Here is a 57671-nt window from a genome sequence, read left to right as displayed (position 1 = left end):
GGCCTGGAGCTTTCCCACCGTTTCTCACCACGAAAGCAACTCTCGGACGAATCGCCTCCCCCGTGGCCGCGGCCGTGTGCGACTCCGGCGTCTTTGCATGACGAGCCCCCCGAGCCATGGCTCTCCAGGAGCCCATCACGCGCGCGACGACCTCCTCGATCTCCCGAGGATCCGGATCCATTGAGCAATGCACCCTCTCACACGTGATGCCGACGGACTCGAGCGCTTGGAGGAGGAGCGACGCGTCGACCGAGTCCTCGGCCAAGGTGATGCGGTCCATGGACGGGGTCACGAGCACCACCGGTGTCGGTTCGAACGTCCATGAGCCCGGGACGTCTCCGTCCACGAACGTGACCACCCGCTCACCGAGGCCGTCCAGGAACCGGCTTCGGGCATCTCGCGGCAACAGGGTGGCGAGAGGCGCGGTAGGCGCCCCGACCGTGGCAGCGAGCCCCTGCTTCCAGTCGTGTATCCTTGCCACCGATCGCTCCACCCTCTCGATGTCAAGCCTTCCGGAGAGAACAGCGTCGCGCATCGCTTCGAAGGCCGCCTCCTGAAGCTCAGGCGTGTGGCTGATGAGAACCATGTCGCAGCCAGCCTCTATCGCCATCACCGCAGCTTCGGGAACGGAGCTCACCTCTCGAACCCCGCCCATCTCGAGACAATCGGTGAGCACGACGCCGTCGAAGCCTAGATGTTTCCTGAGTAGCCCCGTCACCAAGCGGTGTGATAGCGAGGCGGGCAGACGTGGGTCAATGTCCATGATCCTGACGTGGGCCACCATCAAGGCGGCTTTGGGAATAGAGGCCACTTCTATGAACGGGACGGCGTCCTGTGCCAGGAGGACGTCTTTGGACATCCGGCATTCCGGCAGAGAGAGATGGGAGTCTTCGGAGACGGTCCCATGGCCCGGAAAGTGCTTTGCGACAAAGCGCACCCCGGACCTAAGAAGCCCATCGGCGTAGGCCGCTCCGAGCTCCGCGACTTTCTTCGGATCGTCGCCGAAAGAGCGAGTGCCGACGGCGGGATTCAGAGGCTCGCGAGCAAGGTCGAGAACCGGAGCGAGGTTTGTGTTGATGCCGAGAGACAGGAGATCCCGCCCGGTCACGTACCCCGCCAAACGGGCGGCCTCGGGATCTCCCGTGGCTGCAAGCCCCATGTTGCCCGGGAGCGACGAGACGAGCCTTCTCAGCGGAGACAGGCTTCCTCCCTCTTGATCGATGGCGATCATGGGCGGGCCGCAATCCTGATAGCGCCGCGACGCCAGGTCGGCAAGCGCACCGGTCAGCCCACGCACCTGGGCCGAGTCGCGCACGTTCCGGCCGAACAAGATGAATCCGCCAGACGGACAGCGTGAGTAGTGCGCCTCGAAAGCGGGGTCTACGACAGGCCCCGGAAGGCCAGTGATGAAAAGCTGTCCGATGAGTGACTCCACACGCTGTGTCATTGGCCCGCTCCTTTGTTTGCTCTTCTATCTCGGGATGACGAGTCACACAAACCCTTCGGACATGACGATAATCCTGTGTTGTCGCTGAACGTGCGCGGAGGCGTGGCGCACGTGATGCACAGGAAACGGCGCTTCGGCACGGGATGGCGGCTACGCACGGGACGCGAAACAGACACGGGACAGGACGCACGCGCCGCATAGGAGATGAGCGCGGGTCGCCGGCTGCACGCGGGATGGCGGACACATAGGGCGTCGCAGGGACACGGGGTTTCGGCTGTGCACCCGAAAGCGTGGGTGGAAACTTCTATGCTGACTGCAAAAAAGTTGGCGCATTTCATCGCTCACTGTCTGCATTGTCGTCTCCTCGCCGCGGTGGCCGCCCGGAGTCCCGCCGATCTCGATCGTTCCAAGAAGACCCGCCAGGCAAGCGCTTTCTTGTGCTTCATCCCTGCGAGCCCTGCATGTGCACTTCGACTATATCCGAGGGGTGAACCACTTATCGATCACGATGCCAACCGCTCCGCGTATGTCGGAGTCCTCCCCCAGCGCCGATCCTCGCACTTTGAGCGTCTTCCCCAACCCGGTCCGCTCCATTATCTCGTTGCAGCGCTTCTCCACCGGGTCGCAGAACCGCTCCCCAAGCTCCCCCCAGAGCCCTCCAACTACGATGAGGTCGAGATCCAGCATCGTGGCTGCAACCGACGCCATCACCCCGAGCGCCTCAGCCGCCTCGTCCATCATCCGCCGGGCTGCCTCGTCACCCGACGTGATGAGCGTGAAGAAGTCGCGCGGCTCCTCTAGGTGCACTCCTGTCTCGGTCTCGTATCGTCTTAGCAGTCCTTGGGCGTACATGTATGTCTCCAGGCATCCGCGCTGGCCGCACACGCACTCACGTCCGTCCCTGACTACAGGAGCATGCCCGATCTCACCGGCCATCCCGCGCGGGCCTGCCATGAGACTCCCACCGCAGACAATACCCGCCCCTACGCCGGTATCCGTCTTCAGATACATGAAGCTCGATACGTCCCGCGCACAGCCGAACCACAGCTCGGCGAGGGCTGCCGCATTGGCGTCGTTCTCGACGACGACCGGAAACCCCAAAGCGCTTTCGAGCACCTCGGATATCCGCACATCGCTCCATCCAAGGTTCACTGAACGGACGAGCGTACCGCTCTCCGAACTGACTATGCCGGATATGGCAAGCCCACTCCCGAGAATGTGCTCTCGGTTCACACCGTTCATACCCAAAAGAAGTTCGAACTCCCTCGAGAGTTCGGCGATGAGGCTCTTGGGCTCGAGCGAATACGGCCGGAACTTCCTCTTGGCGAGGATCCTTCCTTTGAGATCGCACAACCCGAGGGCGACACCATCCCGGACCAGCTGAATGCCGACGACGTAGAGCTTGTCGTAGTTCAGTCTGAAAATGACAGGCTTTCGTCCGCCGGTAGATTCCGCGACCTTGTACTCACTTACAACTCCCTGTTCAACTAGCTCTGAAATGATTCTCGTCACGGTCGCCGGGCTCATGCTCGTAATCTGGGAGATCCTCGACTTCGAGCACGCGCCTTCGCGATACAACGTCTGGAGCGCTGAAACCACGTTGAACGACCTTATGAACCTGGTGCTGGAAAGAGAGCGTCTTTGGCCCGGCATCGGATCCAACGCACCCCTTTTATCACTATGCAAAAAACTCGTCTTCATGATACTCCTGGGACTCGTCGGTGTCAATGGATGTGAGATACTTCTGTCGCCGGGCGAGGCACATCTCTGTCGCCAACCTGCAATGGTGTCATCATTTGAGCGGTCTGAGAAGATGTGTCTCTTCGTCAAGTTTGGTGCACCTAAGCATTACCTGTCTAGGCCTTCCGGTTCAAACCCGCAGGGGCCGCTGGCATGGTGAGGGTCAGAAGTATGCACGTATAGAGGCATATGGAGGAGAGACGGTCGCGCTCACGTTAGCACCGATGTGCCCGGGTTATGGGTGATGCACGCGAAGAAGAGCCAGGTCTGCGCGGACATTGACAATGATAACGATATCTCTCGCTCCTCACAAGCGGAGGCCGTGAAGGCAACGGCGTCTCGAGCAGGGCACAGTCCCGAGCACGTAGCTGCCGGCCGTGCCGTCGGGTTTCCTCCAAGGCCGCCCTCGGGATTGCCCGGTGGGACTTGTGGGCCGGTGCCGCCAACACCGTCAGCGCCACCGGCCCACCTACGCCACGCCGCCCAGCGGACCGCTCGCGGCGTCACCCATCACCCACAGCGCGACCCACGCGACCCTCGCAATCAACGCCGCCACAGCCGCCACAGCCGCCGCAGCCACCGCAGCCACCGCAGCTCCGGCACCGGCCGGGAGTGACCCCTGTTCACTCACTCGCTACTCGTTCGGGGGGCTGTATATCACGAAGTACTCCGTCGGTCCTTTGTTGACGTTGGTCACCTCGTGAACCTCACCCGGATAGATCAGGATGCCCGTCCCAGCGGGGACTCTGTGCGCTTCCTTGTCGTTTCGCACTTCGAGTTCTCCCGAGACCACCAGCAGGAAGTGCTCAGGGACGGCATGGCTGTGCGCGACGCCGAACCCTCCTTCTTCCATCCTGGCGAAGTGAAGAGTGAAGTTCTTGGCTCCTACGCTCTTGTCGATTATGTTTCGGTGATAGAGACCCTTGCGGTTTTCGATCTTCACGAGAGGCAGCTCTTCAAGGGTTACAGTCTTCATCTCGGTACCCCCTTTGTCATTGGCGTGTTCCAACCGGTCCGTTCCACCCGGGTCCTGCAGCTAACCTGCGACCGCCAGCTCGCCTCCAGCCACACCGCTCCGCTCCCTCCGACCGTGGCCTTGCTCACTTACGGCGTAGCCACCCTGTTGGCCCCACACAGATGACTCTACGCAGCAACCGCCCTGCCGACCCTCTTTGAACTCGCGAGGACGTACAGGCTCATGACCAAGATAATGGCAGCCCCGATGAGGTCAGTCACCAAACCGGTGTGGATCATCAGAGGGGCCGCCGCAAAATACACCGCCCGCTCCCAAGCGCGCAGATTACGGAATAGCCATCCTTGGAATCCCGCCGCGAAGGCGACCGTGGCAATCGCCAAGGTGATCACGATCTCCAGTCCGCTGAGGAACGGGTGTCCATAGACGAAGACTTGCGGACGGTAGATGAAGAGGAACGGCAAGAGATACATGTAGATCCCGAGAGGAACCGCATGGAAGCCCGTTTTCATCGGATTACCCCCGGAAATGCTGGCGGCTGCGAACGCGGCCACGCACACAGGAGGCGTGATATTGGATATCACTGAAAACCACATACACACCATGTGCGCGTATACGTGGTTCACCCCGAGCTGGATCAGAGAAGGAGCCGCCAGAATCGACATGATGATGTAGGAAGCAGTCGTCGGCAGGCCCATGCCGATGATGGTCGCGATGAGCGCCGTCAAGACCACCGTCAGGAAGAGATTGCCTTGTCCAACAGACAGGATCAGGCTCGAAAGCTTCACTCCAAGACCCGACAGAGTCAGACTCGCCATCACGATCCCGAGGGTTCCCGCGGTCGCGCCGACGCTCAGCGAACTTCTCCCGGCGTCCTCCAGGGCCGCAAGGAGCTTCTTAAGTGTGAACCTGGTGTCCTTGCGGAACATGCTGCACACCACGACGAACGCCGAGCCCCAGAAAGCCGTCGCGGCTGCGGAGTAACCCAAGGCGATGACGACAACGACGGTCACTATGGTGAATATGTAGTACCAGCCCTTCCTCATCACCTGGGAGAATGCCGGGAGTTCCGAACGGCTCAGACCACTCAACTGTCTCCGCCGCGCTCTGAAGTACACCATCAAGGCTAGGGAAAAGTAGTAGATCAAGGCCGGCGTGAAGCTGATCAAGACAATCGTAGAGTAGGGCTGTTCGGTAAGGGTCGCCAGGATGAAGGCGGCTGCGCCCATGATCGGAGGCAGAAGCTGACCGCCCGAGGAAGCCGCGGCCTCGACCGCTCCGGCGAACTCCGCGGTATAGCCCACCTTCTTCATCATCGGAATTGTGAAAGTCCCGGTAGCGACGACGTTGGCCACTCCACTCCCGGAGATGCTGCCGAAAACCGCGCTGCCGGCGACAGCGATCAAGGCCGGTCCCCCGGGCACGTGTCCCGTAAGGGAACTGGCCAAATCGATGAAGAAATCACCAGCGCCAGAGGCTTTCAGGAAGGATCCGAAAATCAGGAAGGGGACGATGTATGTGGCGAACGTGGACACGATCGTCCCGAAGATCCCGCTGGTGTAGTAGAAGTACTCAACCATTGAGGACAGGCGTATACCGCCATGCCTAAATATGCCGGGCAAATATGGCCCAAAGTAGGTCAGAACGAGCATTATCAAGCCGATGATGGGCAGAACGTTGCCCATGGCCCGGCGGGTCACTTCCAACGAGATCACGATCGCGACTAGACCGAAGATGAGATCCCATTGGTTCGTCCAGCCGGCCCTCATGGCCGCGTACTCCCTGTACTCGACCATCCAGTAGATGACGGACGCGCATGCCAGGACGATCAGGATAGCGTCCAGCGCGTACAGTAGTCTGCTCCGGGGCCATCTCTTGGAGGCGGGATACAAGAGCATGACTAGGAGGAACGTGACCAGAAGGTAGATCCCAAGGTGAGTCTCACTGGATATAATCCCGAACCCGGCCGTATAACAATAGAAAGCGGAAAAAGCTATAGCAATGAGCTTGACGAGCAGCTTAGTGGTACTGCCAAGTTGACGCATTTCCGTGCCTCCTTCGTCCACCCGTACGCGACACAACCGTGAGCTCTGCTTCAGACGATCGTTTGCAGCACTGCTCTCCTGATCCACAGGGTAGAAAGAAGGGGAACAGGGAGGGAATCCCTGCTCCCCTGAGAGCTGTTACTTCTGCTGTTCCTTCCAGAAGCGCTCCGCGCCAGGATGATAGGGTATACCAAGCATCTTAACCGCCTGCGGATCGTTGCCCATGGGTTTCCACTGCGGATGCACGTCCGCCAGGTAGCTTCTGCCCTCCGGGCTGAAGATGATCTTCATCATCTGATACACCACGTCGTCGGGCACGGACTTGTGCGCGACCTGATATACGCTGAACATGAAGCAAGGCACGTCCTTGGTCTGTCCCTTGTACGTGTTCGCCTTCATGAACCCTTTGGAGAAGAAGGGAGCTTGCGCCACGATCTTGTCCAACTGCTCATCGGTGAAGGGAATGACGTAGATGTCTCTCGTGGCTGCCAGCTCAACTATGCCGGCTGCCGGAGACCCGCTCATCCCTATGGCGTCCACCTTCCCGTCCTGCAACGCTCGGGCGGCCTCGTCGAACGCTAATTCGGATTCGATGACCTTGATGCCGAGCGTCCTGAAAGTGAGCCTAGAGTTGTCGCTCGTGCCAGAACCGGGCGAACCGAGGACCACCCGCTTGCCCTCGAGATCCTCCAGAGTCTTGATCCCCTTGTTGGCCAAGGTCACGAAATAATGGTCGCTTCGGTAAATCTCAAACATGATCCGAGGAGCGTCGCTCGGCCGCCCCTCCATGATCCCTTTTCCATTCCAGCACTCCCACAGGTGAGAGGAGTACGACATCGTGAGGGCGGCTTCCCCCGTTGCCAACCGCCGCGTATTCAGGACTGAACCGCCGCTTGCTATCATATCGACTCTGATATCGGCCGGGAGTTTCTCGTTGAGTAGCTTCACCAATCCTCCGATCATCGTGTACCAGGTGCCGCCGGGATTGCTTGCGCTGTAGGCAAATCTCTGCACGGCACCGACCGTTCCGGTGGAGAGACAAAGCGCCATCGTCACGATAAGTACTGCAGCAACCAGATAACGACCTCTCATCTCCCACTTACCTCCTTGTACGTAGTTCTTTTTCCAGGGACAAGAGACCGGAGAACTCTTTGGCCTGCCACCCCCTCGCATATCGCAGACTCACGAGACGTAGAACTAGTGGCACCTGAGCTGCGTCTATCGTTCATCTACGGCTCATCCACCGCTCATCTACTGCTGCTGCGGATGAACGATGACCTTGATAGCATTGTCTATCCGCTTCGTGTACGTCTCGAAGGCCTCATTGATGTCATTGAGCGCGAACCGGTGAGTGATGAGTGGCTTGAGGTCCATTTTCTTCTGAGCGGCCATGGAAAGAGCGCGCCTCACGTTGCGCCGTCCCTCGCCTCGCACGGTGTACAGATTCACGTTACGAACGACCGCCTTGGAAATGTTCACAGTGACAGGGCCCTTGTAGAAGGCCACCAAGACAATGGCGCCGCCGGGCCTGACCATGTCAAGGGCCGACTCGAGTGAAGACGAAACCCCGGCCGCGTCAAACACGACGTCCGCGCCCGCCCCGTTTGTCAGCCCTTTCACGACTTTGACCGGGTCCTGTCCTTCGCTTATGTCGACGACGCAATCTGCACCCATACTCTTGCCCAATTCGAGCCTGCCTTTGCGCGTGCCTGTGAGGATCACCCTTGCCGCTCCGAGCGCCTTTGCCGCCTGAACGAGGGCTAGGCCGATGGGACCGGGGCCGATCACCGCCACGGTATCACCGGCAATGTAGCCACCCATGGCATCGATGGCATAGAAAGCCGATCCAGCAGTCGTGATCAGAGCCGCCTCTTCGAAGGATATCTCATCGGGGATCTTGTAGAGGGTATTCACGTGGTTAAGCGCATACTCAGCGAAGCCGCCGTTCGCGGTCATGCCGTTGGCGGCATGTCCCTTCTTGCGATTGCCGAAGTTCAGGCAAGCGGTGTATTGCCCCATGATGCAGTTGTGGCAGCGACCGCATCCCTTGTGAACCTCCACCGCAACCCTGTCTCCGACCGCGAATTCGTCCACCGTCGAGCCGACCTGGGCCACGACACCGGCGTATTCATGGCCCATGATGAAAGGGAGCGGTGGCTCTCCGGGCATGCCATGATCCCTTATCTCGACATCGGTGCCGCATATCCCGCAGGCCTCCACCCGAAGCAACACTTGATCGGGGCCGGGGACCGGGACGTCGGTTTCAAGAACCTCAATACGCCCGCGGGCGACCAGATGAGCGGCGCGCATTCTCCTGGGGATGTCCATGTCTTTTCCCTCTTTCTCTCATCTTTTCTTGAGATGCTGCCATCTCTCAAACCGCAGGACCTCGGGATTGGCGATCATGGCCGGCTCGTACCCGTTGAAGAGGTCGATCACCCGCTTGACGGCTTCGGTGGCCATCCTTACCACGCACTCCTCGGTCAAGGCAGCAGTATGAGGGGTGAGGATCACATTGTCCATCTCCAGCAGAGGATTGCCGGCCTCGATGGGTTCGTTCTCGAATACGTCCAGCCCGGCCCCTCTGATGACCCCTTCTTTCAGCGCCCGTATGAGGTCCTGCTCGTTCACGACCCCACCGCGGGAGACGTTCACGAGATAGGCCTCTCGCTTCATCAGACTCAGTTGTTCCCAGCCGATCATGTTCCGCGTATACTTGTTCAGAGGAACGTGAATGGACACGACGTCGGAAGCTCGCAGGAGTTCCTCCAGGCCCACGAAGTCGACTGTGTCAGCGAAGCTATTCTTGACTTCCTCAGTCAGCAGGGGATCATACGCTAGGACCTTGGTCTTCGACAGAGGATGAAAATAGCCGGCCAGAATCTGCCCGATTCTGCCGAATCCTACTATCCCGAGCCTCTTTCCGAGAACATCTTGAGGGTAGTTCTTGTACCGAATCTTGAAGTTGTTCTTTCGAACCTCTCTATCCATCAGGAACAACTGTTTGAAGAGAGCCAAGATCAACGAGATGGTGTGCTCGGCGACGGTGCTTGCGTTCACGCCGAGGCTTGAGGTGACGATAATCCCCTTTTCCGTGGCAGCCTTGAGGTCTACGTTATCCACGCCTCCGCCCGTTCTGGATATGGTCCACAGGTCGTCGCTCGCCTCCAGCAGTTCCCTATCCAAAACGATCCCGGTCCGCAGGATGATCGCCCGCGCGCCTCTCATAAGTGGCGCTACGGTGGCTGGACTTGGATCCGGGGCCACCACTATGTCCAGCCCTTCATCCTCCAGCAACTTTCGCGCTTCGTCCTCGATGGGCTGAGGAAGCAGTACGTAGCCGTTCTTCAGATCCATTTTCTATCCCTCTTATCTGTATACCTCTCTGTATACCTCACCACGAGGCAATCCCAAGTCCGTCAAAGAGACCTCCACAGGTTCGGGGCATCCCCGGCAAAAAGCGTCCTGCTCGTGTGGTATCGCCCCTGCTGCTCCCACTTGCATGACGGCTTCCAGGCCTTGGTGGGCCATGGAACGCGTGACGTTACGCGGAGGGCGGCTTTTGAGATCTCGCTTCTCAAACAACTGCCGAGGATGCCCCAAGCTCTTGCGACGCCCTGAAATGGGCGACCGCAAAGCGCAGCCTCATCACCTCAGGTATCGTCCGCCGCATACATCCAGGGTGATGCCGGTGATGTAGCTGGCTTCGTCGGAGGCCAAGAACACCACTGCGTTACCGATTTCCTCCGGCGTACTCAGCCGCCTGAGGGGGATCTGGGAGATGATCCTGTTCTTTTCCTCTTCCGTCTTGTCATCCCACAGCGACTTGACTCTGTCGCCCGTGATGGTCACCGTGGGAGCGACAGCGTTCACCCTGATTCCCTTGGGGCCCCAATCGTACGCGAGCTGGCGCGTCAGCCCTTCCACGCCCGCCTTGGCGGCCGTGTACTGCACACCAGCCAACGACGCCCGCCAATGGCCAGCGAGCGCGGCCATGTTCACGATGGCACCCTTACCGGCTTTGGCCATTATGGGAATAGCGCACTGGCAGGTGAAGAAGGTCCCCTTCAGGTTCACGTTGAGGACCAGATCCCAGTGCTTCTCTTCTATCTCTTCCAGTTTGTACGGTGTATGAAGGGCGCCGCCGGCGTTGTTGACCAGGATGTCGATGGTTCCCCACTCCCGGCAGAGCTCCTCGATCATGTTCTGGACCTCCGCCTTGTTGGTCACATCGGCTTTCTTCCCAAGAACACGACCTGGGAATTCCCTGTTCAACTCCTCTACGGCCCGCTGAATGGTATCGGGGTTAACGTCGTTGATGAGGACCTTGGCGCCCTCTCTCAATAGACATCTGGCGATGGCGAATCCCATGCCCTGGGCTGCGCCTGTCACCAATGCCACCCGATCTTGCAGTCTTCCCATGTGCTACGCTCCTCGACCTTCACGTAATGTGTGCCAGCGTGACGTGTCCCCTTCGGCTCCGCTATGGCCCGGACACTGTCGGCGACCAGGCCCTCTTGACTAGGCCCTATTAGTGAAGAGACGCTTCTCGAGCGGGACGACGATGTCGAACTTCTTCACTTCCTCCAGGAACTTCGCCAGAGCCTCGCCGGCGATCTGGAAGTACTTCTCGCCCTTTTCCTTGCTCGCCCTCAACGGATTGCCGATTGTGGCCGTATCGGAATACTCGTGGTGTTCCATGGGAACCCAGATGTTCTCCGCGCCCATGAAGGTCACGAACCCCGAGCCGTCATGCTTCGTGAAGGCAGGGCCCATCCATCGCGGGGCATGGGTCCGGTCAGGCTTGGCCTTGCTCATGTCGACGGTGCCCTCATCGGCCGCCCACGCGGTGCTGGTTTCGATTTCTCCGGCGTGCCATCCAGGAGTTTCTTCCGGCGGTCCCTCAACGATTTCACCTATGAGGGAGTAAGTCCGCTCGGTCGGGGTCTTGTACCAGCAAACGAAGCAACCTGTCTCGTATCTGAGTCTACGCAGCACGTCGTCGACGACCTTGGAGTTGCTGCCATGGTGTGTGACGAAGACTATCTTGTTGAACCCGTGATATATCGTGCTCATCGCGAGCTCGTACACTATGCGTCGGTAGGTGTCTCCCGAGAACGTCAGCGTTCCAGTCCCCTGATTGACCTCGCCCATGTGGTGCGGAGAGTAGCCGACGGGAATCAAGGGGGTGTAGCAGGTCTTGGCTATCTTCGCCGCCACCTGGACGACTCCCATGGTCGTCAGGCTGTCCGTCCCGAGCGGGCAGTGGGCGCCGTGCTTCTCGGTGGAGCCCATCGGGATCATGATGACGTCGTTTTGCTTCAAGTACTCGGCTACCTCGTCGTAGCCCTTTTCGTAGATGTTCCAGGTTTCCTTCCGCGGCATCTCAAGTTTCCTCCCTTGTCCTCTTGCCTTGTGCTGTTAGATGAACCCCAGTTCCCTGATGCTTGCCTCCAGAGTCCGTTTTTGCTCCTGCGTCAACGGTCTCAGCGGGTGCCTGGGGTCTCCACCGACATAACCAGCCAGCTCCATTGCGCTCTTGACGGCGGCAACTCCGCCGAAGCCTGAGACCCTCTTGTTCAACTCAACGATCCTCTCATTGAGCTTCCTGGCTTCATCGAGACGTCCTTCCCTGAAGGCGGCGTAGAGCTTGACGCACTCTTCGGGGAAGACGTTGGCCAGTGAGAGGACGCCCCCCGTTCCGCCTTCCTGCAGCAAGTCGAGGAAGAACCCGGCGGACCCGGCCAAGACGTAGAACTCCTTCCCGCCCGCCGCTTGGAGATAGGCTTTGAAGTTGCCTTTGGAGCTGTCTTTCATGCCTACCACATTGGGGTGTTCGGCCACTTTCCTGACCACATCCGGGCTTATCAACACATCGGCGGCCACCGACGGGTTGTTGTAGAGAAGTACTGGCACTGGCGAAGCATCGGCCACCCTGATTACGTAGTCCGCCAACGCGTTGTCGTCGAGATGTTTCCGGAAGAAGTGGGGCATCAGCAAGCTGACCATGGACGCTCCGAGCTTGGCCGCCTCCCGGGTGATGTCGATGGTCTCCTTGGTGCTCTCCGCGCTCGTTCCGGCCATGATCACCTTGTCGTCAGCGGCGTTTTCGATCACCGTCTTCAGAACCGCGAGTCTTTCCTCGACCGACAGCGACCTGAACTCTCCGTTGGTCCCCAGGACGAAGTATCCCCGAAGACCAGTCTTGTTCATCCTCTTGACGTTCTCAACTATCCCTTCATAGAGGATCTCATCGTTCTTGAATGGGGTCACCATCGGGGTGAAGACCCCCGACAGCTTCTCCTTGATTGTGTTGGTCATCGCGCGCACCTTCCCATTTGGATTCTGAGATCGTCCTCGGCACCGTCGCAGTGTGACATCATCTCGAGGAAACTCCCTACGACCAGGTCGATGAACTGTCCGTCATTGATGTGGGCATTCACCTCCTCCACCGGGATGGAGGGGGAAATCTCGTTCTTGAAGGTCTCGAGGAAGATCTGGTTGCCTTCGGGATCCCACAGCTCGTGCCCCTCGCGGTTGGGGTAGGAGAACCCTTTGAGCGGCAGAAACACTCTCACCGGTCCTCTGGCTTGGTTGATCTTGCTCGCCAGCAGCCTCGCGACTTCGGCCATTTCATCGTGGGAGAGTCGGACCAGGGTCAGAGTGGGATTGTGGACTATGTACTTCCTCCGCTTCATCTCAGGTGTGAGCGTGCTTGCCGGGCCCTGCACCGTATACTCAATGCTCCCTGGAGCGATGACCTGTGGTAAGCCAGCTTGGCACGCTGACTCCAGCCTGTAATCCCTGATCGCCCCATGGAGTCCTCCGACGTATCGGTCCGCCACTTCATGGAGGTTGATGTCCAGAACGCCATCGAAGAACCCCTCCCTGATCAGGTCCTCCATGGCGATCCCTCCCGTCCCGTTCTGGTGGAAGGCCACCACCTCGAAATCTCTCTCTTCGAGAAGCGCGCGCGCCCGCAGGGCTCCAGGAGTCGTCGTCCCCAACATCGACATGGCGACGGTCCTTCTACGCCGCTCGCGTCCGAGCTGGCCCGCGGCACTCCTTACCATTCCGCAGATCGCGCCGGCCGCGTTCATGAACACCCGCCTGGTCAGACCGTTTATCCCTTGCACGTCGACCACTGAGTGCATGATGGCCACATCCTTGGTTCCGACGAACGGTCCGAAGGTGGCAGTGCCACAAGCCACCGTGGAAACCATCAGCTTGGGCACGCCGAACGGCAGATTCTGCATCACGGCCGTGGCAATGTTTGTGCCCTGGGAACCGCCGATCGCGATCACCCCGGCGAATCTCCCGTCGGCATACCACTGCTGAGCTACCTTCTTCGCTCCATTGATCATAACCTCTATGCACTTGCCCTTGTTGCCGGTCGCCAACAGCCCGTCGATGGTCATGCCGCCCGCAATGGCTACTTCTTCTCTTGGAATGTCCGGCTTGATTCTCCGAGGAGGCGAGAGAATGCCCGTGTCCATCACAAGCGTGCGGAACCCGTTTCCCTCTATCGCCGCTTTCAGGTAGTCAGCCTCGATTTCCTTGGTATCCAGAGTCGCGATGATGAGAATCGTCGGGACCATTACGATCAGGTCAGACCTCCTCAGTTTCTGCGTAGACTCAATATGGAGGTTACTTGGAACACTGCCAGGTTCGCACGAGACAACCACCGCGACTGGTGAACGCGACTTGTGAGCACCAGCGACGTTTCTTCTGGAGAGAAGCGGCCGACGCGACCGGCCATCATAGACGAAGACGAATTCGTCTTACTGTCTTGCTGTCTGACATTTGTACTAAAGAATTACCCGTCTCACGTGGATGTCGCGCGCCCCTCGCTGACAGCTCGAGTAGGACGGCCGGGGTATCCCAGCCTGCGAACGAACCCATGAAAGAGCCAGCACACACATGATAAACCAACCCTGCCAACCTGTCAAGCTGTCAGACAGCCATACCGGCTGACAGCGCTCCCCTAGGGGACACGCGCTACGTCGTCGGACGGGCTGCTTCCCCCGACACAGCCACGGGGCGCTCGCGCGCACCGCAATCCCCGCAGTCTGAACGGTCTTCGTCCTCAAGCCCGGGCTGAAGGTCATCGGGCTCTACGATTTCGCAGTACTCCGTGAACTTCTGCCTGGCCGCCTGGAGATGACTGATCATACTCTTACGAGCCGCCGCAGAGTCTCCTTCCAGGATCGCTTTGTAGATCGCCTCGTGGTCGTCGTAAGACTTCCCGAAGAGCCTCTTCACAGATGAGGGATCGTCCGCCGCTTCGGCCAGCCTTATGGCATTGTAATACGGCTGCCCCAACTTCAGCAAGGCCTCTTTGATGAACTGGATGAAAAGGCGATTGTCAGACGCCTTTGCCAAGGCCAGGTGAAATCCGTAGTCAGCATCGATGAACTCGTCCACGGACTTTACGTCTTTGCACTTCTTCAGGGTATCCTCTATTTCCCGAAGCGCGGAATCGGTGCGCCTCTTCGCCGCCAGGTAGCAGACCTCACCCTCTATCGCCCTTCTGGCTTCGAGTGCCTCCAGGAAACTCATCCGGCTCCTGATCGTATCGACGATGCCTTCGAGTTGATAGTCCATGCTGGGCTTCTTGACGAAGTTGCCCTTGCCTGGGATGGATTCCAGAAGCCCCAGGACCTTTAGGCCGCTCAATGCCTCTCTGATCGTCGCGCGGCTCGTGCCAAGGCTCTTGGCCAGGCTCGTTTCAGAGGGAAGGCAGTTCCCGGGTTTGAGCCTTGCAGTTCGAATCATCTCCACGAACTGCTCGATAATCTGAGTCGACGTGCTCACCGTCTCAACCGGCTTCAAATCGAGACCGACCATTCTCTTCACCCGCACCACTCTACTGTAGGATGAAGCCTCTTCGAAGGCAGAGCTGCTTGAGAGCTGTTCAGGTCGCCTGCCCCACGTCTATCCCTGCCGCATCCAAGCCGAATCTCAGCCGCATCTCAGCCGCATCTTGCTTGTGCGTCTCTTCACGGCCACGCGCCGCGTCCACGACGCCGCGCCTGCCAGACGCTCACGAGAGGCCATGCCAATTGGCAGGAAAACGCCCTTCGACACAACGAAGGCTCTTTGTTAGTATAATCTTTCTCTCTTACGGATGACAATCCTCCTCGCGGAATTCCTGGCGGTGAGTGCGAGCTGATATCCGGACTCGACAGCGGAACCCGCCGTCGCAGCAGCGGCCGCAACCTCCCGGGTGTGAACGCTCCCGGGAAATCTTCAACCGTCGGAAGGTGATACGCTGGCAATAATGAATGTACGACTTCGGGTGAGTCTCGATGAAGGACGAGGTCTGGGCTCACTACTCGGGAGCTCGTAAGAGGAGGCATCCCCGAATGACAGCAGCAAGAACCCTGATAGTGTTCGACTCGGTTTTCGGGAATACTGAGCAGGTGGCTCGAGCGATGGGCAAGGCCATAGGCTCGCCGGCCGACACGGAAACGCTTCGTGCGAGCGAGGTCAGGCCAGAACACTTGAACGGATTGAGATTACTGATCGTCGGTTCACCCACGCGGGCTTTCCGGCCGACAAAGCCGGTCACGGACTTTCTTGACAGCATCCCACCGGGAGGCCTGAAAGGTGTCAAGGTGGCTGCCTTCGACACCAGGATCTCCGCGGCCGACGTGCGCTCACGCTTTCTCAACGTCATGGTCAGGCTGTTCGGATACGCCGCGAAGCCCATCGCGGATAGGCTCGAGAAGAAGGGTGGCGCGCTTGCGGCTCCACCCGAAGGGTTTTTCGTGAAGGACAGCGAAGGCCCATTGAAAGACGGTGAGCTGGAACGGGCGGCAGCTTGGGCAAAGAGTCTCGTGAGGACCTGGTGATTCCCATGACCTGGTAAGTTGCGGAGGCGTCGGACAGGGAGGTGAACCCTTTATGGACAATGTGAACAAGAGAAGACGCAGGATGGTGCTCGCCGTCTTGACTGGCGTGGTCGGTGTGGCGTGCGTCGTTGCTATCGGTCTAAGGTCGTTCATCAGGACCACGGAGGCAAATCTGGAGCAGCTCAAGAGTCTGCCTATGGCGGACGTGGACATGTCCCGAGTGGCTGACGGCACGTACTACGGAAGTTACAGCATGTTTCCGGTGAGCGCTCGGGTGAAAGTGACCGTAAGGGATCACAGGATATCAGAGATCGAGCTCGTCGAACACCGACATGGCCGGGGAGCTGCGGCAGAAGCAATACCCGGAAGAGTCGTAGACGCTCAGTCCTTGGACGTGGACACGGTCGCCGGGGCCACCTATAGTAGCAAGGTGATACTGAAGGCAATAGAGAACGCGTTGACAACCGCAGGCCGGTAGGATGTTCCCGACGGAAGGGGCGCATCCCGGCTCTAGGAAGACAAAACCGCACCGCTAGCCGCGGACAAGCCGAGGTTAGCGGTGCGAAACGGCCACGCGTACGCGAATGCCATTACTCGCCTTCCAGGCGGTCACAATACGCGTGCATGGCGTCTCTCATGAACCATGCCATCCCGGGCTTTATCCTCTCGAAGAACGCCTTGAACCTCTCGTCCTCCACGTATAGGTCTCCCAGCCCTCTGTAGACCTTGAGCGAGCACCTGTAGAAACGATCGTTGATATGTTTGTGGTGCCTGCCGATCCACTGCTGGACCTCCGGATCCGAAGGTGCCCTGTCCGTCAGCGACGCTATTCCCTGAAGAACCTCTTTGCCTTCCTCTTGAATCGCCGCCCAATCCACCTTCGTATAGCTTCGAGTCCTCCGGATGGACTCCTCGAACTCCTCGGTTCCACCCCAACGCTGCCGGGCTTCCTCCTCGAGGCGCTCTTGGTCGAACCCTTCGAACATCTCTCTTTCGTCCATCTCAACGCCCTCCTCCATCGCCTCGAGGGTTCGGTCGACCAGCTGGACCAGCCGCGTGAGCCGCTCTCTGCGCTCCAGCAGGAGCTCCTTGTGTTTCAGCAGGGCCTTCCTCCTATCGAAGTCCGGGCGGTCGATGATCTCCTTGATCTCATGAAGGCCGAACCCCAGCTCCCGGAAGAAGAGAACTTGCTGAAGCCGCTCGAGGTCTTCTTCTGTATAGAGTCGATACCCCGAGAAGCCTCTTTGAGCGGGCCTAAGCAAGCCGATGTGGTCGTAGTGATGCAGAGTGCGGACGCTCACGCCCGCGATCTCCGAGACGGCTTTGACCGTGTACGTCAACCGAACCCCTCCGCACTGTCATCTTAAGCCCTCACGTTACGTTAGGGTCAACACGCTTCAGCGCTTTTCTTTGCGAGTTCTTCAGAATGAGAGGAAGCGTCCTCCTCGCCAGCTCCAATCACTGCACGACTCCAGCGCCGTCCGCGGCCTCGCAAACGTACACTTGAGGAGGCGCGCTGAGCTTAGATGAATCGACGCGCCGGCCATACTCGGACATGACAGTTTCTGCGAAGCCACCAACGGCTTCCTCGCGCACGAGGTTCACGGTGCACCCCCCGAACCCGGCGCCTGTCATCCGAGCGCCGATTACGCCGGGCCATGCGAGCGCGATGTCCACGAGCAGATCCAGTTCCCGGCAGCTTACCTCATAGAGCCTGGCAAGGCTCTCGTGAGACTCCACCATGAGCCGCCCGAACTCGTCCACCCGGCCTTCTCGCAGAGCTTTGACGCCTCTCGTAACCCGTTCGTTCTCGGCGATCACGTGCGCGGCTCGTCGTCTGACCTCCTCAGAAAGCTTTCCCTGCAATGCCGCGAGCTCTCCGCTCGATACGTCCCGTAGAGCTCTGACATGGGGCAGATCCTCCTTGAGCAACCGCACGGCCTCTTCACACTGGGCCCGACGCACGTTGTATTCGGAGTCTCGAAGTCCGCGGCGCACTCCGCTATCGCAGATCACTATCCGGTAGCCGCGGGGCACGGGGACCAGCTCGTATCGGTGGCTCCGGCAGTCGATGAAGAGGGCGTGTCCGGCCTTTCCCAAGGCCGACGCGAACTGGTCCATTATGCCGCATCTCACCCCAACGAACCGGTTCTCCGCCTCCTGGCAGGCTAGCGCCAGCTCCGGCCCCTCGAGCGCAAAGCCTCCGACCACGCGCGCCGCCACGGCCGTGGCCGTCTCGAGGGCTGCGGAGGAGCTTAGCCCAGCTCCGCGCGGAACGTCGCCCGTGACGGCCAGATCCATCCCGGTTACGGGCAGACCCCGTTTCATAAGGACGTCGAGAGTCCCGCGGATGTAGTTCGTCCAGGCATGCACGCTATCGGGCCGGATGTCGTCGAGAGAGAACTCCGTCCCCACGTCGTAGTCAATGGAGAAGGCCCTTACCTTCCGGTCACGACGGCGCCTCGCCGCCATCGTCACGTCGCGGTCGATAGCCGCCGGGAGCACGAACCCGTCGTTGTAGTCGGTGTGCTCGCCGATGAGATTGACACGACCTGGCGCCCTGACCACTCGAACCGGAGAAGCGTCCTCTGTGTAGGCGACGGCCTCGTCCAAGACATCGCGGAAGACATGACAGAACGCGCGGAGAACGCGGGCCGACCTTTCGCCGTACGCGCGGCACTCAAACCCGCCTGCAAAGGCGCAGTCAACGCCAAGGCCGCCGCCACTAGCCCCGTTGTCGCCGACGCCGCCGATGCCATTCGCGCCACCCGCGCCCGAAGCACCACCGACAACACCAGCGTCGCTCACCGTGTCTTGTTGCCTCCTCCTTCACCCGCCGGGTCGGAAGGCACGCCAGGGCCGCCTGCCACCGGCTGAACCGACCGGAGCTCGGCCGCTTTCTCCTCGGGAAGCGTATCGTTTATGAACGTGCCGGCTCCGGACTCGCACCCGGCAAGGTATTTCAGCTTGGTCGCCGTGCGGTTGGGCGGGTAGAACTCGATGTGGAAGTGATAGTGGTCGTAACGCTTTCCGTCGGTCGGAGCCTGGTGCATGACCATGATGTACGGAAGAGGCTTGCTGAACAGGTTGTCGTATTTCTGCAAGACGACCTTCAGGATCTCAGCCATCCCCCGCCGCTCAGTCGAGCTGAGCTCCGGCAGGCTCTGTGCGTGGCGCTTCGGCAGGATGTGGATCTCATACGGATACCGCGCGAAGAACGGCACGACCGCCACCCAGCCCTCGTTGTCGACTACCACGCGGCGGCCATCGTCGAGTTCAGCACGGAGGATATCGCAGAACAGGCACCGACCGGTCGCGGCCTTGTGTCTTGCCGCGTTCTCTAATTCCACGGCAGGCTTGGGCGGGATGAAGGGGAACGCGTAGATCTGGCCGTGGGGATGGTCCAACGTGACCCCAACCGCCTCTCCCCTGTTCTCGAATATCAGGACGTAATCGATGTAGTCCAACGAACCCAGCTCGGAATATCGATCCGCCCACACGTCCACTAGGTTCGCTACCTCAGAGACGTCGGCGGTAGCGAGGGACCCGAGGTGGTTGGGCGAATACAGCACTACCTCGCATATCCCCCGCGCAGGCCTCACCGGGTACAGCTCGCTGCCTGCGACGGCCGGCTCTGGGGGAACGCGCCGAAAGGACGGGAATCTGTTCTCGAACACTACGATCTCGTAGTCTTCGGAGGGCACCTCCGTCGGAAACGCCCCTGGTCGCGTGGGGCACAGCGGGCAGTAATCGGCTGGCGGGTGGTAGGTCCTGTCCTGTCTGTGGGTTGCGGTCACCACCCACTCACCGAGCACTGGATTCCAACGAAGCTCGGACAACTTACGCTCTCCCTTCTTCGGGCGTGGGCGTCTTCGCGCCCTCGCCATCGTCTAGTCTCCCATTCCGGGCCTCTCCGCCTGGGACTCGCGCGCCAAACCAGTAGAAGACAAGGTATCTTCCGTCGTCCTTGACGATGCGCTCCTTGACCGTGAAGCGAGGCTCCGTCAAGGCGCTAGACCCACCAAGACATGCGTCAACACCTGCAGTGCGTTGTTCCCTGTCCTTCCCGGGCTTCATGGAACCGCGCCATCTCCCTCCACCGACACATCATGCTCCAAGTCTATCCACGTTATGGGGAGATCCCTGGGCTCAGTCACGAATATGTAGGGGACCTCGCCTCCTCCGGGCGCGGCGACCTCGCAGTGAACGGTCCCCGCCAGGACCGTGAACGCCTCGACGCCAGGCCACGCGGGAAGCATCTTCACGCAGACGAAATCATCCGCCGTGAGAAGGCCCTGCCTGTCCTTCTCGCGAAGCTCACCTTCGGGGAGAAGGGACACAACGTAATAGCAAGGCTTGGTCCCGCTCGGCACGCTCGGAAGGAATATCTCCTCGTTGTCCGGGTGGACTCCCAGCCTTACCCTATCCATGTTCACCCCGACGGCGATGAGTTTATGGGGACCGTATCGTTCGTCCGACACGTACACAGGGTCCACGACATTCTGTCCCACCGGAGCTTTGAGAGCCCTTTCAGTCGGCCGGAAGGGCTTGATGAGTCCTCGCCCCTCCAGGACCCGAACGATCTCGGCCGACCACGGAACCGGCCTCAACGTTAATGAGCGTCTATTCACAGCCACCCTCCCCCAAACCTTGCCTCCAGCCACGCCTCGGGCAATACCCACGACCGCACCTCGAACCGCGCCTACCCACCTCGAACCGCTCCTACCTACCTCTGAATACCTCGCGCAGCTTCGCAAGGGGAGCCTTCGGGTCACGATCGTGGGTGAGGAGCCCGTTGACCTCCTGCTCCACGTCTGTGAGCTGGGTGTAGCAGTATCCGGCCACACCGGGAAACTCCAGGATGGCATCGACGAGAGACCCGATCCTCGCCAAGAGCTCGTCAGACCCCGCTACCTCCTCGCCGTACCCCCACCCGGCGGAGGCGGATCCGGGGCGCGCGACCTTGGTTCCCCCAAACTCCGTGATTAGCACGGGTACGCCGCCCCCCTCAAACCCCGGCAGGACCGCGGGAAATCCGTGGCTGAACACGGCAGCTCCTCGATCGGCGAAGAACCCCGAAAGCCTTCTCCTCAGGTCTTCCGCGGACTGAGTGTATTCATGTATGGTCAGCATGTCGGTCTTGGCGTGTTGCCACCCATCGTTGTCCACGACCAGGCGGGTTCCGTCGAGCGCGTATGTCTGATGGTACAGGGACATCACCTGGGCCACGGCTCCGGCACACGATCCTTGTCGGAACTCGTCCGCGCCCCAGCTTTCGTTCATCAGAACCCACGCTATCACTGAAGGGTGGTTCCTGTGTCGCAGCACGACTTCGGCCCACTCCCTCCTGAGCCTTTCCGCTCCCCACTCATTGTACGCGTAACACGACGGCATCTCAACCCACGTTAAGAGCCCCAGCTTGTCGCAGTAGTAAGAGTAGTACGGGTCCTCGATCTTCTGGTGTTTGCGGGCGCCGTTGAAACCCATGGCTTTGGTGAGCTCCACGTCTCGGCGAATGGCCTCTGCCGACGGCGCCGTATACAGCCCCTCCGGCCAGTATCCCTGATCCAACACGAGGCGCTGGTAGTACGGCCGGTTGTTGAGGTATACCTCCCCGTCCCGTGCTTCGACCTTCCTCATGCCGAAGTAGGTCCTGACGTCGTCGACGGCCCTTACGCCCGACCTGAGTTTGAGGGCCAGGTCATAGACGAACGGGTTCTCGGGCGACCACAGCCGACACCCAGGCACAGGCAGGCTGAGGGCGACGAAAGGCTCAGGCCAGAGGTCGCTCCATCGCTTGTAAGCAGGCGCCACGGTCACTTCCGCCCGCGCGACCTCTCTTCCCTCCTCCGTCGCCACCGCCTCCAAGACGAGTCCTTCTGTCGCCTGGCTCAAGGTCACGCCGATGGACAAGCGCTCAGCGTCGATGTCAGGCACGAGACGGACGTCGAGGATGTGCACCGGGTCGACCGGTTCCATCCAGACGGCCTGCCATATCCCGGTCACCGCCGTGTACCAACATGCCCACGGCCCTGTCCGAGCGGTTTGCTTTCCGCGCGGTTGGTCCGTCCGGATCTGGTCCACAGCGCGAACCACTATCCAGTTGGAGCCGTCGCGGAGCATCGGAGTGACGTCCAAGCCGAACGGCACGTATCCCCCCTGGTGGAAGCCTGCCGGGACTCCGTTCACCCAAACGGTCGCCTCGTAGTCCACAGCTCCGAAATTGAGCCGGACTCTCTTCCCCCGCCAGGATTCAGGAATGGTCACTTCCCTGGCGTACCAGACCACGGGATGGTGCGTCGTGTCGCCGATGCCGGACGCCTTCGCCTGGTATGCGAAGGGAACCTGGATCGCCTTCTTGAGGATAGCGGGATTGTCGAACCACCTCTGGCCAAGTCCCACGTCATCGTCGTCGAAGTCAAACCGCCACGTCCCATTCAGGTTTAGCCACCGCTCCCGAAGGAGATCGGGACGCGGATACTCGCCACGTACAGAGCCCATCACTTATACTGCGTCCTCCCCGACGTCATCTTCTTGGGTGAACACGGATCCTCTCCGATCTCGCCGACCGGGCTCGAGGATATCAACTCTTGATAGACGGCAACCGCTCGCGTAGGCTTTCTCAGAAGGCGGCCCCCGTCTCGCGGCTCCAGGCTCCACAATCCCATCGGCTCTATGTAGTCCTCGGCTGGACCGGCGCCCTCCCGATAGTCCCAGTTGACTAGGTCGTAAAGCGGCCACCACGTGTAGCCTATGACGGGGATACCCTCCTGTCGCAGCTCCCTGACGGCGGACACCGATTCACGCAGCCAAGCGACCCTGTCGCCGGCCTTTTCGTTCGTGCTCGTCTCGGTCAGGAACACAGGCCGCCGGTATCGCCGCCAGTGCTCTCTTATGAGCCGTTTCAGGCACTCGGCCCCGCCCCACCAGGGCTCTGACTCCAAGCGCCCTCCTCGCTCGAAGAACCGGCGCACGCTGAGCTCGGGATAGTAGTTGAGCCCTAGAACGTCGAGGCGGAGCGCGTGCTCTGAGAACCACGCGAGGTCGTCATCGTCCAGCCCTTTGTCCACCAGCCAGTCGCGAAGGACATGGTCGGGCCCCACTCTCCCCTGAATCAACTCGAGCACAACGAAGCGCCTTTCGTTCAACGGCTCAAGCGCCTGCCGGAGGCTGGGATCCTCCGATAAGGCGAGCCCGGTGGCCTCCACGTGAACCATCACCGCTTCAGGAGTCACCGCCTTGAGCGCCTCAACCGTTGCGATTATGCCCCGGCCGAGCCGCTCGCACAGCCTTACGAAACCCTCTTCCCCGGATAGCCGCGGAGGCCATCTCCCGATGAGCCCGCAATACTCGGCGTTCACGTATGGCTCGTTTAGGGGCGTGAAGCAGCGCACCCCGAGGGGCTTGTAGCGCTCGGCGAACGCAGCGGCGTAATCCGCGACGCGTTTCGGGTAGTCAGGATTGACGAACTCCCCTTGGAGCCACAACGGGCAGCCGTAGTGCACCAGGTCGACTATTGGGGAAACGCCCTTTTCTCTGGTCATGTACTCCAGGACCCTGTCCGTGAAGCTCCAGTCGTACAGGCCGGGCGAAGGATTGACCAGGTACCAGGGGACCCCGTAACGCATGACCTTCACACCGAGTTCTCCCACGAGGTCCAAGTCTTCCTTCCACATATCGTAGTGATGCTGCAGCTCGTATAGATCTAGACGCCTTCGGCCTGGTTCCACCTGGGCGACGAACGTGTCCTCAATGCCTGTGGCCCAGAAGAAATGGGCTGTGGACTCGACCATGTCCAAGGAGTCCGCTCCCACCGAATCACGCCCCTTTCAGGTAGATGGCAATCGCGAGATCGCCTTCGAAACGAGGCAAGGGAATCTCCCAGGCGGCGCCGGGTTCCACAGTCAGCGAGATCTCGAGCGTCTTGCCGCCCAAGCGTGTATCCCAGAACTCGACCACCGCCGTCGAGGTTGCGCCAGAGCCCGCGGTTCCGTCGGCGGTTGAGCCCGAGGCTGTGGGCGGCCGCACGCCGTTCGCCTCGGCCCAGTCGGCGTAGCGAATGACGAGCCTCGCCCCTTCCGTGGCGGTCACGCTCTCGCGCCTCGCCGGTGCCATGTCCAGGAGCCACAAGAGCATCCTTCGCTCGTCGCCGACGCCATAGACGTTGATGCGCCCCGACGATCCCGTGCCGCTCCTGACCTCGGCAAACCGATCTATCGGCCTCGGAACAAAGCCGCGCCAATCGAACGCCTTGACGAACCTCGCCATGCCGGCTTGGACTGCGCGCATCTCGTCGCTAAGGACGTGAGGATTCCGGTACGGCCAGCGCAGCCCCTGGCCCGCGCCACCGCTTGCGAGGTGGGCCCAACTCATGTTGTGGTAGTATTCGGCGTCGAAGTCCCCGTCGGGGATCCACGCGTCGATGGGCCCGCTCTCAGTGTCGAGGTAAGGTCTGCCGTCGGGAAGCTGCATCTTCGCGTACGCGGTCGCGAGGGCCACGGCGTCAGCGGCGTCCACGGTGTTCACAGGCGCGTTCACGGCCGGGCCGGCGTATTGGTGCGTGGTCGCGAAATCCAGGTCGGGATGGGCCAGGACAGCTTCGACCAGCTCTGGACCGGGAAACGGGGTCGCAAGGGAGGCCGTGAGGAGGTGGGTCCGACCGTATCGCTCCAATTCCCGCTGCCTGATGAAACGCGCCATCTCTGAGATCCAGTCCGCGATCTCACGCGGCCTTGCGCCCCACCACAGCTCGATCTCGTTCATGAGCTCCCAGGCAAGGATCGCAGGCGAGCCGCCCCACCTGTCCACCATGAACGCGAAGCGACGCTTCTGCGCGGCCACGGCGTCGGGATCGGTGAGAAACCCCTTCATGTCAGCCATAATGCCGCCGTTCTCGACGTTGTACGGGTTCTCGTCCCATTCCCTCTGCATCCAGAACGGATCCCACGGAGTGACAATGAGGTATATCCCATATTCCTCAGCAAGCTCTATGAAGCGATCCCAGAACTCCACGACCGGCTGGCGGAACTCTCCGAGAGGGTTCTCGGCCAGCCCGAATTGGAACTGAGCGTATTCGAACATCACACGCATGGTGTTGACCCCGGACTCGCGGAGCCGCTCGAGGTACCCGCGCACCGAACCGACATCGCCAGCCACAAGCAGATCGCTCAGGTACGGCCACGTGATGGCGTCGTTCTGCCCTATCACGATGAAGGGCGCTCCTGACGCCGTCTGAAAGTAGTGGCCCTCCGGAGCCACCTCGATCCACTCCGGCCGGCCGGCACTTGACGCCGCCGTCGCCGGTGACGCGATGACCGCCAGGGCTGACGCAAGCCACAGCAGCTTCACGCAACGGTCCAAGCAACGCCCGACCGCTTCCCTCATGCTCTTCATCCCACCCTGCAGGAGAGTCTCGTGAGTCACGCAGCTCACACCACGCGTTCCCGGTTCAGAAGTCCGGAATGGGCCAGTTGTATGGACGGAAACAGCCGATCGAGCACCAGCGCCGCAGCCCCGAGCGGACCCGCGTCGCTGCCCAGACCGCCTGGGACTATTTCCACCTTGTCCCTGGCCACCGGCATGGCGTGCAGCTCCACCATCTTCCTCGCGGGTCCCAGTAGCAGCTCCCCGGACCGCGACACGCCCCCTCCTACGACCACTCGATCGGGATTGTATGTGTTCACCAGAAATGAGATGGCCAGACCCACGTATCTCGCGGCTTCCTCCATGATCTGGGCGGCCACGGAATCGCCTGCCGCTGCGGCCTCCGCCACGTCCTTGGCGGTTACGCTGTCCGGCGAGTCGAAGAACCGCTCCAAGTGCCCCGGCGCGGCTCCCATCCTTATGAGACGACTGGCCTTTCTCGCTATCGCCCGCCCCGAGGCCACCGCCTCCAGGCACCCGTACTTGCCGCACGAACACTGCGGGCCGTCTTCCGTCACCCGAATGTGGCCGATCTCGCCGGCGCTGTGGCTGGCGCCGTAATACAGTCTACCGTCGAGGATGAGCCCGGCGCCTATGGCCGAGCCCACGAACAACGCCACGAGATGCCTCGCCCCTTGCCCGGCGCCATAGGTGCTTTCCCCCAATGTCGCCGCTCTCACGTCGTTATCAACGTAGACGGGCAGAGAGAGCTCCCCTTCGAGGAACTCCCGGACCGCCACGTCGCGCCAGGCCAAGTTCGGGGAGTAAACCGATCGTCCACTGTCGATATCAACGAGGCCCGGTATGCCGACCCCGACCCCCCCTATCCTCTCGGACGGTAGTCCCGCTCTGAGGCTGACCTCCTTTGCCACGCGGGCCACCCTGGAGAGAACTCTCTCAGGCCCTTCCTCCGGTCCGGTCGGAGTCGTCGCCCTCTCGAGCAGCTTTCCGGAGAGGTCTGTGGCGACACCTTGTATGTTCGTAAAGCCCACATTCACCCCTATCGCGAAGACCGACTTGGTGTTCAGTTCCAGGAGAGTCGCAGGCCTTCCGCTTCCCGCTGTTACCGTCTCGCCCTCTCGGATGAGCCCCATCTGGAGCAGCTCCGAGACGATGTTTGACACCGCCGAGGTGGCCAGGTGGCTGCGCTCCGCAATCTCAGCCCGGGACATGGACCCGTGAGTGCGTATCAAGTTGAGGACTATCGACCGGTTTATGCTGCGCATGCCCGAGAAATTGACTGAGCGCACTCCAATCCCCTCGCTTCAGTTTTAGCTCCCGCCCAACCTTCCAACGTGCGCGGTCTACTCCTTCAGTCCGGTCAGCGTAAGCCCCTCGACGAAGTATCGTTGGGCGAAGACAAATACGACCAAAACGGGCAGCGACGCCACAGCCGTGCCCGCCATGAGCTTGCCGTATTCCGTGATGTACCTGCTCGAGAACTGGGTCACCCCGACGGGAAGCGTGAGCATGTCCCCATGAACCACGAACAAGGGCCACACGTAGTTGTTCCAGGATCCCATGAAACTGAAGACCCCGAGCGTTACGATCGCCGGAACGGAAAGCGGAAGGATCACGTGCCGGATTATGCCGAGCCTGCTGGCGCCGTCTATTCGCGCGGCGTCTTCGAGTTCGTGCGGGATCGTGAGGAAGAACTGCCTCAGCATGAAAGTCCCGAACACTCCGGAAATGCCCGGCCAGATGAGGGCGTGGTAAGTGTCTATCCAATTGAACTGCATCATCATCATGTAGTGCGGGATCAGGAACATGATCCCAGGGATCATCATGCTGGAGAGCAGGAACCAGAACCATGCGTCCCTTCCCCTGAAGCGAAGGCGGGCCAGGGGGTACGCGGTAAAGATGCTCAGAAGAAGGTAAAAGAAAGTGTATGCGAATGAGGTGAAGAGCGAGTTGAACGTCCACCTGAGGATGCTCGCGTCGGGAGAGTTGAGCACCTCGATGTAGTTCTCCAGCGTCGGCCTTGTCGGGATCCACTGAGGAGGCATGACTACCGTATCCGACTCGGGCTTTATGGACGTCGAGATCATCCAATAAAGAGGAGCCAGGAAGGCCGCCGCCAGGATGGCTAGCCCCGCGAATCGCACGACCTGTGAGGCGGCCCGCCTGCGTTTCATGCCCCATGCCCTCTTTGGGCTGCGCACCTCACCTTGCATCGCCCTTCGCCCCCATTCCGATGTCTCGAGCCAAGGCCCTGAACTGCACCACCGTGAACAGCATCATGATGAGCCCGAGGACCATTGCCATCGCTGCAGCAGAGCTGAACTGGAAATTGGAGAAGCCCTCCTCGGTGATGTACATGATCACGCTCTGGGTACTGCGGCTGGGCCCACCTCCGGTGATTATCAAGGATTGCCCGAAGAGCTGGAACGATGCTATCACAGTCGTGATCACCACGAACACGGTGGTGGGAGACAGCAGAGGCCACGTTATGTGCGAGAATTTCGCCCACGTCGATGCGCCGTCGAGCTCCGCGGCCTCGTAGTACGTCTTCGGGATGCCCTGCAGGGCAGCCAGGTATATCACCATGTTGAACCCCACTGTCCACCAGAGGGTGGCGAGGATTATGCTGAGCCACGCCCACGGTTGCTCAGTGATGAAGTTTATAGGCCTCACGCCCAAATACTCATCGAGGACGATGTTCACGAGACCGGCCTGGTTGTCGAGCACCCACCTCCAAACCAGACCGACCACGGAAACCGCGAAGATGTTCGGAGCAAAGAACACGGCGCGGAAGAATCCCCGGCCCGAGATGGGCCGATTCACTAGAAGCGCGAGCGATAGGGCGCCGCCAACGAGCAAGGGCACGCTGACGGCCACGAACAGAAGCGTGTTGAGCAGTGTTTTCCAGAAGAACTGGAACTGTACGGTGTTCGGGTCGAGCAACCTCCGATAGAATTCCAGGCCCACGAACGGCTGTGTGCTGGCCAGCACATCCCACCTGTGAAGGCTGACGTAAACCCCAAAACCAATAGGGTACACCGTGAACAGAAGGAAAAGCGCCGCATGGGGAATGAGAAACAGATAGGGAGAGAGCGGGTTGCTCTCGCTGAACTGAAATACCCTAGGACGCCTCTCGTTCCGCTCCCACCCGCGATTTCGTGTGGCGCGGTCCATCCAGAACTCACCTCGCCCGCCGCGGCCTCGCAATCCACCCTCTTCTCGATGGGGGCAGGAGAGGAGCCATCTCCTCTCCTGCCCCTGCATGTCTTACCGGATGTTCTTCATCGCGTCGGCGATCTGCTGATCTGCCAGCTTCACTCCGTCATCCAGGGCTTGCTTCGGCGATTTCTTGCCCAGCATAGCTGAGGAGACGGCCTCGTCCATGGCGCCTCGCACCTGCGAAACCCACGGGAAACCGGCGGTCGCGAACACGTTGCCGAGCGACGCAAACACAGGCTTCATGGGGCTATTGTCAAACGACTTGTCCTGTGCCACGACCGGCTGGGTCGGAAGCCCGCCCGCGCCTGTCCAGAAGAGGTTCTGCTGAGGCTGGGTGATCCAGCCGATGAATTTCAGGGCTGCTTCCTGGCGCTTCTTGTCCACCTGACGTGCCTTCGGTATCACGAGGTGAGACGATCCACCCCAGGTCGCGTAGGTCTTGCCACCCACCTTCGGAATGGGCGCGACCGCGAAGTTGAGCCCTTCCTGATTGAGGTAGTCGTTCACGCGCCAGACTCCGTTGAAGTTGGTCGCGACCTTGCCCTGCCGGAACCCTGCTATGGACCCGTCCTCGGTCACGTTGGCAGGCGAAACGTGATACTTGTAGATCAGGTCCACGAGGAACTGAAGGGCATCGACGCCCTCAGGGGAATTGAACACCGCCTTCGTCGCGTCATCGTCGACCAACCGGCCACCGTTCTGAAGCAGGAAGGAATAGAAGATGCACCCACCCATCCACGGAAGCGGCAGCATCGTTCCCCACTGTTCGACGTTGTTGAGATCGAAACCTGGCTCATTGGGATGTTTACCGTTCTTGTCTATGGTCAGCTTCTGCATCGCCTTCAGGAATTCCTCGCGGCTGCTCATTGCCTTGTTGATGTCGACTCCGGCCTTCTTGAACATGTCGGTGTTGTAATAGAGAACGAGGGCTACTGAGTGGACAGGCACGCCATAGTCTTTGCCCTTGTAGCTGCCGGTGTTCCAGAGAGACGCGTAGAACCTATTCTTGTCTATGCCTGCGGTGGCGAGCATGTCCGGAGTCAGCTCCGCAAATGCTCCCCGGGCGATGAAGCCCGTGATGACGTCCTCGTTGGCAACCGCGACATCCGGGGCCTTGCCCGCAGCGACAGCCGCCGGGATCTGCTGCCACATCGTTCCCCACGGAATGGCCTGCGCCTTGACCTCGATGTCGGGATGGGTCTCGTTGAACTTCGCAATGAGCTGCTCCATGAGTGGACGATCCGGACCCGTGAACCCATGCCAGTACTCGATCGTGACCTTGTCCGCCGCGACCACGCCGCTAGCCAAAGTCAAGGTAAGCGCCACAACCAACACAACCAATCTGGTCAGCCTAGTCAACACAGTATCGACCTCCCAACACAGATGTACCAGTGCGACGCCTTCGGTCCAACCACGGTGACCAGAATCGGCAGGTTCGGACTTCCCTAGTCATCCCCCCTTCTCATGGACGTGAAGCGCACACATGCCGGACGTGACAGGGCGCATTATTCCACTATATGAAATAAATAGGCCGCATCCTCCGGTCGTTGTTATATTCACTGTAGGTTCCCAAAATCCTTCCGAGCTGACCAAAATAAGTATTACAAGGGTTGTGGGCGCTCTCCACGGCGGATCGACGCTGACGCCCAATTCCTTGAGGAGCGGACAAACGGGCAGTTATCACATTATACGAAAAAACCAGCCTTGGTACGAACGGGTGTCAACGCGGGAGCAGTCCACATAAGATGGGAATGATCAGACTTCCCTGGGAGGTATGCGGAAATGACGGATGAACGACCGGAGGTTGAGCACTGGACAGACCAGGGCGGTCTTCCGGGGAAATGGCCCGGAGGAGCGGACTCGCACCTCTTGGCCGAGGTCCGTTTCTGGACCAGGATAATGCGCGAACACGCCATGTTCATACGACTCGGGCTGCCCTGCGACCGACCTGATCTCATAAGGGAAGCTCAGAGGCTCGAAGAGGACCTGCGCGGGCTGGAAGAGAGGGTCAACCGCGCGACGATGCTCGATCGCAGCCTCATCAACGCGTTACGGGACGCAGTGGCCGCGCTCGTCGAATTCAAACGCAGGCTCCTGAGGATGATGGTTCAGTGCCAGCTAAGCCCCGCCTTACTTCCGTTGCTCATAGACCACCTAATCCGCGAGGCGAACCACTTCCTAACCCGCCTGGAGATGGTCACCGGACTGCCGCAGGGGGAGGGCCAACGGTTCCTCGCCATCATGCGGCGCGCCGTGTTCTGGATGCGAATCATGAAGGAGCACGTAGAGTTCATAATACGTCTCCTCGACCCGTCCGAGAGAAGCCTGATAGCGCGATCACAGGAGTTCCACAGGATCTTCACTCGCTTGTTCCAGACCGCCATGGATCTCGAGTCGATGGCCCAGGCCGAGCCCGAAACCTTCAACACTGTTGCCCGGTTCCTCGACGAAGCCATCGCCAGGACCACCGAGCTCAGGGACTTCAAAGCGGCCGGACACGAGCTCGCGCTCATGTGTCAGCTGCTCAGCATGGTCTCAACGCCGGTTCTCCTCGATCACATCCGGCGGGAGGCGGATAGAGCTATCGAGGAGCTTGGCGCGCTCAGGCAGAGCATCCCGGTCCACAGGCCGCCGATCGCGTGACTTGTGACCCGATTCATTCCCAAAGCGTGTCCATGTCCTCGTCGCTGACGTCGAACACCGTGCCTGTGGCGGGATTTCGCTCCTCCGTGAAGTGCTCCGGGAGTCTATCGTGCACGCTGGTGAAACCCGCGCGCCGGTTGAACTCCCTTTCAGTCATGATGGTCTGTCTCGCGAGCGCGCGAAGGACATCGGCAGTGCACGGGATTCCGAGATGGGAGGAAACGAGGTCGGCCAGCAGGTCGATCCTGTCCCTTACCGCCGGGCCGACGAACAAGCAGATCCCCAGCATGTCGTACAGCACGGCGGAAAGCTGGGCGCTCCGGGATGCTTCAGTTTGACCCGCCGGGCTGTGGTGATCGATCTGCTGGCGCACGGTGTTTCCGGACGTATGGTCCGCTCCCATTGGAGACGTCGCGAACGTCACGCCCAGCCCCTTGATTCCGCGCGGCTCGTACGCCGGCATTATCTGGCCTTTCACGGCTGGAACGCGTCTTACACCGAGGACCCTCGCCGTCACCGCGCCGCCATGGCCTATCACTCTCCCGAGAACCGTGCCCTTTCCGATCTCTCGTATGAGTTCGATAGCTCCGGCGGCGTCTCCGAACCGCAAGAGGCCGGCTTCCATAGCTATACCCACCGCTCCGCCGATATCGATGGTATCTACACCCAGGTCATTGCACAGCCTGTTCATCTCGCCGATGGCGTCGAGATCGTCTATCCCGCAGTTGGATCCGAGCAAGCCGATGGTCTCGTATTCGAGGGGGCTGACGAGCTCGCTTCCATCCGCCCTCGGCACCCGGTTGGAGCAACCGATGGGACACCCGGGCATGCAGGAATGAGTGGGAAGCCCGCCCCTGGCCAGAATGAGCTCGCGGAGGGCCACAGCGGATATGCGGTCAGCTCCCTCGAACCGCCCAGTGCTGAAGTTCCGCGTGGGCAGCCCACCGAGAGCGTTCGTCGTCGCCACGAGCGCCGCGGTACCCCAGTTGCGGTACACTTCCGCGGTCTGAGGAGTTTCGCGGATGAGTCTCACGATCTCCCGGACCGCCCCGAGAAACCTCTTCTTGTCGCGGCTTTCCGGCGCTGGGGTCCCCGAATCGTCGATTACCAACGCCTTGATGCCCTTTGAGCCCATCAACGCCCCCATTCCTCCGCGACCGCAGTACCTGCCCGCTTCGCCTTCCGAGTTGGTCACCGATATCCCCGCCGCAGTGAGTGCGTTCTCGCCCGCGGGCCCGATGACCATGATCCCGGGCCGCTTCCCGTACTTCCTCCTCAACCGCGCAACGCTCTCGTATACCCCGACGCCAGCGAGCTCCGGGCAGGGGACGAGCTCCGCTGAATCTTTCGTAAGCACCAACACGAACGGGCCCGCGCCGCCCGCTGGCTTGTTCTCGAAGACGATGGCCTTCACGCCGAGCCTGGCCAGCTTATGACCGGCAACGCCTCCGGCGTTGCTCTCCTTGATGCCGCCCGTGAGAGGGCTCTTCCCGCCCACCGAGATGCGCCCCGAACACGGCGCGGCCGTGCCGCCCACCAGTCCGGGAGCAATCACGAGCTTGTTGTGGCGTCCAAGCGGGTCGCAGCCGGGTCTCACCTCGTCAAGCACTATGCGAGATGTAAGGCCGCGCCCCCCGAGGATCGCAAGGGACTCGCCGGCCTCCTCGCGCACCATGCTCCGGGCCTGCATATCGATCCTGAGAATGCTCGTCTCCATGTAACGGTCGGCGCCTCCTTGAGAGGGTAATCTGTCTGAAAGGCCGCTATGCAAGTTGCGTGCCCGTGGCACCCGCCGGGGGAAACCAAGCGCTCGAGCGCCGAAGAAGGATGGCGGGACCTCATGCCGAAGTTTAGAAGGGCAGACAGGCTGCCCCGATCTGAAGCATCTGAAGCCGAGACGACTCCGGGGGTGAGACGCGTGGCGGAACCCATCGTCCGGAACCCGTCCAGCACGTTTGACTTCGCCGCCCACTCTGACACTCCTCCCAGCGAGACGGATTTCGCGAGGTTGGAGGAGGCGTGGCGCGCCTTCGTGCAGACCGGAGAGATCGACTCATCCGTGGTAAGGCCGATAATCGCCGACTCGTGGCGAAGGTGCCGGGCGCTCGGGCTCGACCCCGAGGACACGAAGTGCTTCGAGCTCGCGGACGAGAACGAAGTCCGAGCGCGCATATCAGCGAACGAGCAACTGATCTCGACGGCGTGGTCTTTCATGAGGACGCTCTATAAGCTTGTGGCCGGTTCAGGATTCCGCGTGGACATCACGGACGGCGAGGGTTTCTTGCTGAGGAGCATCGGAGACGACCAAGTCCTCCGGGAGACGAGCCGGGTGAGGCTCGCGCCCGGCGCAAGCCGCCACGAGTCGCGCGCGGGCACGTGCGCCATCGGTCTCGCCCTCATGCTGGACGAACCGGTGCAGGTGGTGGGGGCGGAGCACTACAACGTCCACATCCATTGGGTGACGTGTGCAGCGGCGCCCATTCACGACCACACTGGGAAGATAATCGGAGTGCTCAACATGACGGGCAGAAGGGAGCTCGTTCACAAGCATACCATCGGCATCGTCGCAAGCATGTCGGAAGCGATTGAGCGCGAGCTCGCGCTCGAGCGCTCGCTTCACGAGATACGCACGTTGAACCGGTTCCTCGGAACGGTGTTCGATTCCATAAGGGACGGCCTCGTGGCGGTGTCGGCCGACGGAATCATCATGAGGGCAAATGAGGCCGCGCTGCGGATATTCGGAATGGAGCCGGGGGACGCCCTTGGCAAACCCATCGACTCCGCGCTGGGGCTCTTCCCTTCGGTGGTCCAGATCCTCAAGCAGTCGAAACACCGCGAGTTCAGGGAACACGAGGTCTCCATCAGGACCGGACACGGCACCACGAGGTGCCTCGTCACCGTCCGCACGCTCCGCGACGCGAGCGGCGATTCCATAGGCACCCTCGCGGTCTTCGACAAGATGGAGCGCGTTAGGAGCCTGGTCCGCAGGATGGTAGGAGCGCAGGCTAGGTTCACGTTCGACGACATCGTTGGGCAAAGCCCGGCCCTCCTGGACGCGGTGAAGCTAGCGAAGAGCGCCTCGCGGACCGAATCGCGGATTCTTCTTTGTGGAGAGAGCGGGACCGGGAAAGACCTCTTCGCCCAGGCCATTCACAACGCGAGCGCTAGGAAGGACGGGCCTTTCGTCGCAATCAACTGCGGCGCCGTGCCCACAGAGCTCATCGAAAGCGAACTGTTCGGGTACGAGGAGGGAGCTTTCACGGGCGCGCGGCGAGGAGGGAAGCCGGGCAAGTTCGAGCTGGCCGAGGGCGGCACTCTCTTCCTGGACGAGGTGGAGAGCATGCCCCTGGAGATGCAAGTGAAGCTCCTGCGCGCGCTCGCTGACGATCAGGTGATGAGGATCGGCGGCACGGAGATGATCCCGATAAACGTGCGGATAATAGGCGCCACCAACCGCAACCTCTCGGAAGAAGTGAGGGCGGGCCGGTTTCGAGAGGACCTGTACTATCGCCTGAACGTGGTGAACATCTCCATACCCCCCTTGCGGCAGAGGCGCGATGACATCCCCCTCCTCGTCCGCCACTTCCTCGACAGGTACGGGTCCGGCGGGCAGCGAGGTCCGCAAGCCCGCGGGACGCACCTGAGAGTCACGGTAAGCCCTGAAGCCCTCGACGTCCTCGCGAAGTACGAGTTCCCCGGCAATGTGCGCGAGCTCCAGAACGTCCTCGAGAGGGCCATGGTATCCGCGGGAGAGCGGTGTGAAGACGTATCAGGCGATCTCGTCATTACGGCGGAATGCCTCCCCGCGGAAGTGCTGTCGCCGCAGACCCTGGATGGGCCCGACTCGCCGCAGCCCCCATTCGCGACGGTCCCCTTGGGCGCGCCGCCCCACGTAGCGCAGGGACGCCCTATAGACACATGGCGACCCGCGGAAGTAGACCCGGGGGAATTGCGGTCCATGGAGGTCATAGAACGGGACGCCATAGCAAGAGCGCTTGCCGTCTGCAAAGGCAATGTGTCTCAGGCCGCGGCGATGCTCGCCATCGGCCGCAGCACGCTGCATAGGAAACTAAGGAAGTACAACATTGTCCCGGATCGGCACAGTGTATCACGCAATGTGCCATAATGCTACAGTGTGACACAACGGGGTCCTCCGAACCTTTATCGTCGCTTGCGTGACACGCCGCACACCCAGGCCCGGCGGTCGATGGACGCTGGCATAGGGGTTGCATGGCGGATGAAACCGGCGAGGTGGGTTGAAGTGGACCAGTGCGCACACATCTCCGTCACGCAATTGCCTGACGTCGCAAGACGAGTCCGTCACCATGTCCTGTCGATGATCCACGCGTCCGGAGCCGGCCATCCGGGCGGCTCTCTCTCTTGTGTCGAGATCCTCGTGACCCTGTACTTTCGCGAAATGCGAGTATCACCTGCTGAGCCTCGTTGGCCGGACCGCGATCGGTTCGTGTTGTCGAAGGGGCACGCGAGCGCAGCGCTGTACAGCGTCCTGGCGGAGAGGGGCTTCTTCCCAGTGGATGAGCTGCTCACCTTCGACGCAATCGACAGCAGGCTCCAAGGCCATGTGGACATGACGAAGACGCCGGGGGTGGACATGTCCACGGGTTCGCTGGGTCAAGGGCTCTCCGCGGCCTGTGGGATGGCTCTCGGGGCCAAGATCGACCGCAGGGGGTTTCGAGTGTACTGCCTCCTCGGAGACGGCGAGACCCAGGAGGGCCAGGTATGGGAGGCGGCCATGTTCGCCGGCAATAGGGGTCTCGACAATCTCACGGCGATAGTCGACTACAACAAGGTACAGCTATGCGGGCCCGTTGCCCAGGTGATGCCCCTTGAACCATACACGGACAAGTGGCGCTCGTTTGGCTGGTCCGTCGTGGAAGTGGACGGTCACGATTTCGAGCAGCTCATCAGCGGTTTCAATCGGGCCCGTGAGACGAGGGGCGCGCCGACCGTGATCGTAGCGCACACCGTTAAGGGCAAGGGCGTGTCGTTCATGGAGGGCCAAGCGAAGTGGCACGCCAGACCGATCGGGGATGAAGACTTCGAGCTGGCCATGGAGGAGGTCGGGTTCTTCCAAGCACCGCGAGGGTCCGTCCCGAACCCGGCCATGCAAGGCGCGGGGGGTGGTAAGGGATGAGCATCGGCGTCCGTGAGTCGGTGCGGGACGCATTCGGCAATGCCCTAGTGGAGCTGGGGAAGGAGGACGAACGGGTCATCGTCCTCGACGCGGACCTCGCGGAATCAACCCGGAGCGGGAAGTTCGCGAAGGAGTTTCCCAACCGCTTCATTGAGTGTGGAATAGCCGAGCAGAACATGGTCGGGGTGGCGGCGGGCCTTGCGAGCGTGGGCTTCGTCCCGTTCGTGACGACCTTCTGCGTCTTCGCCAGCAAACGCGTGTGCGACCAGGTCAGCATATCAGTGGCGTATCCGCGCCTAAACGTCAAAGTGTGCGGCGCCTATACGGGTCTGTTCACTGGCAAGACCGGAGCGACGCATCAGGCTATCGAGGATCTCGCGTTGATGCGGGCGATCCCAAACATGACCGTGATAGAGCCCATAGATGCGAGGGAGGCGGCGCTCGCGGTGAAGTACGCGGCCCACACGCCTGGCCCCATGTATCTGAGAATAGCCCGCGACGCTTATCCCGTCTTGTCCCGCTCCACGAACGGGCGGGGCGAAACAGAGGCGACCGGGACGGAACACGCAAGCGACTTCGACGGCATCCCCGAGTTCATGAAGGCAAGGACCCTGACGGAAGGCGACGACGTGGCGATAGTCGCCTTGGGCACGATGGTCCACACCGCGCTGGCCGCTCGCGAGGCGCTGAGGGAGAAAGGCGTGTCTGCAAGGGTGGTGGCCGTGTCGTGCCTCAAACCCATCGATGAAGCCGGCATCATAAGAGCGGCTGCTGAAACGGGAGCGGTCGTGACAGTCGAGAACCACAGCATCATCGGAGGTCTGGGTGGAGCATGCGCCGAAGTCCTGGGCGAGAAGTGTCCTGTCACTTTGAGAAGGGTGGGAATCCGAGACGTGTTCGGTGAGTCGGGGGCCGACGCGGATCTGGCTCGGAAGTACGGGCTCGCCTCGGATCACGTGGTCCAGGTTTGCCTTGACGCCCTGGCGGTCAAGTCTCGCGGGGGTGGCGGTAGCGGGTTCCAGCGGCTCGCTCGCGCCGGCGTGGGCAGGTGCGGACTGTAGCATCGATGGTGACAATGAGCAGTCAACCGCTTCGGGAGGTGGTGGTGGCGGGAAAGACGTAGTTGCGGTGCGACGGGGGTGTTGGGTCAACAGAGAGGAATGACTCACGCAAGACAAGCGAGGAGGTTGCCGATGATGAGAAGATTGCTGATCGTCTGCTTGCTCATGCTGATGGCTGTGGCTTTGTTCCCGCCGGCAGTGTGGGCCGACCAGCCGACGTACACTCTCCGCTTCAACCACGTCCTGGGCCCGAACCATCCCTACCACGCAGGATTCCAAAAGTGGGCACAGAGAGTGGCTGAGCGAACCAAAGGCGATCTGCAGATCCTTGTGTTCCACAGCGCGCAGCTGGGTGTGGAGGAAGACATATTGGAGCAGATCCGCCAGGGCGTTCCGGTGGGCCAGAACACCGACTCGGCACGCATGGGCAACTACATCCCTGACATCGCCGTGATGAACGCCCCTTACTTCGTGGACAGCATCGAGGACGTGGTCAAGCTCAGCAAGCTGCCCACGGTGCAGAAATGGATCGATGACCTCGCGAAGAAGTATGGCTTCCAGGTGCTGTCGTTCCAGTGGGTCCAGGGGTTCCGCCACTTCATGACCAACAAGCCCATTCGCAGGCCTGAGGATCTGAAGGGGTTGCGCATAAGGACAGCCCCCGCCCCGATCTGGCAGGAGGGTGTCAGGTCCCTTGGCGCGACGCCCACCGCTATGGCCTTCGGAGAGATGTACACGGCTCTGCAGCAGGGAGCCATTGACGGAGTGGAACTGGTGTATGACAACATCATGGATGGGAGCCTGTACGAGGTCCTCAAGTACGTGAATGAGACCGGACATTTCTTGCTCATAAACTTCATCGTGATCAGCTCCGACTGGTTCAACAGGCTTCCGAAGGACTACCAGAAGATCCTAGTCGAGGAGTGCGACAAGGCGGGCCTCGAGACCTCCTACTTCATCCAGCAGAACACGGACAAGGTCAGGAAGCAGGTCCAGGAAAAAGGCATGGTCATCTTCAAGGACGTAGATGTGAATGCCTTCAAGAAGGCAAGCGAGGCCGCGTACCAGAAGATGAACCTCGTGGCCGTGAGAGACGCCATATACAAGGAGCTGGGCAAGTAAAGCGGCGGCTTGAGCCGGACAGTCGAACTGCTGGCAAACCCGGCAGTCACCCCCGGTCCGCCGCGCTCGCGGCGGATCGGGGGCTGGCCACGCAGCCACGCAGATAGGCGCCGGCTCATGCTACAGGGCTCTGCCGAGGAGGGATGTCCGTGAGGACGTTAGCACGCGTCTACGATAGGATTTGCCGGATCGAGGAGAGCGTTGCCGGGTTCCTGCTGGTGGCGATCCTCGTCCTCATCTTCGGTGCGGCGGTTGCAAGAGGGCTAGGGCACCCGCTCGCCTGGGGGATGGACATGGCCACTTTCCTGTTCGCCTGGGCCGTGTTCTTCAGCGCCGACGCGGCCATGAGAAAGGATCGTCACGTGAGCGTGGACCTGTTCGTGAGCCGGCTGCCGAAGAGGATCCAATTGTACATCGCCGTCTTGAATCACTTGATCATCGTGGCATTCCTCGGGTTCCTCATCGTATACGGGGTTTGGATGTCCTACCTGACCAGATTCCGGACATTCCAAGGCATCCCGGGGTTCAGCTACACGTGGGTCACCTTGAGTGTGCCAGTAGGTTGCACGCTGCTACTGATCACCTCTGTGCTCAAGATCGGGCGGATTGCTAGAAGCCACCGCTTCGACTCCGTGGCCGATAGCTCGGGCGCCAAGACCCAGGCTCTCGATGCCTGACGCGGTCTAGGGGGGACAGACATGACGTGGGTTTTGATAGTCTTTGCAGTCTTGCTGATTCTGGGGATGCCCGTCGTCTTCGCGATAGGCATCTCCGGATTCGTGTTCTTCTTGCAGCAGCCGAGCCTGCCTCTCACCATGCCAGTGCAACGGGTCCTCTCTGAAACGCAAAACTTCGCGCTGCTCGCCATACCCATGTTCATCTTCGCCGGGAATCTGATGAACGAGACGGGCATCACGAAGCGCCTCGTGAAGTTCGCTACGACCTTGGCGGGACATATGTACGGCAGCCTGGCGCAGGTGAGCGTGGTGCTGAGCACGCTCATGGGCGGAGTGTGCGGCTCGGCAATCGCGGACGCATCCATGGAAGCCCGGATCCTCGGCCCGACGATGACAGCCCGTGGCTACTCGCGAGCGTATTCCGCGGCCGTGCACGGCTTCTCTGCACTCATCACCATCGCCATCCCGCCCAGCATCGGCCTGGTGCTTTACGGGACCATCGGGGAAGTCTCCATCGGGCGCCTGCTCGCGGGAGGCATAGGGCCAGGTCTTCTGATGTCAGCCTCTTTGGCAACAGCAGTGGCGTTCACGGCTCGCCGCAGGAAATATATGCCTGAAAGGCCGAAGATGGCCCCTCTCGGGGAGATCCTGCCGACGTTCGCCCACACAATCTGGGCCATCCTCTTCCCGCTCCTGCTCCTGATAACGTTGCGCTTCGGGCTGCTCGTCCCGTCAGAGGCGGGAGCGGCGGCGGCTGTGTACGCGATGGCGGTAGGCATACTAGCGTACCGAGAGATGACGTGGGAAGGATTCAAGCGCGCCGTGGGTTTCACCATGTTGGACGTTGGCATGGTCATGTTCCTGATCGCCATGTCCTCGCTCATCAGCTACGCCATGACTTGGGAGATGGTGCCACAGGCGCTGTCGCAGCTCCTACTGGGTATCAGCCGCAATCCCAGAATCATCCTTGGCATAATCGTGGTCTTCCTGTTGTTCCTTGGGATGTTCGTGGACTCCACCGTCATAATCCTACTGCTGACGGCCATTCTGGTGCCTGTCGTGAAACGGCTGGGAGTGGATCCGGTTTACTTCGGGGTGCTCATGGTCATAACCTGCGCCTTCGGATTGCTCACCCCGCCGGTGGGATTGTCGATGTACTCCGTCTGCTCGATCATGGAATGTTCGGTGACCAGCTTCGTGAAGGAAGGATGGCCGTTCGCGCTGGCGATCCTCCTGGTCATAATCGCCATGTACCTCTTCCCCCCAATAGTGACGTTCATCCCCAACGCGATATTCGGTTAGTTCGACCAGCTTGCCAGGTGTGGAGGTGGGATCGTGGACAAGCGTGTGGCCATTGTCACAGGAGGCGTTGCCGGCATCGGCCGGGCCATCACTCTCGCCTTGGCTGACGAAGGCTATCTCGTGGTGGCGTGCGACGTCAACGTCGAGCGAGGCCGCGCACTGGAAGCCGAGCTCCCGGGACGCGTGGCATTCGAGCCCTGCAACGTGGCGGAAGAGAGCGACGTGCTGCGGGTCGTGCAGAAGATCTGCGCGGCGTATGGGAGAATAGACGCCTTGGTCAACAACGCCGGCATCATCAGGCGGCGAACGAGCGAGGAGATCAACACGGCCGACTGGGACGCGGTCTTCGCCGTTAACGTACGCGGCGCCTTCCTCTTCTGCAAACACGTGGCGGACGTCATGAAGCGCCAGAGAAGGGGCAAGATCGTGAACGTCTCGTCGGTCGCCGGCAAGTTAGGCGACATCACGTCCGCTCCCGGTTACGGCCCATCCAAGGCAGCCCTCGATGCCCTGACGAAAACCTTTGCCAGGGAGATGGCTCCCTACGGCGTGACCGTCAACGGCGTGGCACCGCACGCCATCGCGACGGAGATGAGCGCTGAGTGGTCGGAGGAAAAGAGAAAGAGCATCGTGGCGGCCATTCCTCTGGGCCGGCTCGGGAAACCCGAGGAGGTCGCGGCCGTGGTGAGATTTCTCCTGTCTCCAGGAGCGGACTTCATCACAGGCGAGATCATCGATGTGAATGGGGGCTTCCTCATGGACTAGCGGACGGTGGTGTCATGTTCCTCACATGCCACATGGCGTGCAGGCAGGGGCGCCCGAAATGAGCCCTGCCCGCCCCGCCCCTCGGCCTCGAAGCTCGAGCATTCCGGCCGCGATTCGGATCTATGAAGGTTGCAGGGAAAGGCGCGCTCGGGAAGAATAATCATGTGATTGGTAAGCGCGCGAGCGGACGGATCGTTTCTGGCAAAGACTTACGATTCTCTTCGAACGAGCCCCCTTCTAACTCGAGCATTCCCACCCCCGGTTGCTCTTTCCCGCATTCCCTGCGACCGGGCGGCTCTCGGCCTGTCCATCCCACGGGGGCGTCCGCACTCACAAAGGAGAGTTCCCAGGCCAATGCATTCAGGCGTGACCGATTTCACTCAGGGCAGCATACCACGACACCTCATAGCGTTTTCCGTGCCGATGCTCCTGGGCAACTTCCTCCAGGCAGCGTATAACACTGTCGACAGCTTCTGGGTGGGAAGGTACCTGGGTCCCCAGGCGCTGGCCGCGGTATCGGTGAGTGCTCCCATCATCTTCTCCCTGATTTCGCTGGTGCTCGGCCTGACCGTGGCGGTCACGGTCTTGGTGGCGCAGCTATACGGAGCCGGAGAGCGGGATCGGGTTCGTCACGTCGTCACGAACTCTCTCGTATTCCTGACGGAGGTGGGCATCCTCTTGTCCGTGGCCGGGTTGTTGAGTAGAGACGCCCTCCTGCATCTCATAAACGTGCCGCCCGACGTCTTCGAAGCGGCCTCCGACTACCTTGGAATCTTCCTGTCCGGGCTCGTGGGTATGTTCCTCTACAACGCGGCAAGCGCCATCCTAAGAGGTCTGGGTGACTCGAGGACCCCCCTGCGTTTTCTTGCGTACGCTACGGTGACGAACATAATCCTCGACCCGATCTTCATCCTTGGCGCAGGCCCGGTTCCAAGGATGGAGGTCGCAGGCGCGGCGCTTGCCACAGTGCTCGCTCAGGGGTTCTCCGCCATCATCGCCCTCACTCACTTGCACCGGGCGTCCGGGCTATTGAAGTTTGAGCGCGACTGGTGGCGTTTGGACGTCCCTCTCCTCGGCCTCCTCTCCCGAATCGGGCTGCCTGCAGGGGTGCAGCAGACCTTCGTCTCGCTGAGCGGCCTCGCTGTCAACTCGATAGTGAATCGCTTTGGAAGCATCGCCATGGCAGGATACGGCGCGGGCCTCAGGCTCGACCAGTTCGCCTTCATGCCCGCCATGAGCAGCGGAATCGCGGTCACGTCCCTCGTCGGTCAGAACCTCGGCGCGGGAAGGGACGACAGGGTGTCCGAGACCGTGCGCTGGGCGGTTCTGCTCGGGGGCGGGATCACCGCGGTGTTGTCCATCGCCGTGCTCGCGGGTCCGGCCGGCCTCATAGGCATCTTCACGAAGAACGCGAACGTCATCGCCATAGGCGCGGGGTATCTCAGGTACGCGGCCATATCGTACGTTCCGTACGCTCTCATGTTCACGCTCTCCGGAGTGCTTCGCGGGGCCGGGGACACTTTCACCAGCATGCTCTCGACGTTCGTCTCGCTGTGGTTGGTGAGGGTGCCGATGGCCGCGCTGCTTTCGCGAGTCCCGGGCATCGGCATCAAAGGCGTTTGGATCGCCATAGTCGCCGGGCCAGTCTCGGGGACCTTGATTAACTTCGTGTACTACCGGACCGGGCTGTGGAAAAGGCGCGTCGTAGTGCGGCGTCGAGGGGAGTGAACGCGTGCGACCGCGTGCCCCCGAAGCCCCGCGACAGAGAGTCCCGAGGCGCGTAGCTCGTCCAGGCCATTAGACGAGCTGCCATCCGCCTGAGTCCTTGATGAAGGCCAGTCGATGTTCCCTTAGCACATCCTCTATCTCGCGGTGCCCACACTTGTCAATGGGGTAGCAGCAAAGCGCCTTCACGCGGCAACCACGAATGAGCTCATTCGCTTGCTTCTCGTAGGCCGCGAACGCCGCCCAATCTTTTGGTTCCAGCCAACCCGTCTCTCCTGAGATCCGCATCCCCGCGTATCCCCTGGACAGAGCGCGGCAAAGCTTTGCCGCCCAGCCGCGCAAGACTCTCTGCGAGTTGAACGCGCCGTTCTTCACGTACCACTCTGAGCACGAGATGATCTCCATCTGACCCTTCTCAATGTGCGACTCGAACCCAGGCACTGCCGCCGCCATGGCCTCCATTGCCCCAGTTCGACTGAGAGAGTCGCCGACAATCCATATGCAGAATTCGTCGTTCTCCAGGCCTGCCCTGAAGTATGGAACGACGACGTCGATCAAGTCTTGTCGACTGAAGTAGAACTGGCAGAGGTGCGTCCCCCAGGGAATGAGTCGCATCGCGTCCAGTTTCGATCTTCCAAACTCCTCTTGTAACCACGCACGGCACGATGTTGCGGGCTTTGGAAAGACCTCCAAAGGGTTTCCGTACGCCTGTCGAGGAGATAGGGGCGCTGGTCGCGGAAACGGAGGAGGGTTCTTGGCACCGGGCGTCTCCCTGCGGCTCATGAACTCCGTGATGAGCCCGTCAAGCCTCGTGCTCAGCACCTGGATGGAGGGGACGTGGAGATTCAGACGATTCCTCTGGACCGCGCGATTGAGTTCTCGGCGGAGTTCCTCGATCTGTGCGGCAAGCTGAATGCTCGTCGCGTCTTTCATGTCACGTGCCTCTTCCTCTGCCTCTTCTTCTGCTTCCGCTGGAGTTCCTGATGTGTTCCGTGCGGCCTGCCCGAGGCCATCACCGGTCCAGCCACCCGGCGGTGTCGCTACCAGTGTCTCGCCTGTTCCCTTCTCTCGCCACGGCCCTGAGCGTCTCACGGGGAGCATCTCACGGGGAGCATCTCACGGGGTATCTGGACACGTGGCGCCGCCGTCCCAGTTCGCCCAGTTCGCGGCGGAGAAAGCCGGCCCTGCTCTCCGGCTTCGGAACCGTAGCCCAAGCCAACGGCATCACTGCGACCATTGCGATCGTGGACGTCGGGTGTCGGATGATGGCTGTTGGTGGCAGGCGTCAGCATGACGCGACCCAAGCAAAGTACATTCGGCGAGGATCGATGTGTTCCTTCTCAGAAAAGCGCCCGGGAAACATTCTCTGAGACAATCTCGTGTGATCAGCAACACGCCTCGGACGAATGCGGGCCACGATGACAGACGTCGGTCGCGGCCACCACCTCGTCGTGAGGTTCACCTCGTCTCGGCACCTGAATCCAGACTGAGCAACGCCTCGATCGTGCAGTCCTTCTGCCCCGCGCTGACTAGCTCTTCACCGCCCCTGACGTGAGCCCGGTGATCAGGTATCTCTGCAAGACGAGCGCTATCACGATCGGAGGAAGGGTCGCAACGAGCCCGCCGGTCGTCATGAGCCCCCAATCGATGCTGAACCTCCCCACGAACTCTGCGAGCGCCACCGGTAAGGTCTTGGCGCTGTACGTTGACGTGAAGACCAGCGCGAAGATGAATTCATCCCACGCGGCAAGGAAGGTGAAGATCGCCGTCGCGGCAAGCCCGGGTGCGGAAAGCGGCACGGCGATCCTGAGGAACGCTGACGGACGCGTACATCCGTCTATCAGCGCGGCGTCCTCCAACTCTCTTGGGATCGTCGAGAAATACCCGTTCATGATCCACACCACGAACGGCAGCCCGAAGGTGGTATACGCTATGATCAAAGCCAGCCTCGTGTTAAGGAGACCGAGCCGCTGTCCGAGCACGTAGAGGGGTATGATCACCGTCATCGATGGTAGCATGGTGAGGGCAAGTATGAAGATGAGCAGCGGGCGCTTGTAAGGCAAACGCAACCTCGCGAACGAGTATGCCGCGGGCGTCCCGAGCAAGAGTGAGATGATCGTCGTCCATGAGGAAACGACGACGCTGTTCGTGACGGCGGCAACGAACGTTGACCCCTCCATGGCGCTTACTCCCGCTTTCTCTGGCGAGAACAAACGCGCGAAGTTCTCCAGCGTCGGCATGTGCGGTATCAGGTGAGGAGGAACGCTCAGTAGCTCGCTCATGGTCTGGAAGCTGGATGAGACGAGCCACAGGAACGGTCCGAGTGTGAACAGGGCGATGAGCGCGACCGCCGCCCACAGCATGCGTCTCGGAATGAGGCGAGGCCGCGGCCTCGAGTACCCACGTTTCGCGCGAGTTGATCGACCGCCTGCGCGCGGCGCCTTCACGATACTGTCGCACGCCTCCGTCTGGGTGCGATCGCTTGTGTAGCCAGCCATCCCGGTTCCTCCTCACCATTTCAGCCACGCCGATCACACTGATCGCACTGTCACGCCAATGTCGCACACCGTTTCTCAACCGGTAGCGGCCGGCAGCCGCCGTCTTTTCCTCCAAGCAGCGGCCGGGCAGCGGCTAGGCATCGGCCCGTCCCACAGCATAGAGACCATCACGGCGAGCGACCTGTCCTCTGACGCCCTGTGCGCCGGGCCTCCGTTTGCCCCAGGTTGCCAGTTGTCCCGAGCCGCTTCCACGTTCGGCAGCAAACCAGATGATCCGCTGCCGCCGACCGGCTTCCCGTCGCCCGTGGCCGATGTCAAGCTCACCAATGGTCAAGACAGCTCCACGCCGGACCCCAACAGCTTTACGTACATCGCCACAAGGGCGAGCAAGGCCAGCGTCACCAACCACGACAGGGCTGACCCGTACCCGACGTGGAAGTATCTGAAGGCCTCCCCGTACGTGTAGAACGTGATCACTTTGGTAGCGTTCGCCGGGCCGCCTGACGTCATGACGTAGATCACGTCGAAGACTTTGAATGCTCCCATGGTCCTGAGCACCACAGCCACGAGAATGGTGGGCTTGAGGAGCGGCAGGATGACAAGCCAGAACTTCTTCCATCCAGACGCGCCGTCCACGTCGGCCGCCTCGTATATCTCGTCGGGTATCGGTTGCAGTCCCGCGAGTATGAGCAAAGTCATGAACGGCGTCATCTTCCACACGTCCGCCAGGATGACCGCGTGCATTGCCCAGAACGGTTCGGCGAGCCACGCCCGGTACGAATGCAGAACGCCCAGTCTCGAAAGGACCGCGTTGAACAACCCGTAGTTCGGGTTGAATATCCACATCCACATCAAGCCGTTGGTTATGGTAAGCATGGCCCAGGGGATCAAGAGCGTCGCACGCAGGACGGAGCGCCCCGGGAAGGTTTCGTTGAGCACCACCGCTGCCGCGATCCCGATAACGAGCTCAAGCCCTACAGAAAGGACGGTGAAGTAAGCCGTCCTTCCCACGGACGCCCAGAACTCCGGGTTCGTGAGAGCCTCTACGTAATTACCCAGCCCCACGAACGGCCTTCCTAGCCAAGGCTTGGCGAGTTCTACCCGGAAGAACGAGAGGTACAGGGAGTTCAACATGGGGTACACAAACACCGCCGCGATCGCGACAAGAGCCGGCAGCACGAATGACAGCGCGGTGAATCGCTCGCGAACGTCCAAGCGGGCTCGGTGTGCAGGAAATTGAGACCGGGCTCGCGCCACACTCATTCCCCCCATTCCTCTCAAACGGCGGCATGATAGGTGCCAGGTCGGCCTGTCGGCTTTGGGTCTGCGCGGCACACGGCCTTCTCCCGGGGCCACGCCTGGGCAGCGCCGCCCGCCTCACTTCTGCACTTAGGCGTTCTCGCCCGCTCTGCCCACGCGGAGCCCCGGGATGGCCTGTCCTTCGCCCATGCGCTCACCTTTCGGTCGCTGGGCAGCCGATCTGGACCGCACCGCGAATGCGCCCCAGCCGTAGAATCAGGCTGTAGCCTACTTACTCACGATCTTCTCGATCTTCGCGGCCGCGTCATCCAGAGCCTGTTGTGGAGTCTTCTTCTGCAACAGAGCGTTATGGAGCTCGAGTTGCAGTATGTCCGAGATCTCGGTGTACGCACCCACCTTCGGTCTGGCGTGCCCGTAGCGGAACTGCTCCCCGTACACGGAGAAGTCGCGCACTCTCGTGCCCAGGTCCGGATCGTTGTAGAGCGCCTCGTAAACGGGGAAGAACCCCCCGCTCAAGAAGATGGCCTTCTGAATCTCTTGGCTCGTCATGTACTCGATGAACTTCAGGGCGGCTTCCTTGTTGGGAGCGTTCTTCATTATGGCAAGCCCTTCGGGCCCGAGCGTTGTCGAGCTCACGATGGGAGGCTCCGCCGGGATCAGGGCTACCCTTACCTGACCAGGCACTTTGGATGTCTTCGGGTCGTCAGCCTCGGCCACGGCACCTTCCCAGTTGAATATCATCGCGGCCTTCCCCGCGGCCAGCATCTTGTTTACGCTGTCCTCATGATAAGTGAGGGAAGCCGGGTCCGCAGCCTTGTACTTGTGAAGGAGATCCACCATGAACTGGAGGGCTTTCACCCCGCCACCCCTGTTGAACGCCGGCTTGCCGGATTCGTCGAATACCTTGCCATCGGGATACGCATGAACGAGGGCGACGTAGTCACAGATGAGACATTCATCCTGAGCCCAAGACCAGACGGTGCCCCACACCTTGTTCTCTCCGGAACCCTTCGTGAGAGCGACCGCGTAGTCGCGGAACTCGGTCAGGGTCCTTGGCGGACGCGAGAATCCCGCCTCTTGCAGCATTTTCTCATTGTAGTACAGGAGCTTCGCGCTGTTGAAGAACGGGAGTCCGTAGAGCCTGCCCTTGTACGTAACTGCGTCCAGGGCGGCCGGGGTTATGGTCTTTCTCTTTTCCTGAGGCAGGAGCTCCGTGATGTCGAGGAGCCATCCCGCCTCCGCGAGCTGCGGAGTCCAGATGGTGTCGAGCTGCACAACGTCATAAGTGCCAACCCCAGACATGGCCGAAGTGACTATCTTGTCGAAACGCTGATCGTACGTCACGTTCACGGTGCTTACCTTGATGCCGGTCTCCTTCTCGAACTTCTCGGCATACTGTTCCCAAACCCCGCGCGTGAGGACGTCTCCCCACAGTACGTTGACGGTCTTCGTGGCCGCCAGCGACCCCTGCGCAAGGCCCATGACCAAGATCGCCAGGACACACATGACTACTGCACGTTTCGCGGTAATCATCAGGACCTTAACCTCCTCTCAGATACCTTGCATCGCGGTCACATGTCCTGTACCGTGTCCAGACTCCAACCGACCCGACCCGGACTCAAATGAGTTCGTCCGCGCCTCTCACCTCCCGCCTGAGCCTTGTCGCTTGCTGCCTTGCCTGCGAATGTGCGACAGGCTGCGCCCGTGAGCGCTCAAGTAATCGTCGAGGATCTCCCGGGCGGCAGCGACCGACGGAACCAACGGATGAAGCGCCAAGGCTTTCCACGCCGCATTGTACGAGCCGGTTACTGCGGCCTCGATCGTGAGCTTCTCGCATTCTTTGACGATTTGCATGAGCCCGAGGCATTCGTTCGGAATCGAACCCACGGCGATCGGGCGCACCCCGTCAGCGCTCACCACGCACGGCACTTCGGCGACGACGTCGTCGTCGAGTCCCTTGATGGACCCGGCATTCCTCGTGTTCAGGATCATCACCCGGTTCGAGTTGAGCGCCACGGCCTTCATCACGCCGAGCGCGATGCGATCGTACCCACCGTCGCCATCGGTATCGTCGTGGGCCCGGTCTTGCTCTGACTCTCGAGGGATCTCCGCCCGTGTCTCCGCCGAGGTTACCTCTTGCACCGCGGCCTCTTCGTCCGGCTGGTCGGTGCCGGTCTCCGTCCTCATATACATCCTGTGCCGCGTGTCCATGTATTCGGTGTATTCTCTTAGGGCGAGCGCCGCATCGCCCTTGGCTACCGCGGCCCTGAGTCTCCCGAGCAGCTCCCTCGTTGTCCTCAGGAGGAACTGACCTCGCCTTTCCCTTGCACGCCGGATGTGTTCCAAGGCTTCGCGGTTGTAATAGTAGTAATAGAGGTACTCGTTGGGAATGGCGCCCAACTCCCTCACGAATTCCGCACCGAAGATGGATATCTCGTGCAGCGTTCCCAAGCGCTCTCGCACGCCCGGCTCGTCCAGCCTGGACAGCATGGGGCCGAGTACGTCCTCACCATCGACGTACACACCCCTCAACCATCCAAGGTGATTGAGGCCGAAGTAGTCGAAGTACGCGCGGGATTCGTTCACTCCCAAGGCCGCCGCGATCCTGCGAACCATCGATGAAGGCCCGTCGCAGACTCCCACCACCCTATTCATCCCACCGTGAGACAGGATGGCCTCTGTTATCATGCCTGAGGGGTTCGTGAAGTTGATGAGCCACGCCTTCGGGGCGAGCTCCGCGATCAGCTTCGCGTAGTCGAGCATAACAGGGATGGTCCGAAGGCCCATGCAGATCCCGCCGGGGCCCGTCGTCTCCTGCCCTATCACGCCGTGGCGCAGAGCCACGGCTTCGTCTATGGCCCTGCCCTCGAGTCCTCCGACCCGGAGCGCGCTCACGACGAAGTCGGCGTCGACCAGGGCCTCGCGGGCGTCCGTGGAGAGGTTCAGCCGGAACGGATCCCCGGCCCTCGCCACCATCTCCCTGACTATGAAGCCGATGAGATGTAGCTTGTCGGCGTCAGAATCGGTCAAGTGGACCTCGTCTACCCCGAGATCGGAGGACGCTTTCAGGATTCCCTGAACGAACGCGGGCGTCCTCACGCCGGCTCCTCCAAGAATGGTCAGCTTCATGGATCACCCTCCACTAGTTACAGTGGTGAAACCGTGCAGTCTGATCGCACCACAGTCCAATAGCACCGGTGATACTCAGACTGCCGGCAAGTCCGGCGCGACCCTGCGGATGTCGCTCCAGCGGGGTGCAGAGCAGCCTCCCCCCACGCCCTGAGTGGACAGGGCCCCGCACACGTTTGCCAGTCTCAAGCATTCCTCGATTCCCCAGCCATGGAGATACCCGTACAACAGCCCCGCGGCGAAAACGTCGCCCGCCCCCGTAGTATCCACGGGCTCAACCTCAATCGAGGGCACCTCAACGAGGCGGCCATCCTTGATGGCCATGGATCCCCTCGCCCCTAGCTTGATCACCGGCATGCTCACGTACCTGCTGAGGACCTCGATGGCATCTCGCGGGTCACGCGTGCCGGTGATGCCGCAGGCCTCAACCTCATTCGGAACGAAAACGTCGACGAACCGGAGGAGGTCGAGGACTGCGTCGGGGTCGTTCGTGGCATCCCATCCGACGTCCAAGGTGATGCCCACACTCATGTCGCGGATGAGAGAAAGATTCTCTCTCGTGACGTCCGGCCCGCTCACGAGGACATGTCGCGCGAGCCTGACGGACTCGACATCGATGGGAAGGGGCTCCACGAGGCGCGACGGATGTGGGTATGTTACGAAGCAGCGATCTCGTTCGAAGGACAGAGCCACGCTCACGGCGGTGGGAAGAGACTCGGTTCGCACGACTCGGCTTACGTCCACGCCTTCGGCGTCCAGTCTCCGGCAGAGCAGATCGCCGAGCAGGTCGCGCCCCACACGCGAGACGACGGCAGCCTTCATGCCCAGCCTCGCCATGGCGATCCCGGCGTTCGCGCCCAGCCCTCCCGGACAGAAGCCGAACCCGCGCGAGTAGATCTCCTGGCCCAAAGAAGGCATTTCACACAGCCCGGTGAAGATGACGTCGCCGAATATGCAAGGCGTTATTATGAGGACGTCCAGCATACTACGACCCCCGTGGGCGCCGAGTCTCGTGTCAAGTGCCGCATCAAACGCGTATCCTGAACTTGTACCGGTCGCTTCGATGATAGTTGCGGCAGTGCAGAATGGGGCTGCCTCCTGGAGCGTAACACGTCTCCTCGATGAGCAGTACCGGCATGTTCAGCTCCAAGTGAAGCATCCCCGCCAGGTAGGCGCTGGGGAGGACTGACTCGATCGTGAGATCGGAGTACCCGAACACGACGTTTCGCTGCTCACGAAGGTACTCGAAAAGGGACACGGGGAATGTCTCGGCGGACATGTCACGACCGATGACCTTCTCCGGCACCCAATCCACGGCGTACTCGACGGGCTCGTTGTTCACCGTCCTCACGCGCTTTATGACCGCGAGCGGGGAGCCCACCGGGACGTTCAGGCTCTGCGCGAACTCGGGGTCTGCGGGCTCCCAGTTGAAACTGAGGTATGATGTGCCGGGGGTCAGCCCCATGGCTTTCACCGTCTCGGTGAATCCCCTGTTCCGGGCCGGACCGGGGCTCAATATGAACTGAGGCTTCCTTGCGAAGGTCCCCTTTCCGTGAGCCCTGCTGACGAGCCCGTCGCGTTCGAGCGCACTCAGGGCTTCGCGCACGGTGGTCCGACTTACGCCAAAGACCCTCGTGAGCTCCGTCTCAGAGGGCAGCCTCGTCGCGTCGTCGAATCGTCCAGAGGTGATGCTTTCGCGGATGGCGTCGGCTACCCTGAGATAGAGAGGCCTCGGGTCGTCTTTGAGTCTGGAGGACATGTCGTCAGAAGACCGCTCACGCTCACCGCCGGCAATGTTCACTAGGTTCACCTCGCATGGCGCATAATCGAGGATGCAGCGTGCGAAGATGTAATGCGAGAACAGGTTGTCAGACGTCTGGCATGTTGCCCGCTTTGAGTTTACCAAGTGACGCAGATGATGTCAAGGACTTCCTGATTGCATCTCGCGCTGACCTTGGAATGCACCGGGAATACCGCGCGTCGGCTGTCGTATGTCGTCTGACGGCAGTCCTCCTTGTCCATCGCCTCTGCACCTCCCCACCGTGACACGCCACGAGTCGCCAGACCTGGAATGATGGCACCCAGCCGGGCCGGCAATGAATGACAACGAGAAGGATCGTCGGCCTCGCGCCACCCGCGTGAGCGGAAAGACCGTGTTCGCCGCGCTGGCCGTTCCGCTCACGCCAGGAGGTATTGGGCGCGACATGGCGAATATATGGACCGTAAGCATTGGGAACGGTTCCAGAAGCCTAACAGGCCGAGGACGGAACGGCATCGTCCTGGTGGGCTCGTGCGTCAGCCTGCGGGGCGCGGAGTGCCGGCTGACCGTGGCCAACTATCATCACGTCTTCTTGATAGGATGGGAGTACATCAAAGATACGTTGTTCCTGTCCACCGTGGCCACACCCATCACGGGCGTGCTCGCGATGATCATAGCCTTCCTCGTCGTGAGGAAGAAGTTCTTCGGGCGGCGTGCGCTCGAGCTGACGTCGATGCTGACGTTCGCTGCACCAGGAACGGTGGTCGGGATCGGCTACATCCTGGCATTCAATCAGCCTCCGTTGATCCTTACGGGGACGGCTGCTATAATCGTCCTGCTATTCATATTCAGGAACATGCCCACGGGGATTCAGGCGGGCATAGCGGCGCTTCAGCAAATAGACCCCTCTATCGAAGAGGCGTCGTGCGACCAGGGCGCGAGCCGCGGCAGCCGCGTCGGAGTCAACCTGAGGACCAAGAGCGTGCATCTGCTGCCGGCGGCGCCATCGTGATCGCACGGCGGGAGCCCGCTGATGGGTCGCTCATCCGGTCGACTTGTCCATGACTTGAACCGGTTGCACTCGCCGGCACGCACAACCCGTTCATGCCTGGGGGGCAGCATAGCTTGAGGTATAGGCTTCTTGTCACTGATATAGACGGAACCCTGGTGGATTCCCAGCAAAGGGTACCCGAGGAAAACGCGAAAGCGATAAGGCGGCTTGCGGAGTCCGGAGCGCTGTTCACGTTCGCCACAGGTCGCAACGAAGACTCGGTGCGACCTTACGCGAGGGCCCTCGAGACGAACGTACCGGCGATTCTATACAACGGAGCCAAGGTCGTGGACCTGTCCCTCGACGAGGTCGTTTTCGAAAGGTGTCTTTCGAGGCAAGCCGCGGCCTACGTGCTCAAGCTCGCTTCCTCGTTCGACGTTCACCCCGCGCTTCACTTGAGCGGTGGCGTGTACGTGCGGCGCGCGAGCGAAGCCTTGCTCGCTCACGCAGCGAAGGACGGCATCCGATGGGCGGAAGTGGGCGACCTCGCGCGCTTCCTCGAACAGACGCCTCGCCGCGAGAGACCCACTAAGATCCTCATCATCGGGGATGACTACGTGCTGGAAGGCCTGCGCCGCGCCATACACGCCAGACTTCCGAGGGTGTCCATCACGAAGTCGGAGCCTACGTACCTCGAGGTGTTGCCGCCCGGCGTCTCCAAAGGCGCAGCTCTTCTCGTTCTCTGCAGGCACCTCGGGATCGATCCCAGAGAAGTCGTGGCCGTAGGAGACGGACCTAACGATCTGTCTCTCATCCAGACTGCAGGTCTGGGCGTGGCGGTCGCGAACGCGGCTCCAGGACTCAAAGAACACGCGGGCTTCGTGTCGAAATCGAACGAGGAGTGCGCGATTGCCGAGGTGATCGAGAGGTTCTTCTGAAGGGCCGTCAAACCTCTGCACCCTGGGATCGCGCGGAAACCTGGCGTCGCGCGTCGGCCGTCTTCGCGTTCGCCCTCAGCAGGATCGCCCCTCCGCGCCCCGTGTAATCACAGCGCTGCCCGGATTCACACGCTGCGCACAGGGATGCCGTAGGGTCCGTCCTTTAGGTAGGCTATGGTGGGACTGGTCCGGCTGACGCCCTCCCTCTTCTGACCGTCGAACCTTGCCCTGTACTCCTCCACCGCCTCGCCCACGGCGAGCTCGACCATGCGCGCCAAATCCGCAAGCGAGCGCGAGTACCGCCTCTCGGGAGGCAGGAGCAAGTTGCCGTCACGCCCCGGCAGGATGGCCGCATCTTTGGGTGTGATGTGCGGCGCGCAGTATGTGAAGTTCGCCATTGGGATCTTGGCAAATACCTTCGCCCACATCTGCACCTGCCACTGGTCGGGCACGAATCTCCAGTCGGAGCTCGTAATGAGGCGCATGTACGCCTCCGGCCCATGCAGCGCCAAGAGGTGCAAGACCGTCCTGTAAGTGGCGCTTCCGACAGGGTCTGCGTCCACGTTGAGCGCTCCCATGACGAGCCTCCCGCCCTGCTTGAGCACGGGTATGGCCACTACCGCGGCCTTCGCGGCCTGATAGTGGTTGATCCCCACGAAGCCCGCGTGAGTCACGACGATGTCGTACTCCCTGTCTATCGGGATGCTCACGTATTCCGCAAGTTTCCTCGTGGCAGCAACGTGCGCCTCCTCGAGGTCTCCCGCATAGATGCCGGTCACCTCGAACTTGCTATTCAAGGTGACGTTGATAATGAAGTCCACCCCTGCCATCCTCGCGACTTCGAGGGATTCCTCATGGCAGGGGTTCCCTTCGAGGACGAGATCGCGCGCGTTGGGCGATGATAGAAACGCCGGCCCGTGAAAGACGTACGTGCTCTCCTCGCCGACGAGGCCGGGGCAAACGGACTTGCGTCCTCCCGACGTCCCCGCCATGAAATGGCTTTCCACGAGCCCCGTCAGGATCTTCACGTCGGATTCCAGATAGGTCTTGTTGATGAGCACACGAGTCCCGCGCGACGTGGTGCCCAAGCTCGCGAGGCTCGCCCGATCCCGGCAGTCGTGGCAGATGATCCTGACCCCGCGAGCAAGGACGGACCGGTCGATCATCCTCTCGAGCTCGTCGCGGGAGAGCACCCTGTGGGTGCCCGTAGCCGCTATCACCGCGATCCGGTCTGGCCGTATCCCAGCCTCAATGAGCGTGTCCACGACGGGCGCGAGGATGCCGCCCTCGCCCCGGTACGGCACGGGCCTCGTGTTATCCGAGATGACCACGGCGGCGGTCGCCTCAGGCCGTTCCTTGCGCTTGCGCCGCACGATCTCATCAAGGCTCGGCGAGCCTATAGGCCTCGCGAGGGTCTCCTTGATAGCCCGCGACGGATCCCCAAGCGGCCCAGGCTCCGACATGGATAGGCAAACCGTTTCAGCTGGAAGCTCAACGTCGATCGACTCCGCTCCGAACACCATCGAAAACTTCGCCATCTCGAAGCACCGCCCATCCTGAACGCTCAAACTCGGCCCATGTTGCTCCAACTACGCGCCTCGCTGCGCATTGAGCGCGCTTCTGCGTCCCCTACTTCATGTTCTTGATCAGGCCGAAATCCCCTGTCTTGGCAGCAAGGAGAATCGGCCTCATGTACTCTTCGACGAGCGACGCCGAAAGCGACACCGGCATGTTCTTCAGCTTCATGTCGAGTTGCGGATCCTTGGCGGCGGCCATGGCTCGCTCGATGTGCTCGTCCGTGAACCCCGCGATCTCCGCGAGCGTCGTCGGGAAACCAACCTTCTTGCTGAGGCTCACCATTCCCTTCGCGACTGCCACGCCCAGGTCGCGCCCGTCCAGCCTGTCGAGATCAGCAGCGATGTACCCATACTTCCTGTATATCTCGCCAACCACGCGAAGCTGATCTTCCACAGCCGGGGCGAAGAACACGGTGTAGTAGGGGTTCATCACGGCGCACGCACGCCCGTGGCTCGCTATGTCCACCAGCGAGAAGCTCGTGAGGTGAGCACCGTTCGTGCCTCCCACCATGATGGCGTACCCGCCCAAGTCCGTGGCGAGCCCGAGCGCCTCGCGAGCCTCCTCGTTCTCGGGGTCCTCGATGACCTTCTCCATGTTGGCCACCGCAAGCTCGATGCCGACCTCGGCTATCTCCCTCGCCAGGTCATACTTTTGCAGGCCTATCCCGAAGAACACCTCGAGGCAGTGGGCTATCCCGTCGAAAGCCCCGTCAAGCGTCATTCCCTTGGGCACGGTCTTGGTGACCGCATAGTCGAAGACTGCGCGTGACGGCACTATCGCCTCATCCACGATGAGCTTCTTCTGGCCGGCCACTGGGTCGGTCACGTTGGAGTACTTTGTGAGATGCGCTCCAGAACTCGCAGCGCTCTGAACCGCCACCATGGGTAGTAGCCTCTTGCCCGTCTTGGCGAGCGCTGCGCTAACCTGCCCAGTTCCGAAATACGGGTCGATCTCCGGCTCGTATCCTCCGAGCGTTGCGAGCACGTTCGCCGCCTTGACAGCGTCGATGGTGCTGCCTCCTCCCACCGCAATGAGGCAGTCCGGTTTGAACTGAAGCACGTATGTGGCGATGCGGTACACATCCTCCCTTGGAGCGTTGGGTGCGGCGTCCGGGACGATCCGGTCGCCAGAGAGACGCACTCCCCTCTTGGCGAGCGATTCCATCACCGGATCCACCACGTGCTTGAACCAGTCGGCGCGGTTCGCCACCACGAGAGCGCTCCTCCCGAACTCGGAAGCGAACTCGCCTACCTTGTCGATGACCCCGAGGCCGAACGCGTACCTATCCCCTTTGAACCCCTTCAGTAGCTCTCTTGCTCTAGCCTTCAAACTCTCCATTCCCGGCATCGTCCGAGCGCCTCCCATTCCCCATCGTCGCTGCATTGCTCCAGCGTCGCTCCAGCGCCGCTCTAGCGCCCGCTGTCGTCGCCGCCGTCATTCTGCCTTTCTTCGTGCTGTCGCTTTGCCGGTGTCATCCCCCGCGCTCCGAAGGAAACGATCTGGACGAGCTCCTCCACGGAGATCTCGTCCTTCCCGAAATCCCCAACCTTTCTCCCATGCTCTAGCACGACTATCCGATCTGCCACGGGGTACACGTGATACAGGTTGTGAGTGATGAATATCACAGCCAGCCCCCGCTTGCGAGCCTCGTCGATGTAAGACAGGACCTTGTTGGTTTCGTGGACGGAAAGAGCGGACGTCGGCTCGTCCAGGATGAGTAGCTTGCCGCCGAAATGCATGGTCCTCCCGATGGCTATCGCCTGGCGCTCCCCGCCAGAGAGAACTGAGACCTCGTCGTTCGCAGACCTGACGCGGATGCCGATATCCCTTAGGGCCTCTTCCGTGACAGCCCGCATGCTCTTGGCGTCGAGCAGACGGAGAATCCCCACTCTGCGCTGAGGCTCCGCGCCCAGGAAGAAGTTCCTCGCTATACTCATGTTCTCGATGAGCGCAAGATCCTGGTACACCGTCTCGATGCCGAGCTTCCTGGCGTCCTTCGGGGACGCGAATTCCACCTTCCGGCCCTCGAAGCGGAGCTCCCCTTCGTCCGGTCGGTACACCCCCGTAAGGATCTTGATGAGCGTGGACTTACCGGCGCCGTTGTCACCTACCAGCCCCGTGACCTCGCCACGCCGTATGGCTATGTCGACGCTTTCCAAAGCCGTGACTTTGCCGAAGCGCTTGCAAAGGCCGACCCCTTGCATGAGCGGCACTGCACCCGACTCGGCCGGGCCTACCAGGTCGGGTACGCTCGACTCTGCCGAAGCCGACGTCACCTGTGCCACGATATCACCTCCCCCAGCTTCACGTTGAGCGCCACCGCAGCCACGACGATGAAGCCGACGAACGCCATGTACCAGTAAGCCGGCGCTCCCACCATGACGAGGCCGATCCTGATGGACGCCA

At 61.1% G+C, this 57671-nt stretch carries 49 protein-coding genes and 2 pseudogenes (2 of these 51 running past the window's edge); 13 read left to right on the top strand and 38 right to left on the bottom strand.

From position 1 onward, the window contains the following. The 13 genes and pseudogenes from NUW12_02535 to NUW12_02475 all read right to left on the bottom strand — a co-directional run. Positions 1 to 1447: the 5' portion of a glycoside hydrolase family 3 protein gene (locus tag NUW12_02535; GenBank protein MCR4401651.1), read on the bottom strand. 212 nt of this gene lie to the left of the window's left edge; 1447 of the gene's 1659 nt are visible here — the first part of the coding sequence; it begins with the start codon at positions 1445 to 1447; the stop codon falls past the left edge of the window. Between the two features lie 474 nt (positions 1448 to 1921). Further along, on the bottom strand, positions 1922 to 3100 hold the full coding sequence (locus tag NUW12_02530; GenBank protein ID MCR4401650.1) for an ROK family transcriptional regulator: 1179 nt from the start codon (positions 3098 to 3100) through the stop codon (positions 1922 to 1924). Between the two features lie 590 nt (positions 3101 to 3690). Beyond that, a pseudogene (locus NUW12_02525) lies at positions 3691 to 3786 on the bottom strand (heterocycloanthracin/sonorensin family bacteriocin). A 35-nt stretch (positions 3787 to 3821) separates the two neighbouring features. Beyond that, a complete protein-coding gene (locus NUW12_02520; GenBank protein MCR4401649.1) occupies positions 3822 to 4163 on the bottom strand; it encodes a cupin domain-containing protein in 342 nt (113 codons plus the stop codon). 167 nt (positions 4164 to 4330) lie between these two features. Continuing rightward, the gene (locus NUW12_02515; GenBank protein ID MCR4401648.1) at positions 4331 to 6205 is read right to left on the bottom strand and encodes a TRAP transporter permease; all 1875 of its coding nucleotides are present in this window, start codon (positions 6203 to 6205) and stop codon (positions 4331 to 4333) included. Positions 6206 to 6343: 138 nt separating this feature from the next. Beyond that, positions 6344 to 7297 (bottom strand): TAXI family TRAP transporter solute-binding subunit, encoded by a 954-nt coding sequence (locus NUW12_02510; protein ID MCR4401647.1) that lies wholly within the window; start codon positions 7295 to 7297, stop codon positions 6344 to 6346. Between the two features lie 159 nt (positions 7298 to 7456). Beyond that, entirely contained in the window at positions 7457 to 8533 is a 1077-nt protein-coding gene (locus tag NUW12_02505; GenBank protein MCR4401646.1) for an alcohol dehydrogenase catalytic domain-containing protein, read from the bottom strand. Between the two features lie 18 nt (positions 8534 to 8551). After that, the gene (locus NUW12_02500) at positions 8552 to 9562 is read right to left on the bottom strand and encodes a hydroxyacid dehydrogenase (protein ID MCR4401645.1); all 1011 of its coding nucleotides are present in this window, start codon (positions 9560 to 9562) and stop codon (positions 8552 to 8554) included. Positions 9563 to 9853: 291 nt separating this feature from the next. Further along, entirely contained in the window at positions 9854 to 10627 is a 774-nt protein-coding gene (locus NUW12_02495) for an SDR family oxidoreductase (GenBank protein MCR4401644.1), read from the bottom strand. 99 nt (positions 10628 to 10726) lie between these two features. Further along, positions 10727 to 11590, bottom strand: coding sequence for a creatininase family protein (locus tag NUW12_02490; GenBank protein ID MCR4401643.1), 864 nt, complete (start codon positions 11588 to 11590; stop codon positions 10727 to 10729). Positions 11591 to 11626: 36 nt separating this feature from the next. Continuing rightward, positions 11627 to 12526: a dihydrodipicolinate synthase family protein gene (locus NUW12_02485; GenBank protein MCR4401642.1), complete on the bottom strand. Its 900-nt coding sequence runs from the start codon at positions 12524 to 12526 to the stop codon at positions 11627 to 11629. After that, entirely contained in the window at positions 12523 to 13803 is a 1281-nt protein-coding gene (locus NUW12_02480; protein MCR4401641.1) for a Tm-1-like ATP-binding domain-containing protein, read from the bottom strand. The genes NUW12_02485 and NUW12_02480 overlap by 4 nt, the downstream gene beginning before the upstream one ends. A gap of 400 nt (positions 13804 to 14203) precedes the next feature. Beyond that, the gene (locus tag NUW12_02475) at positions 14204 to 15052 is read right to left on the bottom strand and encodes a FadR family transcriptional regulator (GenBank protein ID MCR4401640.1); all 849 of its coding nucleotides are present in this window, start codon (positions 15050 to 15052) and stop codon (positions 14204 to 14206) included. Between the two features lie 518 nt (positions 15053 to 15570). Here NUW12_02475 and NUW12_02470 point away from each other — a divergent pair. Further along, a complete protein-coding gene (locus NUW12_02470; protein MCR4401639.1) occupies positions 15571 to 16059 on the top strand; it encodes a flavodoxin family protein in 489 nt (162 codons plus the stop codon). 52 nt (positions 16060 to 16111) lie between these two features. Further along, positions 16112 to 16537 carry an FMN-binding protein gene (locus tag NUW12_02465; GenBank protein ID MCR4401638.1) on the top strand — a complete coding sequence of 142 codons (426 nt, stop codon included), beginning with the start codon at positions 16112 to 16114 and terminating at the stop codon, positions 16535 to 16537. 112 nt (positions 16538 to 16649) lie between these two features. Here NUW12_02465 and NUW12_02460 read toward each other — a convergent pair whose 3' ends face one another. The 12 genes from NUW12_02460 to NUW12_02405 all read right to left on the bottom strand — a co-directional run bounded on the left by NUW12_02460 (position 16650) and on the right by NUW12_02405 (position 30024). Next, positions 16650 to 17399, bottom strand: a complete 750-nt coding sequence (locus NUW12_02460; GenBank protein MCR4401637.1) for a MerR family transcriptional regulator — start codon at positions 17397 to 17399, stop codon at positions 16650 to 16652. A gap of 118 nt (positions 17400 to 17517) precedes the next feature. After that, on the bottom strand, positions 17518 to 18867 hold the full coding sequence (gene galK, locus NUW12_02455) for a galactokinase (protein MCR4401636.1): 1350 nt from the start codon (positions 18865 to 18867) through the stop codon (positions 17518 to 17520). Then, entirely contained in the window at positions 18864 to 19898 is a 1035-nt protein-coding gene (gene galT, locus NUW12_02450; protein MCR4401635.1) for a galactose-1-phosphate uridylyltransferase, read from the bottom strand. Before galT ends, galK begins: the two co-directional genes overlap by 4 nt. 1 nt (position 19899) lies before the next feature. Beyond that, the gene (locus NUW12_02445; protein MCR4401634.1) at positions 19900 to 20067 is read right to left on the bottom strand and encodes a hypothetical protein; all 168 of its coding nucleotides are present in this window, start codon (positions 20065 to 20067) and stop codon (positions 19900 to 19902) included. 65 nt (positions 20068 to 20132) lie between these two features. After that, complete coding sequence (locus tag NUW12_02440; protein MCR4401633.1) at positions 20133 to 20696, bottom strand: hypothetical protein; 564 nt, start codon at positions 20694 to 20696, stop codon at positions 20133 to 20135. A gap of 85 nt (positions 20697 to 20781) precedes the next feature. Then, positions 20782 to 22560 (bottom strand): glycoside hydrolase family 2, encoded by a 1779-nt coding sequence (locus tag NUW12_02435; GenBank protein ID MCR4401632.1) that lies wholly within the window; start codon positions 22558 to 22560, stop codon positions 20782 to 20784. After that, on the bottom strand, positions 22560 to 23852 hold the full coding sequence (locus NUW12_02430) for a family 1 glycosylhydrolase (protein ID MCR4401631.1): 1293 nt from the start codon (positions 23850 to 23852) through the stop codon (positions 22560 to 22562). The genes NUW12_02435 and NUW12_02430 overlap by 1 nt, the downstream gene beginning before the upstream one ends. Before the next feature lie 25 nt (positions 23853 to 23877). Continuing rightward, positions 23878 to 25443, bottom strand: coding sequence for a cellulase family glycosylhydrolase (locus NUW12_02425; protein ID MCR4401630.1), 1566 nt, complete (start codon positions 25441 to 25443; stop codon positions 23878 to 23880). 44 nt (positions 25444 to 25487) lie between these two features. After that, a complete protein-coding gene (locus NUW12_02420) occupies positions 25488 to 26732 on the bottom strand; it encodes an ROK family protein (GenBank protein MCR4401629.1) in 1245 nt (414 codons plus the stop codon). Positions 26733 to 26786: 54 nt separating this feature from the next. Continuing rightward, positions 26787 to 27617 carry a carbohydrate ABC transporter permease gene (locus NUW12_02415; GenBank protein ID MCR4401628.1) on the bottom strand — a complete coding sequence of 277 codons (831 nt, stop codon included), beginning with the start codon at positions 27615 to 27617 and terminating at the stop codon, positions 26787 to 26789. Between the two features lie 28 nt (positions 27618 to 27645). Continuing rightward, positions 27646 to 28617 (bottom strand): sugar ABC transporter permease, encoded by a 972-nt coding sequence (locus tag NUW12_02410; protein MCR4401627.1) that lies wholly within the window; start codon positions 28615 to 28617, stop codon positions 27646 to 27648. Positions 28618 to 28710: 93 nt separating this feature from the next. After that, positions 28711 to 30024: an ABC transporter substrate-binding protein gene (locus tag NUW12_02405; GenBank protein ID MCR4401626.1), complete on the bottom strand. Its 1314-nt coding sequence runs from the start codon at positions 30022 to 30024 to the stop codon at positions 28711 to 28713. A 420-nt stretch (positions 30025 to 30444) separates the two neighbouring features. On the opposite strand from NUW12_02405, the gene NUW12_02400 reads away from it, so the two are divergent. Next, complete coding sequence (locus NUW12_02400; protein MCR4401625.1) at positions 30445 to 31305, top strand: DUF2935 domain-containing protein; 861 nt, start codon at positions 30445 to 30447, stop codon at positions 31303 to 31305. A 13-nt stretch (positions 31306 to 31318) separates the two neighbouring features. Here NUW12_02400 and NUW12_02395 read toward each other — a convergent pair whose 3' ends face one another. Next, positions 31319 to 33022, bottom strand: a complete 1704-nt coding sequence (locus NUW12_02395) for an aldehyde ferredoxin oxidoreductase (protein MCR4401624.1) — start codon at positions 33020 to 33022, stop codon at positions 31319 to 31321. Between the two features lie 123 nt (positions 33023 to 33145). Between NUW12_02395 and NUW12_02390 the strand changes: the two genes are divergently transcribed. The 8 genes from NUW12_02390 to NUW12_02355 all read left to right on the top strand — a co-directional run bounded on the left by NUW12_02390 (position 33146) and on the right by NUW12_02355 (position 43115). Further along, positions 33146 to 35431 carry a sigma 54-interacting transcriptional regulator gene (locus NUW12_02390; protein ID MCR4401623.1) on the top strand — a complete coding sequence of 762 codons (2286 nt, stop codon included), beginning with the start codon at positions 33146 to 33148 and terminating at the stop codon, positions 35429 to 35431. A 111-nt stretch (positions 35432 to 35542) separates the two neighbouring features. Continuing rightward, complete coding sequence (locus NUW12_02385; GenBank protein ID MCR4401622.1) at positions 35543 to 36460, top strand: transketolase; 918 nt, start codon at positions 35543 to 35545, stop codon at positions 36458 to 36460. Continuing rightward, on the top strand, positions 36457 to 37521 hold the full coding sequence (locus tag NUW12_02380; protein ID MCR4401621.1) for a transketolase family protein: 1065 nt from the start codon (positions 36457 to 36459) through the stop codon (positions 37519 to 37521). Before NUW12_02385 ends, NUW12_02380 begins: the two co-directional genes overlap by 4 nt. Positions 37522 to 37656: 135 nt before the next feature. Beyond that, a complete protein-coding gene (locus NUW12_02375) occupies positions 37657 to 38643 on the top strand; it encodes a C4-dicarboxylate TRAP transporter substrate-binding protein (GenBank protein ID MCR4401620.1) in 987 nt (328 codons plus the stop codon). 149 nt (positions 38644 to 38792) lie between these two features. Further along, on the top strand, positions 38793 to 39320 hold the full coding sequence (locus NUW12_02370) for a TRAP transporter small permease (protein ID MCR4401619.1): 528 nt from the start codon (positions 38793 to 38795) through the stop codon (positions 39318 to 39320). 21 nt (positions 39321 to 39341) lie between these two features. Further along, complete coding sequence (locus NUW12_02365; protein ID MCR4401618.1) at positions 39342 to 40622, top strand: TRAP transporter large permease subunit; 1281 nt, start codon at positions 39342 to 39344, stop codon at positions 40620 to 40622. A gap of 33 nt (positions 40623 to 40655) precedes the next feature. Beyond that, positions 40656 to 41387: an SDR family oxidoreductase gene (locus NUW12_02360; GenBank protein ID MCR4401617.1), complete on the top strand. Its 732-nt coding sequence runs from the start codon at positions 40656 to 40658 to the stop codon at positions 41385 to 41387. Positions 41388 to 41741: 354 nt separating this feature from the next. Continuing rightward, complete coding sequence (locus tag NUW12_02355) at positions 41742 to 43115, top strand: MATE family efflux transporter (GenBank protein ID MCR4401616.1); 1374 nt, start codon at positions 41742 to 41744, stop codon at positions 43113 to 43115. Between the two features lie 69 nt (positions 43116 to 43184). Here the strand turns inward: NUW12_02355 and NUW12_02350 are convergent, their stop codons facing one another. The 8 genes from NUW12_02350 to NUW12_02315 form a co-directional block, all read right to left on the bottom strand. Then, complete coding sequence (locus NUW12_02350; GenBank protein ID MCR4401615.1) at positions 43185 to 44045, bottom strand: MEDS domain-containing protein; 861 nt, start codon at positions 44043 to 44045, stop codon at positions 43185 to 43187. Between the two features lie 596 nt (positions 44046 to 44641). After that, on the bottom strand, positions 44642 to 45610 hold the full coding sequence (locus NUW12_02345) for a carbohydrate ABC transporter permease (protein MCR4401614.1): 969 nt from the start codon (positions 45608 to 45610) through the stop codon (positions 44642 to 44644). 330 nt (positions 45611 to 45940) lie between these two features. Next, entirely contained in the window at positions 45941 to 46873 is a 933-nt protein-coding gene (locus tag NUW12_02340; GenBank protein MCR4401613.1) for a sugar ABC transporter permease, read from the bottom strand. Between the two features lie 264 nt (positions 46874 to 47137). Then, a complete protein-coding gene (locus NUW12_02335) occupies positions 47138 to 48403 on the bottom strand; it encodes an ABC transporter substrate-binding protein (protein ID MCR4401612.1) in 1266 nt (421 codons plus the stop codon). A 108-nt stretch (positions 48404 to 48511) separates the two neighbouring features. Continuing rightward, entirely contained in the window at positions 48512 to 49999 is a 1488-nt protein-coding gene (locus NUW12_02330) for a 6-phospho-beta-glucosidase (protein ID MCR4401611.1), read from the bottom strand. A 75-nt stretch (positions 50000 to 50074) separates the two neighbouring features. Beyond that, positions 50075 to 50983, bottom strand: coding sequence for a carbohydrate kinase family protein (locus NUW12_02325; protein ID MCR4401610.1), 909 nt, complete (start codon positions 50981 to 50983; stop codon positions 50075 to 50077). A gap of 43 nt (positions 50984 to 51026) precedes the next feature. Then, positions 51027 to 51800: a GntR family transcriptional regulator gene (locus NUW12_02320; protein MCR4401609.1), complete on the bottom strand. Its 774-nt coding sequence runs from the start codon at positions 51798 to 51800 to the stop codon at positions 51027 to 51029. A gap of 98 nt (positions 51801 to 51898) precedes the next feature. After that, positions 51899 to 52021, bottom strand: coding sequence for a hypothetical protein (locus NUW12_02315; protein ID MCR4401608.1), 123 nt, complete (start codon positions 52019 to 52021; stop codon positions 51899 to 51901). Between the two features lie 299 nt (positions 52022 to 52320). Here NUW12_02315 and NUW12_02310 point away from each other — a divergent pair. Together NUW12_02310 and NUW12_02305 are read left to right on the top strand one after the other, a co-directional pair. Continuing rightward, positions 52321 to 52698, top strand: a pseudogene (locus tag NUW12_02310) (iron ABC transporter permease). Positions 52699 to 52883: 185 nt separating this feature from the next. After that, complete coding sequence (locus NUW12_02305) at positions 52884 to 53687, top strand: Cof-type HAD-IIB family hydrolase (protein ID MCR4401607.1); 804 nt, start codon at positions 52884 to 52886, stop codon at positions 53685 to 53687. 125 nt (positions 53688 to 53812) lie between these two features. Here the strand turns inward: NUW12_02305 and larA are convergent, their stop codons facing one another. From larA to NUW12_02285, 4 genes are all read right to left on the bottom strand, one after another. Then, positions 53813 to 55225: a nickel-dependent lactate racemase gene (larA, locus tag NUW12_02300; GenBank protein MCR4401606.1), complete on the bottom strand. Its 1413-nt coding sequence runs from the start codon at positions 55223 to 55225 to the stop codon at positions 53813 to 53815. A 91-nt stretch (positions 55226 to 55316) separates the two neighbouring features. Continuing rightward, positions 55317 to 56603 (bottom strand): iron-containing alcohol dehydrogenase, encoded by a 1287-nt coding sequence (locus NUW12_02295; GenBank protein ID MCR4401605.1) that lies wholly within the window; start codon positions 56601 to 56603, stop codon positions 55317 to 55319. A 71-nt stretch (positions 56604 to 56674) separates the two neighbouring features. After that, positions 56675 to 57469, bottom strand: a complete 795-nt coding sequence (locus tag NUW12_02290) for an ATP-binding cassette domain-containing protein (GenBank protein ID MCR4401604.1) — start codon at positions 57467 to 57469, stop codon at positions 56675 to 56677. A 68-nt stretch (positions 57470 to 57537) separates the two neighbouring features. Beyond that, on the bottom strand, positions 57538 to 57671 hold the 3' portion of the coding sequence (locus NUW12_02285) for an ABC transporter permease (protein ID MCR4401603.1). The gene runs 829 nt beyond the window's last position; 134 of the gene's 963 nt are visible here — the last part of the coding sequence; its start codon lies off the right edge, out of view — the gene reads right to left on this strand; its stop codon occupies positions 57538 to 57540.

The sequence above is a fragment of the Bacillota bacterium genome, assembly GCA_024653485.1.
Classification (GTDB): domain Bacteria; phylum Bacillota; class SHA-98; order UBA4971; family UBA4971; genus UBA6256.
This window is presented reverse-complemented; position numbering and strand designations above follow the sequence as displayed.

Excerpts from the sequence above, each read along its gene's own strand:
- NUW12_02380 (MCR4401621.1), top strand. The coding sequence starts at position 36,457 with ATGAGCATCGGCGTCCGTGAGTCGGTGCGGGACGCATTCGGCAATGCC.
- NUW12_02500 (MCR4401645.1), bottom strand. The coding sequence starts at position 9,562 with ATGGATCTGAAGAACGGCTACGTACTGCTTCCTCAGCCCATCGAGGAC.
- NUW12_02330 (MCR4401611.1), bottom strand. The coding sequence starts at position 49,999 with ATGAAGCTGACCATTCTTGGAGGAGCCGGCGTGAGGACGCCCGCGTTC.
- NUW12_02415 (MCR4401628.1), bottom strand. The coding sequence starts at position 27,617 with ATGAAACGCAGGCGGGCCGCCTCACAGGTCGTGCGATTCGCGGGGCTA.
- NUW12_02395 (MCR4401624.1), bottom strand. The coding sequence starts at position 33,022 with ATGGAGACGAGCATTCTCAGGATCGATATGCAGGCCCGGAGCATGGTG.
- NUW12_02400 (MCR4401625.1), top strand. The coding sequence starts at position 30,445 with ATGACGGATGAACGACCGGAGGTTGAGCACTGGACAGACCAGGGCGGT.
- NUW12_02480 (MCR4401641.1), bottom strand. The coding sequence starts at position 13,803 with ATGGTCCCGACGATTCTCATCATCGCGACTCTGGATACCAAGGAAATC.
- NUW12_02485 (MCR4401642.1), bottom strand. The coding sequence starts at position 12,526 with ATGACCAACACAATCAAGGAGAAGCTGTCGGGGGTCTTCACCCCGATG.
- NUW12_02350 (MCR4401615.1), bottom strand. The coding sequence starts at position 44,045 with ATGAAAGACGCGACGAGCATTCAGCTTGCCGCACAGATCGAGGAACTC.
- NUW12_02430 (MCR4401631.1), bottom strand. The coding sequence starts at position 23,852 with ATGGTCGAGTCCACAGCCCATTTCTTCTGGGCCACAGGCATTGAGGAC.
- NUW12_02410 (MCR4401627.1), bottom strand. The coding sequence starts at position 28,617 with ATGGACCGCGCCACACGAAATCGCGGGTGGGAGCGGAACGAGAGGCGT.
- NUW12_02495 (MCR4401644.1), bottom strand. The coding sequence starts at position 10,627 with ATGGGAAGACTGCAAGATCGGGTGGCATTGGTGACAGGCGCAGCCCAG.
- NUW12_02465 (MCR4401638.1), top strand. The coding sequence starts at position 16,112 with ATGGACAATGTGAACAAGAGAAGACGCAGGATGGTGCTCGCCGTCTTG.
- NUW12_02295 (MCR4401605.1), bottom strand. The coding sequence starts at position 56,603 with ATGGAGAGTTTGAAGGCTAGAGCAAGAGAGCTACTGAAGGGGTTCAAA.
- NUW12_02435 (MCR4401632.1), bottom strand. The coding sequence starts at position 22,560 with ATGGGCTCTGTACGTGGCGAGTATCCGCGTCCCGATCTCCTTCGGGAG.
- NUW12_02470 (MCR4401639.1), top strand. The coding sequence starts at position 15,571 with ATGACAGCAGCAAGAACCCTGATAGTGTTCGACTCGGTTTTCGGGAAT.
- NUW12_02365 (MCR4401618.1), top strand. The coding sequence starts at position 39,342 with ATGACGTGGGTTTTGATAGTCTTTGCAGTCTTGCTGATTCTGGGGATG.
- NUW12_02355 (MCR4401616.1), top strand. The coding sequence starts at position 41,742 with ATGCATTCAGGCGTGACCGATTTCACTCAGGGCAGCATACCACGACAC.
- NUW12_02475 (MCR4401640.1), bottom strand. The coding sequence starts at position 15,052 with ATGGTCGGTCTCGATTTGAAGCCGGTTGAGACGGTGAGCACGTCGACT.
- NUW12_02290 (MCR4401604.1), bottom strand. The coding sequence starts at position 57,469 with ATGCAAGGGGTCGGCCTTTGCAAGCGCTTCGGCAAAGTCACGGCTTTG.
- NUW12_02325 (MCR4401610.1), bottom strand. The coding sequence starts at position 50,983 with ATGCTGGACGTCCTCATAATAACGCCTTGCATATTCGGCGACGTCATC.
- NUW12_02505 (MCR4401646.1), bottom strand. The coding sequence starts at position 8,533 with ATGGACATCCCCAGGAGAATGCGCGCCGCTCATCTGGTCGCCCGCGGG.
- NUW12_02345 (MCR4401614.1), bottom strand. The coding sequence starts at position 45,610 with ATGGCTGGCTACACAAGCGATCGCACCCAGACGGAGGCGTGCGACAGT.
- NUW12_02510 (MCR4401647.1), bottom strand. The coding sequence starts at position 7,297 with ATGAGAGGTCGTTATCTGGTTGCTGCAGTACTTATCGTGACGATGGCG.
- NUW12_02520 (MCR4401649.1), bottom strand. The coding sequence starts at position 4,163 with ATGAAGACTGTAACCCTTGAAGAGCTGCCTCTCGTGAAGATCGAAAAC.
- NUW12_02425 (MCR4401630.1), bottom strand. The coding sequence starts at position 25,443 with ATGAGGGAAGCGGTCGGGCGTTGCTTGGACCGTTGCGTGAAGCTGCTG.
- NUW12_02390 (MCR4401623.1), top strand. The coding sequence starts at position 33,146 with ATGCCGAAGTTTAGAAGGGCAGACAGGCTGCCCCGATCTGAAGCATCT.
- NUW12_02530 (MCR4401650.1), bottom strand. The coding sequence starts at position 3,100 with ATGCCGGGCCAAAGACGCTCTCTTTCCAGCACCAGGTTCATAAGGTCG.
- NUW12_02490 (MCR4401643.1), bottom strand. The coding sequence starts at position 11,590 with ATGCCGCGGAAGGAAACCTGGAACATCTACGAAAAGGGCTACGACGAG.
- NUW12_02375 (MCR4401620.1), top strand. The coding sequence starts at position 37,657 with ATGAGAAGATTGCTGATCGTCTGCTTGCTCATGCTGATGGCTGTGGCT.
- NUW12_02340 (MCR4401613.1), bottom strand. The coding sequence starts at position 46,873 with ATGAGTGTGGCGCGAGCCCGGTCTCAATTTCCTGCACACCGAGCCCGC.
- NUW12_02315 (MCR4401608.1), bottom strand. The coding sequence starts at position 52,021 with ATGGACAAGGAGGACTGCCGTCAGACGACATACGACAGCCGACGCGCG.
- larA (MCR4401606.1), bottom strand. The coding sequence starts at position 55,225 with ATGGCGAAGTTTTCGATGGTGTTCGGAGCGGAGTCGATCGACGTTGAG.
- NUW12_02335 (MCR4401612.1), bottom strand. The coding sequence starts at position 48,403 with ATGATTACCGCGAAACGTGCAGTAGTCATGTGTGTCCTGGCGATCTTG.
- NUW12_02515 (MCR4401648.1), bottom strand. The coding sequence starts at position 6,205 with ATGCGTCAACTTGGCAGTACCACTAAGCTGCTCGTCAAGCTCATTGCT.
- NUW12_02385 (MCR4401622.1), top strand. The coding sequence starts at position 35,543 with ATGAAACCGGCGAGGTGGGTTGAAGTGGACCAGTGCGCACACATCTCC.